Annotated in this window: 62 protein-coding genes (2 of these 62 cut by a window edge); 23 read left to right on the forward strand and 39 right to left on the reverse strand. The window is 48.8% G+C overall.

Annotated features, from left to right (window positions below; translation table 11 throughout):
• A protein-coding gene (gene rsmI, locus EGC76_RS06260; protein WP_128352149.1) for a 16S rRNA (cytidine(1402)-2'-O)-methyltransferase crosses the window boundary here: on the reverse strand, positions 1-489 show its 5' portion. Its footprint begins 363 nt before the window's first position; only the first 489 of its 852 coding nucleotides appear in the window; its start codon is at positions 487-489; the stop codon falls past the left edge of the window.
• 94 nt (positions 490-583) lie between these two features.
• Between rsmI and EGC76_RS06265 the strand changes: the two genes are divergently transcribed.
• The 4 genes from EGC76_RS06265 to dolP are packed head-to-tail and all read left to right on the forward strand — an operon-like array spanning position 584 to position 3974.
• Positions 584-2431 (forward strand): penicillin-binding protein activator, encoded by a 1848-nt coding sequence (locus EGC76_RS06265; protein WP_128352150.1) that lies wholly within the window; start codon positions 584-586, stop codon positions 2429-2431.
• Between the two features lie 38 nt (positions 2432-2469).
• On the forward strand, positions 2470-2820 hold the full coding sequence (locus tag EGC76_RS06270; RefSeq protein WP_128352151.1) for a YraN family protein: 351 nt from the start codon (positions 2470-2472) through the stop codon (positions 2818-2820).
• Between the two features lie 9 nt (positions 2821-2829).
• Positions 2830-3402: an SIS domain-containing protein gene (locus EGC76_RS06275; RefSeq protein WP_128352152.1), complete on the forward strand. Its 573-nt coding sequence runs from the start codon at positions 2830-2832 to the stop codon at positions 3400-3402.
• A complete protein-coding gene (dolP, locus tag EGC76_RS06280) occupies positions 3399-3974 on the forward strand; it encodes a division/outer membrane stress-associated lipid-binding lipoprotein (RefSeq protein ID WP_128352153.1) in 576 nt (191 codons plus the stop codon). Before EGC76_RS06275 ends, dolP begins: the two co-directional genes overlap by 4 nt.
• Positions 3975-3980: 6 nt before the next feature.
• Here dolP and EGC76_RS06285 read toward each other — a convergent pair whose 3' ends face one another.
• The 9 genes from EGC76_RS06285 to zapE form a co-directional block, all read right to left on the reverse strand.
• Positions 3981-4448, reverse strand: coding sequence for a ClpXP protease specificity-enhancing factor (locus EGC76_RS06285; RefSeq protein ID WP_164876813.1), 468 nt, complete (start codon positions 4446-4448; stop codon positions 3981-3983).
• Positions 4449-4459: 11 nt separating this feature from the next.
• Positions 4460-5089: a stringent starvation protein SspA gene (gene sspA, locus EGC76_RS06290; protein WP_128352155.1), complete on the reverse strand. Its 630-nt coding sequence runs from the start codon at positions 5087-5089 to the stop codon at positions 4460-4462.
• 17 nt (positions 5090-5106) lie between these two features.
• A complete protein-coding gene (locus tag EGC76_RS06295) occupies positions 5107-5853 on the reverse strand; it encodes a cytochrome c1 (protein ID WP_128352358.1) in 747 nt (248 codons plus the stop codon).
• Positions 5853-7115: a cytochrome b gene (locus tag EGC76_RS06300; protein ID WP_128352156.1), complete on the reverse strand. Its 1263-nt coding sequence runs from the start codon at positions 7113-7115 to the stop codon at positions 5853-5855. The genes EGC76_RS06295 and EGC76_RS06300 overlap by 1 nt, the downstream gene beginning before the upstream one ends.
• Positions 7115-7705 carry a ubiquinol-cytochrome c reductase iron-sulfur subunit gene (petA, locus tag EGC76_RS06305; protein ID WP_128352157.1) on the reverse strand — a complete coding sequence of 197 codons (591 nt, stop codon included), beginning with the start codon at positions 7703-7705 and terminating at the stop codon, positions 7115-7117. The genes EGC76_RS06300 and petA overlap by 1 nt, the downstream gene beginning before the upstream one ends.
• A 206-nt stretch (positions 7706-7911) precedes the next feature.
• On the reverse strand, positions 7912-8304 hold the full coding sequence (rpsI, locus tag EGC76_RS06310) for a 30S ribosomal protein S9 (RefSeq protein WP_128352158.1): 393 nt from the start codon (positions 8302-8304) through the stop codon (positions 7912-7914).
• A 17-nt stretch (positions 8305-8321) separates the two neighbouring features.
• Positions 8322-8750: a 50S ribosomal protein L13 gene (gene rplM / locus EGC76_RS06315; protein WP_128352159.1), complete on the reverse strand. Its 429-nt coding sequence runs from the start codon at positions 8748-8750 to the stop codon at positions 8322-8324.
• Positions 8751-9062: 312 nt separating this feature from the next.
• Complete coding sequence (locus EGC76_RS06320) at positions 9063-10616, reverse strand: Na/Pi cotransporter family protein (RefSeq protein WP_128352160.1); 1554 nt, start codon at positions 10614-10616, stop codon at positions 9063-9065.
• A complete protein-coding gene (gene zapE, locus EGC76_RS06325) occupies positions 10613-11734 on the reverse strand; it encodes a cell division protein ZapE (protein ID WP_128352161.1) in 1122 nt (373 codons plus the stop codon). The genes EGC76_RS06320 and zapE overlap by 4 nt, the downstream gene beginning before the upstream one ends.
• Before the next feature lie 76 nt (positions 11735-11810).
• Between zapE and EGC76_RS06330 the strand changes: the two genes are divergently transcribed.
• From EGC76_RS06330 to EGC76_RS06340, 3 genes are all read left to right on the forward strand, one after another.
• A complete protein-coding gene (locus EGC76_RS06330) occupies positions 11811-12227 on the forward strand; it encodes a Z-ring associated ZapG family protein (RefSeq protein ID WP_128352162.1) in 417 nt (138 codons plus the stop codon).
• 166 nt (positions 12228-12393) lie between these two features.
• Positions 12394-13740 (forward strand): DegQ family serine endoprotease, encoded by a 1347-nt coding sequence (locus EGC76_RS06335; protein WP_128352163.1) that lies wholly within the window; start codon positions 12394-12396, stop codon positions 13738-13740.
• A gap of 123 nt (positions 13741-13863) precedes the next feature.
• Positions 13864-14919: a trypsin-like peptidase domain-containing protein gene (locus tag EGC76_RS06340; RefSeq protein ID WP_128352164.1), complete on the forward strand. Its 1056-nt coding sequence runs from the start codon at positions 13864-13866 to the stop codon at positions 14917-14919.
• A 16-nt stretch (positions 14920-14935) separates the two neighbouring features.
• Here EGC76_RS06340 and murA read toward each other — a convergent pair whose 3' ends face one another.
• From murA to EGC76_RS06375, 7 genes are all read right to left on the reverse strand, one after another.
• Positions 14936-16192, reverse strand: a complete 1257-nt coding sequence (murA, locus tag EGC76_RS06345; protein WP_128352165.1) for a UDP-N-acetylglucosamine 1-carboxyvinyltransferase — start codon at positions 16190-16192, stop codon at positions 14936-14938.
• A gap of 12 nt (positions 16193-16204) precedes the next feature.
• On the reverse strand, positions 16205-16462 hold the full coding sequence (locus EGC76_RS06350; RefSeq protein ID WP_417658862.1) for a BolA family protein: 258 nt from the start codon (positions 16460-16462) through the stop codon (positions 16205-16207).
• A 62-nt stretch (positions 16463-16524) separates the two neighbouring features.
• Complete coding sequence (locus EGC76_RS06355; RefSeq protein ID WP_128352167.1) at positions 16525-16824, reverse strand: STAS domain-containing protein; 300 nt, start codon at positions 16822-16824, stop codon at positions 16525-16527.
• Complete coding sequence (locus EGC76_RS06360) at positions 16824-17489, reverse strand: MlaC/ttg2D family ABC transporter substrate-binding protein (RefSeq protein WP_128352168.1); 666 nt, start codon at positions 17487-17489, stop codon at positions 16824-16826. Before EGC76_RS06360 ends, EGC76_RS06355 begins: the two co-directional genes overlap by 1 nt.
• A 10-nt stretch (positions 17490-17499) precedes the next feature.
• A complete protein-coding gene (mlaD, locus tag EGC76_RS06365; protein WP_128352169.1) occupies positions 17500-17967 on the reverse strand; it encodes an outer membrane lipid asymmetry maintenance protein MlaD in 468 nt (155 codons plus the stop codon).
• A gap of 5 nt (positions 17968-17972) precedes the next feature.
• A complete protein-coding gene (mlaE, locus tag EGC76_RS06370) occupies positions 17973-18749 on the reverse strand; it encodes a lipid asymmetry maintenance ABC transporter permease subunit MlaE (protein WP_128352170.1) in 777 nt (258 codons plus the stop codon).
• Positions 18742-19602 carry an ATP-binding cassette domain-containing protein gene (locus EGC76_RS06375; RefSeq protein ID WP_128352171.1) on the reverse strand — a complete coding sequence of 287 codons (861 nt, stop codon included), beginning with the start codon at positions 19600-19602 and terminating at the stop codon, positions 18742-18744. The genes mlaE and EGC76_RS06375 overlap by 8 nt, the downstream gene beginning before the upstream one ends.
• A 177-nt stretch (positions 19603-19779) precedes the next feature.
• Between EGC76_RS06375 and EGC76_RS06380 the strand changes: the two genes are divergently transcribed.
• The 11 genes from EGC76_RS06380 to mgtE are packed head-to-tail and all read left to right on the forward strand — an operon-like array spanning position 19780 to position 27792.
• Complete coding sequence (locus EGC76_RS06380; protein WP_128352172.1) at positions 19780-20760, forward strand: KpsF/GutQ family sugar-phosphate isomerase; 981 nt, start codon at positions 19780-19782, stop codon at positions 20758-20760.
• The gene (gene kdsC, locus EGC76_RS06385) at positions 20760-21314 is read left to right on the forward strand and encodes a 3-deoxy-manno-octulosonate-8-phosphatase KdsC (protein WP_128352173.1); all 555 of its coding nucleotides are present in this window, start codon (positions 20760-20762) and stop codon (positions 21312-21314) included. Before EGC76_RS06380 ends, kdsC begins: the two co-directional genes overlap by 1 nt.
• Positions 21311-21886, forward strand: coding sequence for an LPS export ABC transporter periplasmic protein LptC (gene lptC / locus EGC76_RS06390; protein ID WP_164876807.1), 576 nt, complete (start codon positions 21311-21313; stop codon positions 21884-21886). Before kdsC ends, lptC begins: the two co-directional genes overlap by 4 nt.
• Positions 21843-22376 (forward strand): lipopolysaccharide transport periplasmic protein LptA, encoded by a 534-nt coding sequence (lptA, locus tag EGC76_RS06395; RefSeq protein ID WP_128352175.1) that lies wholly within the window; start codon positions 21843-21845, stop codon positions 22374-22376. Before lptC ends, lptA begins: the two co-directional genes overlap by 44 nt.
• Complete coding sequence (gene lptB / locus EGC76_RS06400; RefSeq protein ID WP_128352176.1) at positions 22357-23082, forward strand: LPS export ABC transporter ATP-binding protein; 726 nt, start codon at positions 22357-22359, stop codon at positions 23080-23082. Before lptA ends, lptB begins: the two co-directional genes overlap by 20 nt.
• Before the next feature lie 8 nt (positions 23083-23090).
• Positions 23091-24464: an RNA polymerase factor sigma-54 gene (locus EGC76_RS06405; RefSeq protein WP_128352177.1), complete on the forward strand. Its 1374-nt coding sequence runs from the start codon at positions 23091-23093 to the stop codon at positions 24462-24464.
• A gap of 27 nt (positions 24465-24491) precedes the next feature.
• Positions 24492-24779: a ribosome hibernation promoting factor gene (gene hpf, locus EGC76_RS06410; RefSeq protein WP_128352178.1), complete on the forward strand. Its 288-nt coding sequence runs from the start codon at positions 24492-24494 to the stop codon at positions 24777-24779.
• A gap of 3 nt (positions 24780-24782) precedes the next feature.
• A complete protein-coding gene (gene ptsN, locus EGC76_RS06415) occupies positions 24783-25229 on the forward strand; it encodes a PTS IIA-like nitrogen regulatory protein PtsN (protein WP_128352179.1) in 447 nt (148 codons plus the stop codon).
• 25 nt (positions 25230-25254) lie between these two features.
• On the forward strand, positions 25255-26106 hold the full coding sequence (gene rapZ / locus EGC76_RS06420; protein ID WP_128352180.1) for an RNase adapter RapZ: 852 nt from the start codon (positions 25255-25257) through the stop codon (positions 26104-26106).
• A gap of 9 nt (positions 26107-26115) precedes the next feature.
• The gene (locus EGC76_RS06425; protein ID WP_128352181.1) at positions 26116-26394 is read left to right on the forward strand and encodes an HPr family phosphocarrier protein; all 279 of its coding nucleotides are present in this window, start codon (positions 26116-26118) and stop codon (positions 26392-26394) included.
• 36 nt (positions 26395-26430) lie between these two features.
• Positions 26431-27792: a magnesium transporter gene (gene mgtE / locus EGC76_RS06430; RefSeq protein WP_128352182.1), complete on the forward strand. Its 1362-nt coding sequence runs from the start codon at positions 26431-26433 to the stop codon at positions 27790-27792.
• On the opposite strand, the gene pmbA is transcribed toward mgtE, so the two are convergent.
• Positions 27789-29135: a metalloprotease PmbA gene (gene pmbA / locus EGC76_RS06435; RefSeq protein ID WP_128352183.1), complete on the reverse strand. Its 1347-nt coding sequence runs from the start codon at positions 29133-29135 to the stop codon at positions 27789-27791. The two genes, mgtE and pmbA, sit on opposite strands and share 4 nt — an antisense overlap.
• 225 nt (positions 29136-29360) lie before the next feature.
• Here pmbA and yjgA point away from each other — a divergent pair, with 225 nt between their 5' ends.
• Positions 29361-29864, forward strand: a complete 504-nt coding sequence (yjgA, locus tag EGC76_RS06440) for a ribosome biogenesis factor YjgA (protein WP_128352184.1) — start codon at positions 29361-29363, stop codon at positions 29862-29864.
• Here yjgA and tldD read toward each other — a convergent pair.
• The 9 genes from tldD to EGC76_RS06485 form a co-directional block, all read right to left on the reverse strand.
• Entirely contained in the window at positions 29861-31306 is a 1446-nt protein-coding gene (gene tldD / locus EGC76_RS06445; RefSeq protein WP_128352185.1) for a metalloprotease TldD, read from the reverse strand. The two genes, yjgA and tldD, sit on opposite strands and share 4 nt — an antisense overlap.
• Positions 31281-32162, reverse strand: coding sequence for a carbon-nitrogen hydrolase family protein (locus EGC76_RS06450; RefSeq protein WP_246013919.1), 882 nt, complete (start codon positions 32160-32162; stop codon positions 31281-31283). The genes tldD and EGC76_RS06450 overlap by 26 nt, the downstream gene beginning before the upstream one ends.
• Positions 32056-36027 carry a YhdP family protein gene (locus EGC76_RS06455; protein WP_128352186.1) on the reverse strand — a complete coding sequence of 1324 codons (3972 nt, stop codon included), beginning with the start codon at positions 36025-36027 and terminating at the stop codon, positions 32056-32058. Before EGC76_RS06455 ends, EGC76_RS06450 begins: the two co-directional genes overlap by 107 nt.
• Positions 36028-36029: 2 nt before the next feature.
• Positions 36030-37499: a ribonuclease G gene (rng, locus tag EGC76_RS06460; protein WP_128352187.1), complete on the reverse strand. Its 1470-nt coding sequence runs from the start codon at positions 37497-37499 to the stop codon at positions 36030-36032.
• Positions 37496-38071 (reverse strand): Maf family protein, encoded by a 576-nt coding sequence (locus EGC76_RS06465; protein ID WP_128352188.1) that lies wholly within the window; start codon positions 38069-38071, stop codon positions 37496-37498. The genes rng and EGC76_RS06465 overlap by 4 nt, the downstream gene beginning before the upstream one ends.
• Positions 38061-38543 (reverse strand): rod shape-determining protein MreD, encoded by a 483-nt coding sequence (mreD, locus tag EGC76_RS06470; RefSeq protein ID WP_246013920.1) that lies wholly within the window; start codon positions 38541-38543, stop codon positions 38061-38063. The genes EGC76_RS06465 and mreD overlap by 11 nt, the downstream gene beginning before the upstream one ends.
• Positions 38533-39405 (reverse strand): rod shape-determining protein MreC, encoded by an 873-nt coding sequence (gene mreC, locus EGC76_RS06475; RefSeq protein WP_128352189.1) that lies wholly within the window; start codon positions 39403-39405, stop codon positions 38533-38535. The genes mreD and mreC overlap by 11 nt, the downstream gene beginning before the upstream one ends.
• An 8-nt stretch (positions 39406-39413) precedes the next feature.
• Positions 39414-40457: a rod shape-determining protein gene (locus tag EGC76_RS06480; protein ID WP_128352190.1), complete on the reverse strand. Its 1044-nt coding sequence runs from the start codon at positions 40455-40457 to the stop codon at positions 39414-39416.
• Positions 40458-40554: 97 nt separating this feature from the next.
• On the reverse strand, positions 40555-41067 hold the full coding sequence (locus EGC76_RS06485; RefSeq protein ID WP_128352191.1) for a type II secretion system protein: 513 nt from the start codon (positions 41065-41067) through the stop codon (positions 40555-40557).
• A 124-nt stretch (positions 41068-41191) separates the two neighbouring features.
• Here EGC76_RS06485 and EGC76_RS06490 point away from each other — a divergent pair, with 124 nt between their 5' ends.
• From EGC76_RS06490 to EGC76_RS06505, 4 genes are read left to right on the forward strand one after another with little or no spacing between them, the layout of a single operon-like run.
• Positions 41192-41755, forward strand: coding sequence for a type IV pilus modification PilV family protein (locus EGC76_RS06490; protein WP_128352192.1), 564 nt, complete (start codon positions 41192-41194; stop codon positions 41753-41755).
• The gene (locus EGC76_RS06495; RefSeq protein WP_128352193.1) at positions 41755-42591 is read left to right on the forward strand and encodes a type II secretion system protein; all 837 of its coding nucleotides are present in this window, start codon (positions 41755-41757) and stop codon (positions 42589-42591) included. The genes EGC76_RS06490 and EGC76_RS06495 overlap by 1 nt, the downstream gene beginning before the upstream one ends.
• On the forward strand, positions 42581-43048 hold the full coding sequence (locus EGC76_RS06500) for a pilus assembly PilX family protein (protein WP_128352194.1): 468 nt from the start codon (positions 42581-42583) through the stop codon (positions 43046-43048). The genes EGC76_RS06495 and EGC76_RS06500 overlap by 11 nt, the downstream gene beginning before the upstream one ends.
• A complete protein-coding gene (locus tag EGC76_RS06505; RefSeq protein WP_128352195.1) occupies positions 43035-46982 on the forward strand; it encodes a polymer-forming cytoskeletal protein in 3948 nt (1315 codons plus the stop codon). The genes EGC76_RS06500 and EGC76_RS06505 overlap by 14 nt, the downstream gene beginning before the upstream one ends.
• A gap of 68 nt (positions 46983-47050) precedes the next feature.
• On the opposite strand, the gene EGC76_RS12050 is transcribed toward EGC76_RS06505, so the two are convergent.
• From EGC76_RS12050 to pyrC, 12 genes are all read right to left on the reverse strand, one after another.
• Entirely contained in the window at positions 47051-47575 is a 525-nt protein-coding gene (locus EGC76_RS12050) for a type II secretion system protein (RefSeq protein ID WP_128352196.1), read from the reverse strand.
• 47 nt (positions 47576-47622) lie between these two features.
• Positions 47623-48228: a type II secretion system protein gene (locus EGC76_RS06515; protein ID WP_181950952.1), complete on the reverse strand. Its 606-nt coding sequence runs from the start codon at positions 48226-48228 to the stop codon at positions 47623-47625.
• 89 nt (positions 48229-48317) lie between these two features.
• Positions 48318-49538 (reverse strand): type II secretion system F family protein, encoded by a 1221-nt coding sequence (locus EGC76_RS06520; protein ID WP_128352197.1) that lies wholly within the window; start codon positions 49536-49538, stop codon positions 48318-48320.
• Complete coding sequence (locus tag EGC76_RS06525; protein WP_128352198.1) at positions 49531-51288, reverse strand: GspE/PulE family protein; 1758 nt, start codon at positions 51286-51288, stop codon at positions 49531-49533. Before EGC76_RS06525 ends, EGC76_RS06520 begins: the two co-directional genes overlap by 8 nt.
• 1 nt (position 51289) lies before the next feature.
• Complete coding sequence (locus tag EGC76_RS06530) at positions 51290-52357, reverse strand: tetratricopeptide repeat protein (RefSeq protein WP_164876808.1); 1068 nt, start codon at positions 52355-52357, stop codon at positions 51290-51292.
• Positions 52354-53268 (reverse strand): ExeA family protein, encoded by a 915-nt coding sequence (locus EGC76_RS06535; RefSeq protein WP_128352200.1) that lies wholly within the window; start codon positions 53266-53268, stop codon positions 52354-52356. The genes EGC76_RS06530 and EGC76_RS06535 overlap by 4 nt, the downstream gene beginning before the upstream one ends.
• Positions 53269-53275: 7 nt before the next feature.
• Positions 53276-54916 (reverse strand): pilus (MSHA type) biogenesis protein MshL, encoded by a 1641-nt coding sequence (gene mshL, locus EGC76_RS06540; RefSeq protein WP_128352201.1) that lies wholly within the window; start codon positions 54914-54916, stop codon positions 53276-53278.
• Positions 54913-55266, reverse strand: coding sequence for a hypothetical protein (locus EGC76_RS06545; protein WP_128352202.1), 354 nt, complete (start codon positions 55264-55266; stop codon positions 54913-54915). Before EGC76_RS06545 ends, mshL begins: the two co-directional genes overlap by 4 nt.
• Entirely contained in the window at positions 55253-55897 is a 645-nt protein-coding gene (locus EGC76_RS06550; protein WP_128352203.1) for a hypothetical protein, read from the reverse strand. The genes EGC76_RS06545 and EGC76_RS06550 overlap by 14 nt, the downstream gene beginning before the upstream one ends.
• A complete protein-coding gene (locus tag EGC76_RS06555) occupies positions 55894-56529 on the reverse strand; it encodes a PilN domain-containing protein (protein WP_128352204.1) in 636 nt (211 codons plus the stop codon). Before EGC76_RS06555 ends, EGC76_RS06550 begins: the two co-directional genes overlap by 4 nt.
• The gene (locus EGC76_RS06560; protein WP_128352205.1) at positions 56526-57485 is read right to left on the reverse strand and encodes a hypothetical protein; all 960 of its coding nucleotides are present in this window, start codon (positions 57483-57485) and stop codon (positions 56526-56528) included. Before EGC76_RS06560 ends, EGC76_RS06555 begins: the two co-directional genes overlap by 4 nt.
• Positions 57486-57611: 126 nt before the next feature.
• Positions 57612-57671, reverse strand: partial view of a dihydroorotase gene (gene pyrC / locus EGC76_RS06565; protein ID WP_128352206.1) — the 3' portion only. 978 nt of this gene lie beyond the right edge of the window; 60 of the gene's 1038 nt are visible here — the last part of the coding sequence; its start codon lies beyond the right edge, outside the window; its stop codon occupies positions 57612-57614.

Consider the following 57671-nt stretch of genomic DNA (forward strand, 5'->3'; position numbering starts at 1 on the left):
AAAAACTAAGGTGCGGGTTTCACTAACAAGTTCCTGCAGGCGCTTGCGACGCTGTTGTGGTTTGGCGGGAAGAAACCCCTCAAAGGTAAATCTGTCAGTGGGTAGTCCTGCTCCCGAGAGTGCAGTTACGAAGGCGCATGCCCCCGGTAACGCTGTTACGGTCACGCCTGCTGCGCGGCATTGCTGTACCAAAACGTAGCCAGGATCACTGATTAGCGGGGTTCCAGCATCACTTATCAAAGCAATATTATCGCCTTGTTGCAGGCGTTCAATTACCTGGCTGGCCCGTTGACGTTCATTGTGCTCGTGCAGCGCAAACATTTCTTTGCGAATGCCCAAATGCTGCAGCAGTTGTCCGCTATGGCGGGTATCTTCAGCGGCAATCGCATCACAATCGCGCAAGACATTTAACGCGCGTTCGGTGATATCGCCCAAATTACCAATGGGTGTCGGTACGATGAATAAGCTGCCCGCTTTCGTTGCGCTCATGTTAACCCCTTGTAAGAACCACACAGCTCCGTTGTTTAGGTGTGCCGTACGGTTTATAGTATGACCCATTGATGAAACTATTGGTGGATCAGAAATGACGGCTGCTATTGTGCCAAAGAAGTTGCTGCTGTGCATGGTTATTGTTGCACTAACAGCATGTTCTTCCGGCCCGCGTTCAGGGTCAGAACAACCGCAAACACGCGGTGACGATACCGATTTTATTGCGGTGCCATTAACTGAGCAAGATCGCTCTGCGTCTAGCTGGTTGGCTAATGCACGATTGCTAGAGGGTGCTGCGCAAGTGGATGCCTTATTGCAAGCAGCAGCAACCTTTCAACGTGACGAGCAGTGGCAACAAAGTGCAGTGGTTATTGCCCAAGTGCAACGCCACTTTGAGCCACAAGCCTTGAGTGCGGAGCAGCAGCAACTTGTAGCTTTACTGGAAGCCCGCTTCGCTGCATATGAAGGCCGTTGGACCTATGCCGAGCAATTATTGCAACCGTTGTTAACACCACGCTTATCGCAAGATTATCCGGAGCAAACACTTGAACTTGCCTTGCAAGCAGCGCGCGCACAGCGGCATTGGCAACAGGCTGCGCGGTATCAGTTACAGCTGGTTAATGTGGTACCGGAACATATTGAACCGACCGAAGTTTGGGCAGTATTGAAACAGGTTACCGACCCGAACGCGGTGGTTTTGCCACCAAGCTCTCAACGCAGCCGATTGGTGGCGGGATGGGTGCAACTAATGACAGCCTTGCATGAAATCAGCGCCACCCCGAATCAATTCGATGCCATTTTAAGTCAGTGGCAGCAGAACTTTGCTGATCATCCCGGTCAATTCGTGGTGGACAATCTAACTGCACTTACCGCTCAGCCCCGTAATCAGGTTTTAGTATTACTGCCGCTAACTGGCCAATACCAAGAACAAGGCAATGCGGTACGCGACGGTATCATCAAAGCATTAACGCGCCAGCCGCAGGTTAAGGCTGTGTTTATTGATACCAATCAGCTCGATTTCGCGGCCTTGCCTGAACTACTGCAGCAGCATCAAGCAAGCATGCTTTTAGGGCCATTATTGAAACCCAATGTTGCTGCCATTGATGTCAGTACGCTGCCAGAGGACTTACCGTGGCTAACGCTCAATGAGCCGGAAACCGGCTTTGTAGCAGTGCATGGCTTGCAACATTTCTTCGCATTGGATACCGAAACTGAAATTAAACAAGCCGCTGCATATATGGCACAGCGTGGGCATCGGCACCCGGTTGTATTAGCACCGGCTACTAATCGGGGCCAACAGCAAGCTGAGCTTTTCAAACAAGCATGGCAAGCGCAGTTTGCGGATGACACCAGTATTGCGTTGGGTAGCTATCGGAATACCGAAGAAATGAAATCAGCAGTGCAAGACCAGCTTGGTGTTACCACCAGTGAAGCACGTATCTACCAAGTGAAGATTGCGGCTGGCAAGATTATTGTTGAGTCACAAGCGCGCAGCCGAGCAGATATAGATTCAGTTTATTTGGTTGGTGGAATTGAACAAACGCGCCTGTTGAAACCATTTATTGACGTAAATATTTCGCCGTTTATGAAAGCGCTACCCGTGTATGCCAACTCCGGTAGCCACACCCTACGCAATGATCTTAGCGAAAACGACTTAGACAATGTGCGTTTTACTGAAGCTCCTTGGTTGCTGCCTGGTCATAGCGAAAGCGAGGTTCTGGAAGAGCTTTTAGCGATGCGCACTGGCTGGGGCTATAGCACTGCGCGGCTTGTAGCATTTGGTCACGATGCACTATTGTTAAGTCAGCGTTTACCGCTACTGCAAACAATGCCTGGCATATCCGCCAAAGGGTTAACTGGCGAATTACAGGTTACCGATGAGCAAGTAACGCGAAAACTTAATTGGGCACGCTTCAAAGGGCACGAAGTCGTAGCCGAGTAACTAAAAACTCAGTAACATCGACAGGTTAAGGACATGGAATGTCACGCAAGGATATGGGAAATCAGGGCGAAGAAATTGCCCGCGCGCTGCTTGAGCGGAATGGTTTAGATCATGTACAAAGCAATTTTCGCTGTGACATGGGCGAAATTGATTTAATTATGCGAGATGGCGACGCTTGGGTGTTTATTGAGGTAAAATCTCGAAGCAACGAAAGATTTGCGAGTGTGGTTGAACAGATTACCGCAGATCAATGTCAAAGAATTCGACGTTGCGCGCAACTCTTTTTAATTCAGCAAAACTTAAATGAGCATGTTACTTTCATGCGTTTTGACATCGTAGCCATTGTGATGGACTTTGAACAAGCCCAATGGTTGCAGGATGCATTTTGAAGAGGCTATATGCAAGACCCAATAAAAACCTTATTTACTGAGTGCATTCAAACCCAAATTGCGGCAGCAGATATGCTGCAAGAGCCGCTCGAAAGCGCTGCTAACTTATTGGTTGGGTCGTTACTGCAGGGTCGCAAGATCTATTGTTGTGGCGAAAGCCTGGCACACGCTACGTCACGCCATTTTGCCCACATCATGTTAACTGGCTTAAGTTTTGAGCGGCCGCCCTTTCCGGTTACCTCGTTACATGCCGATTATGGTGCTAAAGAACATACCCGTATGTTCGCCCAGCAAATTCAAGCAGTGGGGCAAGCAAATGATGTGTTAATGGTATTCAATGCCTGTGAACGCGCACCGCGTGTAAGCGCAGCCATGGAAGCCGCATTGAGTCGTGAGATGCTTATTATTGCAATAACGCACAATAGCGATACGGACATCGCTGGCCTACTTGGCCCTGAGGATGTCGAGATAAGGATACCGACCAGCAACAGCGCGCGAGCTAGTGAGCACTTACTACAGATTTCAAATATGCTGTGTACCATTATCGAACATCGTATTTTTCCACAGGAGACAGATTCATGAGCAACCGTCGGAAATTGATTCGTACCACGTTTCTTAGCGCCCTTCTTACGGTGACGTTAAGCGGTTGTGCGGCAGCCTTAGTGGGCGCCACAGCGGTGGGTATTTCTGCGGCGACGGATACCCGAAGTGTAGGCACGCAAATTGATGATCAAACCATTGAAGTACGCGTGATTACAGCGTTAAAAAATGACGATCGAATGGATGACTCACGCGTGCAAGTAGTTTCATTTAATCGTTCGGTATTGCTGCTGGGTCAGGTAACTAACAGCTCACTGCGCGAACTTGCCAGCCATATTGTTCGCAATACCAAGGGCGTCGACCGTGTGCACAACGAACTTCAGGTTGCACCAGTTATCTCATTTGGGCAGATCAGCAAAGACACGTACATTACGAGCAAAATAAAGGCTAAATTCGTTGCTAACGATAAGATTAAAGTAAGTGATATTAAGGTCGTTACAGAAAATGGTGAGGTTGCACTAATGGGCTTGGTAGACCGTGATATTGCGCAGCTCGCTATTGATATCGCGCGCAACATTAATGGGGTTACACGCGTTATCGACGCATTCGAATAACACGTTTTATTTTACAACGCGCAAATGCGAGCCTGACGACTTCTTCTTGGTTGCTTTAGATTTTGATTTGGGTTCGCTTTGCGCCGATTCCTTGTCTTCATCAATTTCTGAAGACAACTGCTCCGACGATTGCTCGAGCGTGGTTACACTTGGGGTGTCGTAATAAGGTTCTGGTTCAAATACTGACCCAGCACCGTTCTCACGAGCATACAGTGCTAATATTGCACCCATAGGTACAATCACCCGATGCGGGTTGCCAGAAAACCGGGCGTTAAATTGCACCGATTCGTTGTCGACAACAAAATTTGTAACCGCAGTTGGGGAAATATTAAGAATAATCTGACCGTCTTGCACAAACTGCCACGGCACCTGACAGCCAGGATAATCCGCATCAACCACTAGGTGTGGTGTTACTTGATTATCGATTATCCACTCATACACCGCCCGCACTAAGTACGGACGGCGTGGTGTCATCTCTTGGTCACTCACCGACCTAAGTCTCGCTCATTCTCGGTGAGGGATTCCTGGAATGATTCGCGCTCAAACACACGAACCATGTAGGCTTTTACTTCTTTCGCGCCGGCACCTTCTAACTCGATACCATACAATGGCAAACGCCATAACAATGGAGCGAGATAGCAATCAACCAAGCTAAACTCTTCACTCATGAAGAAAGGTGAGTCTGCAAACAATGGTGCCAGCGATAAAATACCTTCGCGTAGCTCCTGACGTGCTGCTTCAGCACCTTTACCACCAGCTCTAATTTTTTCCGCAAGCGCATACCAATCACGATCAATACGGTACATCATTAAGCGGCTGGTACCCCGTGCAACAGGGTACACCGGCATTAATGGCGGGTGCGGGAAACGTTCATCAAGGTACTCCATGATGATATGAGCGTTATAAAGCACTAACTCGCGATCAACCAGTGTCGGCAATGAGTCCGCATATGGGTTAAGTTGCATTAAGTCTTCCGGACGGTTATCCGGGTCAACAAATGTTATCTCAACACCAACGCCTTTCTCTGCAAGCACGATACGCGTTTGATGGCTGCGTAAGTCATTTACGCCCGAATATAAGGTCATTACTGACCGTTTGTTTGCCGCAACCGACATGTTGTTCTCCATAAAGCTTATTTCACGTCCTTAAAGAATTCACGTTTCAGCAGTATCGCGAAAATCAAAAAGACTAATAGGAAACCGAACACGTACCAGCCAATGCGCTTCTGTTGCAACATCATTGGTTCACCTGTGTAAACCAAGAAATTGGTCAAATCAAGCGCAGCTTGGTCGTATTCAGCTTCAGTCAACATACCGCTGCCATCGGCTTTGATACCTACATAAACGTCCTGCATTTCGCCGTCGATCATACGCTGTTCAGTTGTTTTACGCGGCACACCTTGCAGTTCCTGCAATGCATGCGGCATACCAACCGCTGGAAATACTGCATTGTTCACGCCAAATGGACGGCTTTCGTCTACATAAAATGAACGCAAGTAGGTGTAAATCCAGTCAGCACCACGAACGCGTGAAACCAGCGTTAAGTCTGGAGCTGTTGTACCAAACCAATTACCTGCATCTTCGGCAGTCATGGCGTTGGTTACTAAGTCACCGACTTTTTCGCCTGTAAATTGTAAGTTCTCGACCCCTAATTCTTCAGGAATCTCTAGGTCTTTGAACGTGCGGTTGTAGCGTTGATACTGCATTGAGTGACAACCCAAGCAGTAGTTCATGAACAACTGTGCACCACGTTGCAATGACGCTTTGTCATGCAAGTCAACGTTCGCTTTATCCAGTGGAACCGTCGGGTCAGCTGCTAATGTTGCAACTGACCACAGTGATGCTGCTACCAGCAGAGTATTTTTAATAAACTGTTTCATCACTTAGTAATCCTCTCTGGAACTGGCTTCGTATTCTCGTTCTTACTGTAGAAGAACAAGACAACAAAGAACGCAAAGTACAAGAAGGTGAAGATACGCGCGAACATAGTGTAAACCTCAGTCGCTGGCTTCAGACCTAAGTAGCCAAGCGCGATGAAGCTGATCGCAAATACCGTCAGGTTCACTTTGTGAATGGTGCTACGGTAGCGAATTGAGCGTACTTTGCCGCGGTCAAGCCATGGCAATACGAACAAGGCGACGATAGCGCCAAACATCAAGATAACACCGAACAACTTATCTGGAACTGCACGCAAAATTGCATAGAACGGCGTGAAGTACCAAACAGGTGCTATATGCGCTGGCGTTTTCAGCGGGTTAGCCGCTTCAAAGTTTGGTGGCTCTAAGAACAGACCACCCATTGCCGGAGCAAAGAAGATGACGTAACAGAAGAAGAACAAGAAGATAGCAACGCCCACTAAGTCTTTCACGATGTAATACGGGAAGAATGGGAATGCATCAACAATGTCGTACTTCTTCGTGAAGCGCTCGTGGAACGTGAACTTCGGCTTCTCAGACTCTGGTACCGAGCCCTTAGGTTTCTTAATTGAAACACCTTCAGGGTTGTTCGAGCCAACTTCGTGCAATGCGATAATGTGCAAGAACACTAAGATAACCAAAACCAATGGCAAGGCAATAACATGCAATGCGAAGAAGCGGTTCAAGGTAGCGCCGGAAATGACATAGTCACCACGAATCCACAGCGTTAAGTCATCACCGATGATTGGAATTGCACCAAACAATGAAATGATTACCTGTGCACCCCAGTATGACATTTGGCCCCATGGCAACAAGTAGCCCATAAAGGCTTCAGCCATTAGCACCAAGAAGATCAGCATACCGAATACCCACAGCAATTCGCGTGGCTTCTGGTAGGAGCCGTACATCATGCCGCGGAACATGTGGAGGTACACCACCACAAAGAACGCTGACGCGCCGGTGGAGTGCATGTAGCGCAACAACCAGCCGTATTCAATGTCTCGCATGATGAATTCAACCGAGGCAAAGGCGCCTTCAGCTGATGGGACATAGTTCATCGTTAACCAGATACCAGTAAGAATCTGGTTCACTAAAACCAAAGTAGCCAGCACACCAAAGATGTACCAGAAGTTAAAGTTTTTCGGAGCAGGATACTGCGCTAAGTGGATATTCCACGTTTTGGTCATCGGAATACGTTCGTCAAACCATGCAATGAGCTTTTTCATTAGGCTTGTCCCCCGTCTTCACCGATTAAAATGGTTGTATCGCTGATGTAGTAATGCGGTGGAACAACCAAGTTATATGGCGCTGGAACACCTTGGAATACGCGACCGGCGATATCAAATACTGAACCATGACATGGACAGAAGAAGCCAGTCTCTGCACCTTCAACATATTCACCCATACCTTGGTCTAAAAACTGTGGTGAACAGCCTAGGTGGGTACAGATACCAACCGCCACAAAGAATTCTTCTTTGCGCGAGCGATGCAAGTTCTTTGCATACTCTGGTTGCTGTGGCTCGTCAGAATTCGGGTCACGAAGCTGATCGTTGACGGCTTCGAGCGACGCCAACATTTCTGGTGTACGACGCACAACCCAAACAGGTTGGCCACGCCATTCAACCCGAACCAATTGGCCCGGCTCAGCTTTTCCAATGTTCACTTCCACTGGGGCACCCGCGTTTTTTGCTTTTTCACTCGGGTTCCACGATGCAATGAAAGGAACGGCAACACCAACCGCGCCCGCTGCTCCAACGACAGATGTCGCGACAGTCAGAAAACGACGGCGGCCTTTATCTACAGGCGCATTGCTCATCCACTTACTCTCCAGTTTGGACGCTTCACGGGACTTTGCCGCGAAGTCAGTAATTAGCTGCTGCGTTAGGCCCACCCAAACAACTTGCGGGTGAGCGACAATAAAAAAATGCTCTCAGATGATAAAGAAATGCCCTGATTTTTACAAGGATAAAGACAAAAAACCCGGCACAAAGGCCGGGTTTTTGACGTACTCGAGCTTTCGAATTAACGCTTCGAGAACTGTGGACGCTTACGCGCTTTATGCAAGCCGACTTTCTTACGTTCAACTTGACGTGCGTCACGCGTTACATAACCCGCGCTACGCAAGTTGCTACGTAGAGTTTCGTCGTACTGCATCAGTGCACGGGTAATCCCGTGACGCACTGCGCCAGCTTGACCACTCGTACCACCACCTTTAACGGTGATGTACAAATCGAATTTTTCAACCATTTCTACCAACTCAAGCGGTTGACGAACAACCATACGAGCGGTATCACGGCTAAAGTATTCTTCTAAAGTGCGGTTATTGATGCTGATGTTGCCGCTGCCTGGACGCAAGAAAACGCGTGCAGTCGAGCTTTTGCGACGACCAGTACCGTAGTATTGATTCTGTGCCATAGTCTTCATGCTCCGTCTTAAATTTCAAGTTGTTTTGGTTGCTGAGCTACATGGTTGTGCTCTGCACCAGCGTACACTTTCAGTTTACGGAACATGGCACGACCTAGTGGACCACGAGGTAACATACCTTTCACCGCTTTCTGAATTACCATTTCTGGTTTCTTAGCAATCAACTTCTCGAAGCTGATTTCTTTGATACCGCCTGGGTAACCAGTGTGTGAATAGTAGATCTTGCCCTGTGCCTTACGGCCAGTAACAGTCACTTTCTCAGCGTTAACGATGATGATGTAATCACCAGTGTCTACGTGAGGAGTGTATTCAGGCTTATGCTTACCGCGCAAGCGTGTAGCAACTTCAGTCGCTAAACGACCTAAGGTTTTGCCTTCAGCGTCAATAACATACCAGTCACGTTGTACAGTTTCTGGTTTTGCAACAAATGTACTCATTGAAATTACTCTTTTCTTTAAGGTTCACGACAGTAGTTCCGGGCTTCCCCGCGAACCACAACAACCGCTGTGGTTGAGCCACTTAACGGTTAGTTGTACCTGTAACGTGGGCTGCGCGGATTATAGGGAAAAGTGATCGAAAGATCAACGGTGATGTTCGTTAATCGTTATTCGTTATTCGTTATTCGTTAATCGTTATTCGATCGCTGCGCTTGTCGTGCGCTGCGCTGCTCGTCCGTGCTGCGCACTATTCGAAGAGCGAAGCGTACGAACAGTGAGCAACGCGAACGGACGAATAACGAATAACGCTTTTCAGGCTTTCAGTGCTGCGATGATTTCGGCACTGCGTTCCCACAAGCTTGCAAGCTGGAACAACGCGGCGCCCTCAGTTGGCGACAACTCGTTCGCGGCGATATTCGTCAACCAGGTATGCCGCAGTAGGTTGCGCGTTGCGCGTATTGAACTTAATAGTGCCGACCAACTCGCTTCCGAACGGTCTTTCATGTCTGCGCCACTCAATAATTCAAGCAGTTGATTGCGCATATCATGATTGAGGCTAGCGTCGATATACTCCGGCTTAGCAGCGCGAAGTTTTTCGACGATATCGCGTAAATCAATTAAACGTGCATAGCTATTATGAAGCTCCGCCAGCTTTAGTGCTTCGTCACCATGCAATTGCTTTTCGCTGAGCAAATTAAGGTAAACCTTTATATGTCCAAGTAGCTCGCCCGTCGCGATGTCTTCTTCGGTATCAGTGTTTACTGCGTCATCACGTAGTAACGCTCTTAGGCGCATAATATATTGGCGCAAAACCCGGTTGAGTTCTTGCTGCGCGGCACCCAAACCCATGGCGGGAATTTGAAGTACAGTTTTATCCAGAAAGCGCGGCTCACCCGAGCGCAAAGGCGGTAGCCGATACCAACGCTCAACTTGGCGGAAAATTCGGTTATCCAGCAACCACATTAGCGCCAAGCCTAACACGTTGAACAATGTATGAAATACTGCAAGCCCTGAACTGATATTGGTGACTTGCTCACCACCAGAAAGCAATTCTGCGACCCACCATAAAGGGACCAATAACACCAGTGCAACTGCGCCAGTCACGCTGTTCATGAGAACATGTACCGCCGCCAAGCGTTTCGCGTGTGCGGTTGCGCCCACACTGGCCAGCAACGCCGTGATGGTGGTGCCAATATTGGCGCCAATCACCACAGCAGCACCGGCAAGTGGGCTAAAAACGCCACTGACTGAAGCCGTTAAAACAATTGCGAGTGCTGCTGAGGACGATTGCACCAGCGCGGTAAGCAACGCCCCTGCCGCTACGGCCACTAGCACACCTGCCACCCCGGTAACTTGCAATTGCTCGACCGGTAACACCGTTACCACTTGTTCAAATGCATCGCGCAGTGTATCTAGCCCGACAAACAATACACCGAACCCAGCAATCGCCGTGCCTACGTTGCCAGCAACTGAGTTTTTACGAACCAGCTGAATGAGCATGCCAAAACCAATAAGCGGCCAGGCAAAAACGCCAATATTGAGCTTAAGACCAATCAACGCGACTATCCACGCGGTCATGGTGGTACCTACGTTGCTGCCAAAAACCACCCACGCAGCTTCGCGCAACTTAAGCATGCCGGCGTTAGTAAAGCCGAGTAAAGCAACAACAACTGCACTGGATGATTGCACCAGGGCAGTCACGGTAAAACCTGACAAAGCGGCACGCATACGAGTTTGAGTGGAGCGTTCGAGGAAAGTTTGTAAATGGCTGCCAGCGGCAGCTTTCAAACCATCAGTGAGCAACTGCATACCGAGTAACAGTAGGCCTAGACCGCCAATTGCTAACGTCAGGTCAGTTAAAGTCATGGTTTGTGTGCGAGTCCTAAATATTCGTGACTTTGCATTTCAAGTAAGCGGCTGATGCAGCGCTTGAACTCAAAGTTAAGTCTGCCGTCGGTGTAAAGTGCATCAAGTTTCGTGGCCGCTGACATGATCAGTTTAACGCGTCGCTCATAAAACTCATCAACCAAGGCGATGAAACGACGCGCTGCGTCATCATTATGCGAACCCATTTGCGGTACATCACTAATCAGCACCGCGTGATAGCACTGTGCTAATTCAATATAGTCGTTCTGTGAGCGAGGGCCACCGCAGATTGCCTCAAATGAAAACAACACCACGTCATCACACTCCATCCGCACCGGAATCTTACGATTATTCACCGTAATGTAACCGTGCTCATCACGGTTGCAGTGGTCCGGCGCTAATTCGGTGAAGTATCGCTCAATATTGGCATCGGCTGCCGCGTCCGCTGGGGAGTGATAAATTTCAGCCTGCGTCAATGTGCGCAAGCGGTAGTCAATACCACTATCAACATTGATGATTTCACAATGTTGCTTAATCAGTTCAATCGCTGGCAAGAAACGCTGACGTTGTAAGCCGTTACGATATAACTCGTCCGGCACAATATTTGAGGTAGCTACAAGCACCACATTGCGTTTAAACAATTCCTGCATGAGTGTGCCCAAGATCATTGCGTCGGTAATGTCTTGTACGAAAAATTCATCAAAACATACCACCCGCGCCTCGGCCGCAAGCTTGTCAGCAATCAATGGCAACGGATCGCTACGCCCTTTGAGTTCTTTAAGCTCAGCATGCACGCGGTGCATAAAGCGATGAAAGTGGACACGTAGCTTCTGCTCAAATGGTAACGTTTCGTAAAAAGTATCGACTAAGTAGGTTTTACCGCGGCCAACACCGCCCCAGAAATAAATGCCCTTGGGTACCTTGGCGGTAGCACCAAACAGGCTTTTAATGGATTTTAAGAGACTGGGTTGCGTCGCTTGGTTATGAAATAAGACCAGTTCGTCGTAAAGGCGCTGCAAGGCTTCAACAGCGCGGCGTTGCGCCTCGTCTGGCGTGAAATTACCACTGTTAAGGTCCTGCTCATATTTTGAGATTGGCGTAAGCTTGTTCGTTGTCACTACCACTTCGACCCTTTTCTAGATTATGCTAGTAGGTGTTAGTTTATCATGCGAATTGCATTTTTAAGGAGTAATTATGAGCTGGATTATTGGAATTTTATTAGTCGTTGCCGGAGCAATTGTTGGTTTTTTTGCGGCGCGCTACTGGCTCGCGGAGCATTCGGATGAAGCAGAACTGAACGACCAAGTGACGCAAACCAAGCAACAGCTGGCTGATTACCGCCAAGAAGTCGCTGAACACCTTGCCACAGCGCAAGCGCTTGTCGGTCAGTTGGAAGAAACACAAGATAAGCTAAAAGCGTATCTACATCACAGCGCAGACTTATTGCAGCGCGAGCAAGAACAGCCAAGTCTGCCGTTTTTCGCTGAAGACACCATGCGCGAACTACGTATGGCCAATAAAATAAATAGCGAAAAGCGCAAGTCGGACGATAAAGCCGCAAGTGATATGCCGCGCGATTACAGCGATAAAAAATCAGGACTATTTAAGTAATTCAAAAGCGTTGTTCGTTGTTCGTGCGCTGCGCACGAATAACGAATTTACATCTTGAAACACATCCCACCTGAACTTATTTATAAGTCGTCAGTCTTTAACTGCATCTATTCATATCTTTTCCAATCACAGTTTGCACACAGTGCATGTATAGGAGTTAACTCTGATGAAAGTGAAGTTTATAGCTGTATTGGCCATTGCGAGTGCACTCATTATTGCGCCTGTTTCGGCCGGCATTCCTTTCTTTGGTGATAAAGATGAAACCCCGACTTTGGCGCCGATGCTGGAAGAAGTCACGCCTGCGGTTGTGAATATCTCAGTGAAGGGAAAACGCGAAGTTCGCCAACGTATTCCGGATATTTTCCAATACTTTTTTGGCCCAGGCGGCCCACGTGAACAGGTACAGGAACGCCCGTTTCAAGGTTTGGGCTCAGGCGTCATCATAAACGCGGATGAAGGCTACGTTGTAACCAACAACCACGTAATTGATGGCGCGTCTGAAATTCTGGTGACGTTAAAAGACGGTCGTCAGTTTGACGCCGAAGTGATTGGCACCGATGACCGTTCAGATATCGCTCTGTTAAAAATTGAAGACGGCGAAAATCTCACCGAACTAAAAATAGGTGATTCGACCAAGCTTCGCGTTGGCGACTTTGTGGTAGCTATAGGCAACCCCTTCGGACTCGGGCAAACGGTTACCTCGGGTATTGTGAGCGCGTTAGGCCGCAGCGGATTGGGAATTGAAGAAATCGAAAACTTCATTCAAACCGATGCCGCGATAAACAGCGGAAACTCAGGTGGCGCATTGGTTACGCTTGATGGTCAGCTAATCGGTATCAATACGGCTATTTTAGGCCCCAATGGTGGCAACATAGGTATCGGCTTTGCAATTCCTGCTGACATGATGCAGAACCTTGTGCAACAGTTGATTGAGTTCGGCGAAGTACGTCGTGGCGTTTTGGGCGTTCGTGGTAATGATTTGACACATGAAATCGCAAAAGCCTTAGACTTAAAAGCAAATCAAGGTGCGTTTATTGCGGAAGTTATTCCGGAGGGCGCTGCCGACAAAGCTGGCCTGAAATCGGGCGACGTTATTGTTGCCGTGAACGGTGAAAAGATTCGAACCTTTGCTGACTTAGGTGCGCGTGTAAGCACCTTAGGCGCGGGTAAAGAACTGAAACTCACCGTACTGCGTGACGGTGAAGAACAGAAATTTGAAGTGGTTCTCAGCGCCGACGACCAAGCAGTTACAGCCGCTGCGCTTCACCCTGCGCTTGACGGCCTAACTCTCGCGCCGAGCGAGCAAGGTGGCCTGCAAGTAACCGCGATTGAAGAAGGCTCAATGGCTGAACGCTACGGTATCCGCAAAGATGACGTGATTATTGGCGTTAACCGCAGCCCTGTAAATACCATGTCGGCCTTGCGTGAAGCGCTAAGCAGCGCAGGTAATGTAGTGGCATTAAATATTCGTCGCGGTAACTCGCAATTGTATCTGGTATTGCGCGGCGGTTAATGCAGCATAAAAACATAACCGCTGCTACTAAGGCGGATATGAAAGAAGGCAGCAGTTGCTGCCTTCTTTTTTAAACAGTGTTATGCTTTTGCATATTCTTAAATCAATAGGTTACAACTCGCTATGCAGCTACGCCCAATCGCTTGGTACATCGTTCGTTCTGTTGTTCTCGGCCTAGCTGTCGCTGCAATTGTAATTTACCTATTGCCCCACCTAAATAATAACAGTGGTAATAACTCGCAACGCGCAGAAATGCCTTTGAGCTTCTCAACGGCAGTGCAACGCGCGGCGCCCGCTGTCGTTAATATCTACAGTATTGGGTCTACCCGCGAGTCTTATTATTCACGGCGACCAAGTACGCTGGTGCGTTTGGGTTCTGGTGTGATCATGGACAATCGTGGTCATATTTTAACTGCGCACCATGTGGTTGCTGATGTCAACGAGATTCAAGTTGCTTTGCAAGACGGCCGCAATTACAGCGGTCAAGTGATTGGTTCTGATCGCATTACCGATTTAGCGGTTGTTCGCATTGAAGCCGACAACCTTCCAACGATTCCACAGAATGAATCACTCACGACCCAAGTGGGTGACGTAGTGCTGGCTATCGGGAACCCGCACAACCTTGGTCAAACCATTACCCAAGGCATTATCAGCGCAACGGGCGGACGCATGGGTGTCATTCATTCCCATGCTGATTTGATCCAAATGGACGCTGTTATTAACGAGGGCGCATCAGGCGGTGCTTTGATCAATAGCCAAGGCTACTTGGTTGGTATTAACAACGCGCAGTTCCGCGACGCGCGCGGCCAAGGGATTGATGGCATCTACTTTGCAGTGCCCTACCCATTAGCTCGCTCAGTGATGGATACGTTAATTCGTGAGGGTGAGGTTGTCCGTGGTTATTTAGGTGTGCAGGTTGGCGAAACGCCACCATCAAATCCTTACACGCAACCGGGTATCTATGTGACTGGCGTTGACCCCAATAGCCCAGCTGAAAAAGCTGGTTTACGGGCCGATGATTACATTACAGAGATTAATGATAAGCCAATGTCTTCCGCTACAGAAGGTTTAGCCGTAGTGGCACAGACCAAACCCGGCACGACAATTCAAGTGCATTACTTACGAGATAACCAGGAACGAATTGCCGAAGTGACGATTACCAAACTCGGTTCCATGTAGGGTGTTGCGTGAGTTATTAGCTCACGCGTTTAATATTGGCACCTAATGCAGAAAGCTTCTTCTCAATCGCTTCATAACCACGATCGATGTGGTAAATACGTTCAACCACAGTTTCACCTTGCGCAACCAAACCAGCGATAACTAATGAGGCCGAGGCCCGTAAGTCAGTGCACATAACCTGTGCGCCGGTTAAACGGGGCACACCTTTTGAAATTGCAGTGTTGCCTTCAAGTTCGATATTTGCGCCCATGCGACGTAACTCAGGCACATGCATAAAACGATTTTCAAAAATAGTTTCACGCACCCAACCTGCACCATCTGCAATTGCATTCAATGCACAAAACTGCGCCTGCATGTCCGTTGGGAAAGCTGGGTGTGGTGCGGTAATGATATTCACCGGGCGCGGTCGTTGTGTCGCCTGAAGGCGAATCCAGTCGTCACCTTTGGTTATCACAGCGCCAGCCTCAGTTAGCTTTTTCAAAACAGCATCCAGCATGGTCGGGTCGGTATTGCGGCAGGTAACATCGCCTCCGGTTGCCAAGGCTGCGACTAAGAAGGTACCAGTTTCGATACGGTCGGGTTGAACGCGATACGCGCCACCGTGCAGCTCTTCTTTACCATGAATAGTAATGGTATCGGTGCCGGCGTCACGGATGTCCGCGCCCATACTGTTCAAAAAGTTAGCTAAATCTTCAATTTCTGGTTCACGTGCAGCGTTCTCAATGGTGGTGACCCCTTCTGCCAAGGTCGCCGCCGCCATCAGGTTTTCCGTGCCGGTTACGCTGACCATATCCATGAGGATATTGGCACCCTTTAGGCGCCCATTAACCTTGGCATTGATGTAACCATTTTCGACAGTAATTTCTGCGCCCATCTGGCGTAGCCCTTCAATGTGAAGGTTGACAGGTCGTGCGCCAATAGCGCACCCACCAGGAAGAGATACTTGCGCTTCACCATATTTAGCGAGCAACGGCCCCAAAATCAAAATTGAGGCGCGCATTGTTTTCACTAAGTCGTAACTCGCAATATGATTGTTTATACCTTGCGGCTTAATCAAAAAACTGTTCGGCCCGAGCTTTTCACTGCTGACACCGAGTTCACCCAGTAATTTTAAACTGGTGCTTACGTCTTGTAGCGCAGGCACGTTGTCCAGTTGCACATCCGCTGAAGGCAGTATTGCTGCCATTAGAATTGGCAGCGCGGCATTTTTCGCACCCGATATTGTCACATCGCCGTGCAATGCCTGACCGCCTTGGATTACTAATTTTTGCATGTGCAGTTCCTGTTAGCTCAACATTGCGAGCTTTTTCTCGCGTTGCCATTCTGTTGGCGTGTAGGTTCGAATAGAAACTGCATGGAGTTCACCACTAGCAATCCATTCTTTCAGGGGGGCATAGACAACCTGTTGCTTTTTGACGCGGGAGAGTTCACTAAAAAGCTCACCGACCACGGTTATATTGGCATGACCGCCATCAAGCTTAACTAAAACTTCGCTGACATCGATGCTGTCGAGTAGATGTTGCTGAATAGATTCTGCAGTTATCATAAATAAATTGGTTCTTTGTTTGTGTTCATTGCATGAATTGTATGAGATTTGTTCGTAAGTTATGCCAGCTCTAAGAGCGTATCCACACCACTTACTCGGATCATCGCAGTTAACTGCTGATTTGCGTTTTTAATCACCAAGTCACGTTGCTGCGCACGTAGCTCACGTTTGACTTCAAGTAGCATTGCGACCCCAGCTGAATCAATCTTTTCGAGCTGTTGCAAATCAAAAGTTAACGCTTGCTCACCTTGCAGCCACTGCTTTCTCTGCTTCCAGATATCAGGGACACTGGCGCGCGTTAGCACACCATTAAATGCCACGTGGCCACTCTCATTCAGCTGCCATGCGCAATCGCTCATTACTCTGCCCCTTCCGGAAGATCACGTGTTTGCACTGTTTCTTGTGCTTTTTCGCGCAGCAATGCAATGGTTCCGTCAATACCGCTTGAGCGGATAACCGAGCTAATCTCTGCTTGTTTGCTGTTTAAAAGGCTAACACCTTCAACCACCAAATCATAAGCTTTCCATACGTTATCGTTAGTATCGAAACGCATTTTAAAGTCCAAACGAATTGGCGGCCGCCCCTGTTCAACCAGACGTGTGTTGACCACAACCATGCGACTGCCTTTTTCAAAACGTTCAGCGTTACCGAATTCGATAATATGTTTTTCTTCGTCATACTGCGTAAACGCACCGGCATACGTCGTGATCAAATAGTCACGAAATACGGTGTAGAATTCTTGCCGCTGTTCTTCGGTGGTTTCAGATAAGTTGCGCCCGAGTACGCGTTTTGCTGCATACACGTAATCAACGTACGGCATCATTTCTTCGCGAATAACCAAGCGAATGTGGTTGATGTCTTGATCAATAAGCTCGCGGTCTTGTTCAATGCGCTCAAGCGTTTCGTTTGCTAATTTTTCTAGCAAAATATAAGGATTTTCATCACGAATCAATTCAGCTTGAGCCGGCACTATACCGCCAAACCCTACAACAGCTGCGAATGCAGCAACTAACCACATTTTCATGCTTTTCTCCTTAATCGTTACCCTGACTAAATAGGAACTGCCCAATTAAGTCTTCTAGAACCAATGCTGACTTGGTGTCATAAATTTGATCACCGTCTTTCAACATCTCTACGGTATCGTCGATAAAGCCTGGGTTTAAGCCGATATATTGCTCACCCAGCAATCCGGAAGTCAGTATTGAGACCGACGTGGTATCAGAAAATTCATTGTATTCAGCGCTAATTGTCATTTCGACCAACGGCTCGTAGTAATCACCACTTAACGAAATGTTGCTCACACGACCAACAACCACGCCACCAACTTTCACTGGCGAACGGGCTTTTAAGCCACCGATATTGTCAAATTTGGCATACAGCTTATAGGTATCCCCGTTCGTTACAACACTGGTATTGGCTGCCTGTAAACCCAAAAACAACAACGCTAAAACGCCGATAATGACAAATAAACCAACTGCTAATTGTGTATTTCTTGATTCCATAGCTTTTATCCAAACATCAATGCTGTTAAAACGAAATCGAGCCCGAGTACTGCGAGTGATGCAGTTACGACGGTCGACGTGGTTGCACGACTAATACCTACCGAAGTTGGCGTGCAACTGTACCCTTTGTGTAAAGCAATCCATGTCACCACAAAAGCGAACACTAAACTTTTAATGATGCCGTTCAGAATGTCTTGTCCCCACTCAACGTTGGACTGCATGACTGACCAGAACGCGCCATCATCAACACCCAGCCAACGCACGCCGACCAAGTAACCGCCGTAGATACCTACAGCTGAGAACACAATGGCAAGTATTGGCATGCTGTAAAAACCTGCCCAAAAACGTGGCGAAATAACTCGGCGTAACGGGTCAACGCCCATCATTTCAAGGCTTGAAAGCTGTTCAGTTGCTTTCATTAACCCTATTTCGGCCGTTAGGGATGAACCGGCGCGGCCTGCAAATAACAGCGCGGTAACCACCGGCCCAAGTTCGCGTAATAATGACAACGCCACCATTGGTCCAAGCGACTGCTCGGCACCAAAGTCAACCAGAATGGTATAGCCCTGCAAGCCAAGTACCATTCCTATAAACAAACCGCTGACCACAATAATAACTAGCGACAACACGCCCACTGAATACATTTGCTGCATCAATAAAGGCCATGACTTACGTAATTGCGGCTTGCCCAGCAACGCACGCATTAACATAAAAAAGGCTGCACCCGCGCCCGCAATTGAGTCCAAAACTGAGCGGCCAAGTGCGGCTATCCGATCAAGCATCTTTGGCCCCCAATAAATCCTCTGCAAGTGACGGTGCGGCGTAATGAAACGGCACTGGGCCATCAGCTTCGCCATGTAAAAACTGATGCACTAATGCATTATCTGATTCCTGCAACTCAGTTGGCGTACCATGCCCGATCACTTTTTTGTCGGCAATAATGTAAACGTAGTCGGCAATGGTCAGCACTTCAGCGACATCATGGGTAACTACGATACTGGTAAGCCCGAGCGATTCGTTCAACTCTTTGATTAGCTTGACGATAACGCCCATTGAAATTGGGTCTTGGCCGGCGAATGGCTCGTCATACATAATGAGTTCCGGGTCTAAAGCCATCGCCCGTGCAAGCGCCGCGCGACGTGCCATACCGCCCGATAACTCAGCCGGCATTAAATGTCTGGCGCCGCGCAAACCCACAGCTTCAAGCTTCATCTTTACGATGGTTTTGATAATTTCTTCTGGGAGCTGGCTGTGTTCGCGAATTGGAAATGCGATATTGTCGTACACCGTCATATCGGTGAACAACGCGCCACTTTGAAACAGCATGCTCATGCGTTTACGCAATTCGTAAAGGTCTGAGCGCCCTAAAGCGTGCACGTTTTCACCTGCAAAGGTGATGCTACCCCGCTGCGGTCGCAACTGTGCACCAATCAATCGTAATAGTGTCGTTTTACCGATACCACTCGGGCCCATCACTGCAGTGATTTTCCCTTTTGGAATACGCATCGATAATCCACGATAAACCTGATGAGCGCCGAACCCATGAGCAAAGTCAATGTCATCAATAACGACTAAAGCGTCGTCATCAGCATGGGTTTCTGGCTTTACGCTCGCAGAACTATGAGCCGTATGCATCGCCTTGTTATCTCCCTTTTCAAGCCCGCTAGTGTACCAGATTTAGGCTTTTTTCTATAGGTAAAGGCGGTAAAATTTGTGACAAAACGTGAGATTCTGTGCTTTTTACGTCTGCATTTCGGATTTCGATCGGGTATTATTGCAATTAACGCACTTTAGCTGGGGTAATTCATCGCTATGACAGATTCAAGCAAGCAGTCTTTTAGGGCGCTCGGTGAGCGCGTCGTGGATATTGAAGCCGCTGCTATTACTGGCCTAAAGCGGTTTCTTGATAGTAGCTTTGAGCAGGCGTGCGACATCCTATTAAACTGTGCCGGTCGTGTCATTGTCATTGGCATGGGCAAATCAGGTCATATTGGTGGCAAGATTGCGGCCACGTTCGCCTCCACGGGTACCCCCGCATTCTTCGTACACCCTGGCGAAGCAAGCCATGGCGACCTTGGAATGATTACCAGTCAAGACGTAGTACTCGCTATATCGAACTCTGGTGAAACCGGAGAGTTGCTGGCCATTGCGCCACTTATCAAGCGCCGGGGCGTTAAGCTGATTAGTATGACGGGCAACCCAAATTCAACCTTAGCTGACATTGCCGATGTGCACGTGTGTATTGCGGTTGAACAAGAAGCCTGCCCCCTGGGGTTGGCACCAACATCATCGACCACAGCAACATTGGTTATGGGCGACGCATTAGCTGTTGCCTTGCTCAATGCACGGGGGTTCACTGCCGATGACTTCGCCATGTCGCACCCTGGTGGCAGCTTAGGTCGCCGACTATTACTTCACATTCACGATATTATGCATAGCGGTGATCGCATGCCCATGGTGACTGAATCAGCTACTATTTCTGAAGCGCTGTTGGAAATGTCACGCAAAGGATTGGGCATGACCGGGGTTGGTGATAGCTCAGGGAAGTTAGCAGGAATATTTACCGACGGTGACTTGCGGCGCATTTTGGACCAACGCGTCGACTTACACACAACCCCTATCGCGCAAGTTATGACACGCGGCCCAGTAACCATTAAACCAGACGTTTTAGCCGCACAAGGTTTAAAACTTATGGAAGACCGCAAAATTAATGGGCTCTTTGTGGTCGATGACCAAGGCATCGCTCAGGGTGCACTGAATATGCACGACTTATTGAAGGCGGGAGTGATGTAATGGAAACAATAAGCACTTGGTACGGTGACATCTCGCACACATTGCTAGAACGTTTTAAGCAAATTAAACTGGTTGTGTGCGACGTTGACGGCGTATTTTCTGACGGCTGCATCTACTTGGGTAACCACGGCGAAGAGCTCAAAGCATTTAATACCCGCGACGGCTTCGGAGTTAAAGCGCTGCTCAACGCCGGCGTTCAAGTTGCTGTGATTACTGGGCGACAATCAGCCATTGTAGAAAACCGAATGAAAGCACTCGGGGTCACCCATGTTTACCAAGGGCAAGAACAAAAACTCTCTTGTTATGATGAGTTGCTTAAAGCGCTTAACTTGCAGGACCACGAGGTTGCTGCAATTGGCGATGACGTACCGGATGTTGACATGATTAAACGCAGCGGCATTGGTGTTGCGGTGCAAGACGCACACCCGTTTGTGCAACAAATCGCTGACTATGTGACCGCACAACGCGGAGGTTATGGTGCAGTGCGCGAGTTGAGTGACTTGATACTCCTTGCACAAGGGCAATTACAGCTGCATGGCGGAGTCAGCCTGTGAATCGCAATTTAGCTTGGGTCATCACCATAATTTTTGTCACGGCAGCACTGCTTTTCTGGCGGCCGTTTGGTACCGATGACAATGACGAAGAACAGCAAGGCTATAGTGAAATTAAACCCGACTTTACGGCACAGGGCCTTATTGTGCGGGTGTACGGTGTCAATGGCGAGCTAGCACACCGCATTGCCGCCGAAAAAATGACCCACTACAGTCCAATCGGGCTGACTGAATTGACCGCGCCGACTTATATCGTACAACTCGACAATAATGGCCCTATTTGGCAAGTTCAGGCGGAACAAGGTTCGTTTTACGCTGACAAGAGTTTGGTGTTGGAACGGAACATTGAAATGATCAGTCTCTCTGAATCAGAATTTATCGACCGCATAGAAACAAGTTATTTAACCATTGATACACTGGACGAATCCGTTCAAACTGACCAGCCAGTGCTGATTGTAGGCCGTGACTTTACGGCGAAAGGCGAAGGTCTGCGCGCAGATATGCGCGCTCAAACATTGGAACTTACACGACATGTTGAAACAATATATACCGGCGGTAGCACTACTGATAATTAGTCTGTTTTCCGTTGGTGAGGCGAATGCCCAAGGTCGCTTGGATTTTGAGCAACCCATTAAAATTAATGCCGAACGCGACTGGTTTGACGTGGCAAACAAAATTGCTGTGTTTGAAGATAATGTGGTGATTAGTCAAGGCAGCTTAAGCATTCGTGCTGACCATTTGGAAGTTACACGACGTGACGACCAATCTGATGTGTTTACTGCAAGCGGTAGCCCCGCGGTGTACGAGCAACAACTGGATGATGGTTCACCAATTTCTGCCGAAGCCGAAATAATTAGTTACGATCAAACCAAGCAATTATTGACGTTATCAGGCAATGTCAAAGTTTCACAGAGCAATAGCGTGATTCAAGGCAGTGAAATTGTATATAACTTCGCAACGCAGCAAATGACAGCGAACCGCGGTGACGATGAAAGCGATCGTGTCACCACTATATTTATGCCGAAGAAAAAGAGCGACACGAACAATGAGCCGACTAATCGCTGAGCATTTAGCTAAATCATATAAAAAACGCCAGGTAGTCAAAGACGTCAGCTTAACGGTTGAGTCTGGCCAGATTATTGGCTTGCTCGGCCCCAATGGCGCAGGTAAAACCACCACGTTTTATATGATTGTTGGGCTGGTGAACAACGATAAAGGTCGTATCATGATTGATGACGACGATATCTCACTGTTACCCATGCATGAACGCGCGCGTCGAGGCATCGGCTATTTACCGCAAGAATCCTCTATTTTTCGCAAGCTCACCGTGCGTGACAATATTATGGCAATATTGGAAACCCGCAGTGACCTTGACGCCAATGGCCGCGAAGAGCGTCTTGACGGGTTATTGGAAGAATTTCATATTGGTCACATTGCGCACAGCCTTGGTATGAGTCTATCTGGCGGTGAACGGCGGCGGGTAGAAATCGCGCGCGCACTCGCGGCAGACCCTGCATTTATTTTGCTGGACGAACCATTTGCCGGGGTTGATCCAATATCTGTTCTAGATATTAAAAAGATTATTGAACACCTGCGCAACCGCGGTATTGGCGTGTTAATCACCGACCATAATGTGCGTGAAACCCTGTCGGTATGTGAACATGCCTACATAGTAAGTCACGGCGAATTGATTGCCAGTGGCGACGCCCAGACCATCTTAAATAACCAACAGGTGAAAGACGTTTACCTGGGTGAACAGTTCACCTTGTAGGTGGTGCAATGAAACAAAGCCTGCAGTTTAAATTCTCGCAGCAACTGTCGATGACACCGCAGTTGCAACAGGCTATTAAACTATTGCAGTTATCAACGCTTGAATTGCAACAAGAAGTGCAGCAAGCGTTAGAAGAAAATCCTCTGCTTGAGCTTGAGCACGCTGATGCTGAAGGCGAGACCGACATCGGCGACTACGAGTCGCCGTGGGACAGCCCATGCTCGGCTGCTTTAGGCCAGTCTTCTGCTGGTTATGATGGCGAAGATGCGATTTACCAAGGCGAAACTCACCAATCTCTTCAAGACCATTTGATCTGGCAAATGCAGCTTTCGCATTTTTCCCCTACCGATGAATTCATTGCCCTTGCGATTATCGATTCGATTGATGACAGCGGCTACTTAACCGTTTCACTGGACGAAATTTTGGCTGCTGCCGAAAACCAAACTGGTGAACAGATTGAGCCCGATGAAGTCGCCGTGGTATTGAAGCGCATTCAGCATTTTGACCCTATCGGCGTCGGCGCGCGCGACGTTCGCGAATGTTTAGAGCTACAGCTGCTGCATTTACCTGAACAAACACCCTGGCGAGCCCCGGCACTGGTAGCGGTACGTGAGCACTTAGCGTTATTGGGAAGTCGCGATTACCGCACTTTAGCGCGGCGATTACGGCTGTCGGAGTCGGACCTTGCCGAAGTTCTGGAGTTGATTCAACACCTCCAGCCAAGACCCGGCGAAGGCTTTGGCAATGCGAGTGACGATTACGTAATTCCAGATGTGTTAGTGCGCAAAAAAAATAACCGCTGGATGGTTGAGCTAAATCCTGAAAGTGTGCCTAAACTTAAAGTGAATGAAAGTTATTTGAACTTATGCCAAGGCGCGCGACAAAAAGACGACATGCAATACATTCGCCAACAAACTCAAGAAGCCAAATGGTTTATCCGTAGCCTCGAAAGCCGCAACGAAACCTTATTAAAGGTTGCCAGCGCTATTGTTGCGCGCCAACAAGGCTTCTTCGAACACGGCGCTGAAGCGATGAAACCTATGGTACTTGCAGACATCGCCAGCACAATAGATATGCATGAATCAACAATTTCACGGGTAACCACGCAAAAGTATATGCATTCACCGCGTGGTGTGTTTGAATTGAAGTACTTCTTCTCAAGTCAATTGAACACTGACAATGGCGGGGAAGCTTCATCAACAGCTATCAGAGCTCTGTTGAAAAAACTAGTTGCTGCGGAGAACCCTAAAAAGCCGTTGAGTGACAGTAAACTTACTGAACTCCTTGCCGAACAGGGTATCCAAGTAGCTAGACGGACCATTGCGAAGTATCGAGAAGCGCTGAACATTCCGCCCTCGAGTCAACGCAAACGTCTTATCTGAATCTTGGACAAACAGAAGGAAGATGTTATGCAAATTAATCTGACTGGTCATCACGTAGAAATCACTGACGCATTGCGCGAGTATGTCGATAGTAAATTTAGTAAGCTTCAGCGTCACTTTGACCACATAAATAACGTCCATGTCATTTTAAATGTTGAAAAGTTAACGCAAAAAGCGGAAGCTACGCTGCACTTAAATGGCGGTGAAATTTTCGCAGATTCACAACACGAAGATATGTATGCCGCCATTGACGGGCTGATTGATAAACTCGATCGGCAGGTAATTAAACATAAAGAAAAGATAAAACGCCACTAAATCATGGATTTATCCACCTTATTAAGCCCCGACTGCACACGTTGTGCAGTCGATGGCTCAAGCAAAAAGAAAGTACTTGAGCTCATTGGTCAATTGGCCTCGCCTCGCCTCTCCGGCACCACTAGCTTTGATGTATTTGAAAGCCTGCTCAACCGTGAACGGTTAGGCAGCACTGGCATAGGGCTGGGTGTCGCCATTCCGCATGGGCGTTTGGCTAGTGCCAATAAACCTGTTGCGATTTTGATGACGTTATCTGATCCCATTGATTTCGATGCTATAGATAACCAACCGGTGGATATTATTTTTGCTCTGCTTGTGCCAGAAGATGAGCATGAGCAACATCTGCAAACGTTAGCTTCCGTAGCGCAGCGTTTGAATGATAAAAATTGTACGCGCGCATTGCGCGACGCGCAGAGCGACCAAGATCTCTACGAAATTTTTATCAAATAACCCAAGGGTAGAGTAACCTAATTCGATGCAGCTTATTATTGTCACAGGCCGGTCTGGCTCGGGGAAAACCATTGCACTGAGGGTGCTTGAAGATCTCGGCTACTATTGCGTGGACAACATTCCCATAACGCTATTACCAACTCTGGTTCATGCGGTTATTGAACAATACGATAAAGTTGCCGTTAGCGTTGACGTGCGCAATTTACCCGCAGATCAAAATGAGCTAACCGAAGCACTCGACTTTCTACCCAGTAAAGTAAAACCAGAAATTCTCTATATTGATTCTTCCGACTCAATTTTATTGCGCCGCTTTGGCGAAACGCGCAGATTGCATCCGCTGTCACAGAAAGAACTGCCGCTAGCAGACGCTCTTGCTGCTGAAGCGGCTATGCTGGAGCCACTGGCGGAGCGCGCAACGTGGCGAATCGACAGTAGTGATTTGAGTGTGCACCAGCTGAGTGAGCAAGTCGCCGAACGTGTACTTGGAAAAGCAGCGTCACGGTTGATTGTGGTGTTTCAGTCGTTTGGTTACAAATATGGTTTACCACCTGACCTCGACTACGCCTTCGATGCCCGAATTCTGCCTAACCCGCACTGGGAACCTGAGTTAAAACCCTTGACGGGACGCGACCCAGCGGTGCAACATTTTTTCGCTCAGCAGCCACTTGTGACCAAGTTTATCCATCAGCTCGAAGTATTTTTAGAAACCTGGTTACCGCACTTCCAGCGCAGCAATCGTAGTTATTTGACCATTGGTATTGGCTGTACCGGTGGCCAACATCGTTCAGTTTATATCGCAGAGCAACTTGCGAAGCGCTTTAGTGATCAACCCTTCAAAGTACAGGTTCGCCATCGCGAGGCGAGCCGACATAAGTGAGGTGTTATTGTGAGTGAGGTAATCCGCCGCACAGTGACCATCCGAAATAAATTGGGTTTACACGCTCGTGCAGCTACCAAATTAGCCAAGCTTTCGCATCAATTCGATGCCAAAGTGACCATTGTACAAGGTGATCAACGCGTTGATGCCTCCAGTGTGATGTGTTTGCTGCTGCTTGCCAGTGGACAAGGGCGCGAAATTGATGTGGTTGCTGAAGGTAAAGATGCGCTGGTTGCAGTGGATGCCATTGCAAACTTAATTGAATCACGCTTTGATGAAGCGCAATGATGCGGTAAACTTCTCATATTACTGGGAGTTTATCGTATGCTAGCCGAAGTTGCCGACAAAGAATTTGCCGAACAACGCATTCAGGAAGTTTCTGAATCGTTAGCCCGTGGCATGTATGTGCAGGCACGGCGACAACTGCATAACCTTCCAGCATGGGATGTTGCACTCCTACTCGAATCTTCACCACCTAAAGCACGTGCCATTATTTGGCAGTTGGTCGATGCCGAAGAGCACGGTGATATTCTTGAAGAACTCTCCGAAGAAGTTCAAAAATCTGTTATCCGTCAAATGGCGCCAGAAAAGCTCGCGGCTGCTACCGAGGGCATGGATACCGATGACCTTGCTTACGTTCTTCGTGGCCTTCCTGAGCAGGTCTATCAAGAAGTTCTGAAGTCGATGGATGAGCAAGATCGGCACCGTGCCGAGCAAGCGCTCTCCTACGCCGAAGAAACTGCTGGCGGTATGATGAATACCGATACCATCACCTTGCGCCCTGACGTAAGCATCGACGTGGTATTGCGTTATTTGCGCCTCAAAGGCGAACTACCTGAAGCAACCGATAAATTGTATGTGGTGGATCGTGATGACAAGTTCATTGGCGAAATTGGGATTACACGGCTACTAACCGTTGACCCAGCTAAATATGTCAATGAAGTCATGGATCAAGACATTCAGGGAATTCCCGTTGAAATGGATGAAACTGAAGTCGCAAAACTGTTTGAACGGCAAGATTGGATATCAGCACCAGTTATTGATGCTGAAAACCGCCTTCTCGGGCGTATCACCATTGATGACGTGGTAGATATTATCCGTGAGGACGCACAGCATTCCATGTTGAGCATGGCCGGTTTAGACGACGATGAGGATACCTTCGCACCGGTATTAAAAAGTACTCGCCGCCGCAGTATTTGGTTAGGTGTGAATTTGCTAACCGCACTGCTCGCCGCCGCCGTTAGCTCCATGTTTGAAGATATTTTGGCACAGATGGCGATTCTCGCCATCCTCAACACCATCGTGCCAAGCATGGGCGGTATCGCTGGCTCACAGACTCTCACGTTGGTCATACGTGGTATGGCACTTGGGCATATTGGCGCCAGCAACCAACGCTGGTTGATTGGCAAGGAATTAGCGATTGGTGCACTCAATGGTGTGATTTGGGCTGTGCTAATTGCAGGTGTGATTGCGATTTGGAAACAAGATTTAGTTATTGGCGGTATTATTGCCTTTGCGATGATGGCGAACTTGCTCGCTGCTGGCCTAGCAGGCGTTACAGTGCCGCTGATATTGAAGAAGTTCAATATTGACCCAGCCCTTGCGGGCGGGGTCATTCTAACTACTGTGACCGACGTGGTCGGTATCTTTGCATTCTTAGGTACGGCAACCCTACTGCTCGGTTAAACACCTGCGATACGCATTTCCTCTAACAATACCGAGCCGGTGCGCACGCCATGACGCATGTCCACATCACCGGCAATTGCCACAATATTCTGCAACATATCTTTTAAGTTACCCGCTATTGTAATTTCTTCGACTGGATACTGTATTTCGCCGTTTTCAATCCAGAATCCGGCAGCGCCACGCGAATAATCACCGTTGACGATGTTTACGCCTTGCCCCATCAGTTCTGTAACCAATAATCCCGTACCCATCTGCTTGCACAGCGCGGCGAGGTCGTCCACTTGGGTGTTTACTTCCCAAGTGTGAATGCCGCCGGCATGGCCGGTTGGCTGCATATTTAATTTGCGTGCTGAATAACTAGTTAACAGATACGTTTGCAAAATACCGTCGGCAACGATTTCGCGGTCACGGGTGGCAAGGCCCTCATGATCAAACGGGCTGCTAGCCAAGGCACCAGCTAAGTGCGGGCGCTCGGTAATGGTTAGCCACTCAGGAAGTACTTGCTTGCCTAGATGGTCCACTAAGAAACTCGATTTACGGTAAAGGCTGCCACCACTAATACCCGCGACTAAATGGCCGAACAAGCTATTCGCCACATCAGCACGAAAAATTATAGGAACTTTGGCCGTCGCTATCTTTTTAGAATCTAAACGTGAAATTGTCGCATCTACGGCGTCCTTGGCAACGTATTCAGGCGACCACAAGTCGTCCCGATTGCGTGCAACGGTGTAGCTATAGTCACGCTGCATGGCATCGCCACTTTTTGCAATCAGCGCACAGCTTAAGCTATGGCGCGACTGTAAATACCCGGCAACAAACCCATGACTATTGCCATACACCCGATAGCCAACATGGCTGCTGTAACCTGCTCCGTCGGAGTTTACGATGCGTGGATCAAGCTGCAAGGCATGTTGTTCACAAGCAAGCGCTTGTTCCAGAGCAAATTCCGCACTCTGGTCGGCTGGGTGACACAAGTCCAAATCAGGAATTTCGGTGGCCATTAGCTCGGCTGGGGCAAGGCCAGCATATGGATCAGGAGAGGTGAATCGCGCAATGTCATTTGCTTTTTCAACAGCCGCACGAATCGCCTTAGCGGTTAAATCGGTGGTTGATGCTGAGCCTTTTTGCTGACCACGAAACACTGTGATTCCAAGTGCGCCATCTTGATTGAACTCAACAGTCTCAACTTCTCCCAGACGCGTGCCAACGTTGATTCCACTGCTGCGGCTAATTGCGCATTCAGAAGCACTCACACCAAGTTTATTTGCATACTTGATGGCATCCGCTACGGCTTCTTCAACGTCGTGAAGTTCGATGCTTAATTCTTTGATATCCGGAATCATTACTTCTCCTGTCAAACCTTAAGGCGTTATTCGTTGCTCGTTATTCGTTATTCGTTATTCGTGCGCTGCGCTGTTCGTCCGTGCTGCGCACTATTCGAATAGCGCAGCGTACCAACAGTGAGCAACGCGAATGGACGAATAACGAATAACGAATAACCAATATCGTTTTTGTATTTATAACTCGTGTTCAGGTACAATTCGCTCGGAAACACAGAGGCGACCCCCATGACCGAATTTGAGCACGACGACGATCTTGTCAGTAAATCAGAACTAAAACGCGTAGCCGAAGCTCAACAGCGACTCGGTGAGCAACTTGTTGCCTTGTCAGAAGGCAAACTTGCCAAAATCCCACTCGACGAAGAGTTACTCGACGCGATTCATCTGGCTCAGCGCATTCGCAACACGCGTGAAGGTTACCGCCGTCAATTGCAGCTTATCGGTAAAATGATGCGCCATCGCGACACCGCACCGATAGAGCAAGCACTAGCTGAACTGGAAGATGCCCACAACGAACAAAGCGCGCTATTCCACCAGCTTGAAAAATATCGCGACAGTATTTTAGCCCGCGGCGACGAAGCAATTCAGCAGTTTATAGATAGCTACCCGAATGCTGATCGCCAAAAGTTACGTCAGTTTTATCGCCAAGCGAATAAGCAAGCCCAGCAAGGTAAATCACCAGCTGCTGCGCGCGAATTATTCAAATATTTACGTGAGGTGGTCACCCTTTAATCGGTGCCACCCACGGTTAATGCATCTAATTTGAGCGTCGGTTGGCCAACACCAACCGGCACACTCTGCCCATCTTTACCACACACACCCACACCTTGGTCGAGTTCTAGATCATGGCCAACCATAGAAACTTGACGCATCGCGTCTGGCCCATTACCGATGAGCGTGGCTCCTTTAATTGGTGCGGTAATTTTACCGTCTTCAATTAAGTAAGCCTCTGATGCAGAGAACACAAATTTCCCCGATGTGATATCCACTTGGCCGCCTGCAAAGTGCGGTGCGTAAATACCACGTTTTACACTACCAATAATGTCTTGCGGGTCATGTTCACCGGCTAGCATGTAGGTATTCGTCATGCGTGGCATTGGCAGGTGCGCGTAACTCTCGCGACGTCCGTTACCGGTCGGGCTAACACCCATTAATCGCGCATTCATTTTATCTTGCATGTAGCCAACTAAACGGCCTTTTTCAATCAACACGTTGTAACCAGCTTCGGTACCTTCATCGTCAATAGCTAGTGAGCCACGACGGTCATTGATGGTGCCATCATCAACAATGGTACACAGCTCAGAGGCAACCATTTCGCCAATTTTACCGGCATAGGCTGATGCCCCCTTGCGGTTGAAGTCACCTTCTAAGCCGTGGCCAACCGCTTCATGCAGCAGAACTCCCGGCCAACCTGCGCCAAGCACTACCGGCATTGTTCCCGCTGGTGCAGGCCGAGCCTCAAGATTTACCAAAGCTTGTCGAACTGCTTCGTCAGCAAATGTCTTCCAGCGCGGTTTTTCACCGATGGTTTGCGCGAAATAATGATAGTCAACACGAGCACCTCCGCCCGCGCTGCCGCGCTCACGACGACCATCGTGCTCGACTAATACGGTACAATTCACCCGGACTAATGGGCGGATGTCGGTCGCAAAGGTGCCGTCAGTTGCGGCAATCAGTACTTCGTCATAGCTACCGCTAATACTCGCAATAACTTCGACCACGCGAGAGTCCAAACTACGTGCATAGGCGTCAATTTCACGCAACAGATCAATCTTTGCTTGTTCATTTAAGCTTGCCAACGGATTCACCGCTGCGTAGCGCTTAATATGTGGCGCCTGAGTAAACGCACAGACCTGCTTATTTGCGCCAGCCAAACTGATACCGCGAGCAGCAGCAGCCGCTTTCTGAAGCGCGTGCGGCGAAATGTCGTCCGCATAAGCAAACCCGGTTTTCTCACCATGTATGGCGCGCACGCCGAGACCAGCTTCGATATGGAAACTGCCTTCTTTGACGATGCCATCTTCGAGCACCCAGGATTCATTAATACTGCTTTGCAGATAGATATCCGCAAAGTCGATATCACCTGTATATAAGGTTGCCAATGATGTATGCAGAGCATCACGGTCAAGACCATGATGCTTGAGGAGATTATCTTGTACGCTCTGTGCTTGCATGAAGAACCTTATTACTGCGTTTAAAGTGGTCCGCTACCGGAATGTCTTGTCGAATTTTATGAATGTCGCTGACCGACACCAGTGCCGTTGCTAAACTTGGTTTTGTTTGGTCTGTTTCAGCTAATATGCGGCCCCACGCGTCAATTACAAGCGCGTGGCCGAACGTTTGGCGGCCATTTTCATGTTCGCCTGCTTGTGCGGCGGCAACCATAAAACATTGCTGCTCAATGGCACGCGCGCGGGTCAACACATGCCAATGGGCAGCGCCAGTCACTTGCGTAAATGCTGAAGGCAACAGAAGAATGTCCGCGCCAGCGCTTCGCAATGCCCGAAACAGTTCTGGAAAGCGCACATCATAACATACCGCTAACCCCAATGTGCCAAACTCAGTGGCCACAGTGACCACCTCAGTACCAGCTTCGGTCCAACTGGATTCTCGGTAGCTGCGCGTATTATCGGCAACGTCGACGTCGAACAGATGTATTTTATTATACCGAGCGACGCACTCGCCTTGCGGGTTATAGACGAGGCTTGCCGCGTAGAACTTATTGTCGTCGGTATGATTAATTAACGGAATGGTGCCACCGACCAACCACACGTTGTAACGACGTGCAAGTTCAGCCAGGCCCGCTTGCATCGGCCCCTCATTTGGTAACTCTGCCAACTCGCGCTGACGTTGGTCGCCCGCCCCGAAACATAGGCAAGCCTCAGGCAAGACGACCAATTGTGGTCGGTGTTCGGGGAGCTGCTTAAGTAGCGTCTCGATTGTTTGAAGATTCTGACTCGGTTGTGGGCTGCTGGTCATTTGCAGCGCCGTCATTTGTACCTGCTTCAGGTTCTGCTGATTCTGTATCATTGCGCACCTCCGGTGGAATTGGCGCGTCGCGACTGTCGCGCGCAACTTCTTCAATGGTCGGCTCGTCCATAGTGCCAGATATTTTATACTCGAGCCGGCTGATTACTTTAGCATCGTGCAACATACGATCAATGACCAGGGCTGCAAGACCAGAAGGCGGATTAATCATCCATGCCAAAATTACCGGCAGACTGGAAGTAACTTTCGGCACAAACTGAAGATCATAGTTAAGCGTACGCGTCATCAAGTTGGTTTGTCCTTTAACTTCCATGTCACCCGCAGCACCATTAAGTTCGGTATTATTGGTGTTTACGATGCCATTTACGATGTTAAAGTCGCCGCTAAAATTGGTATAAAACAGTCCGTTTGCAAACACATCACGAAAATCAAAGCGCAACTTCCGCAGAATACTATCGAGACTCAGCAATGAAAATAGTCGTGCGCCGCGGTCACTCACTTCGTTGAGATACCCCTGCCCTAGTCGCCAACCAATGTTGCCATTGAGTGATGCTGCGTCAAAATTCTGCGGCGCCCCCAAATAGCTTAGATCAAATGTGATTCTGGCTTCGCTGTCACGCACCATTGAAGTGAATTCATAGTTCTCAAGAAACTCACCAAAGTCGGGCGAGGTAAACTCACCGAAAATTCGTGTTTGTGGGTGTTGCGTGCTCGTTTCGAGTGCCCAACTGCCTTCTGCGGTAATGGTGTGATTTCTATGTTGCGCCTTAAAGTTAACCAGTTTTAACAGGTTGCTTTCGCCACTTAAATGTAAATCCACTTCACCCAATTCATAAGGCCCATAGCGGCAACGTTTACATTGCAGATATATGTCCGGCAAATGGTTAAAGTCTTTGGGAGATTTTGCAATTTTCTCTGCCACCGTACTTGCGTCATCAAGAACCTTTGCAGCTGAATTGCTGGTGCCCAATTCTATGAACTCTGCATTCAATCGCAGTTCAGGTTTACTCGCCTCAACCTCTGCGGTTGCGCGCGTCGCCGGCACAAGTAAGGCATCGCTGAGCATTTGCGCCGACTCAATCCGCGCATTCCAACCACGTTCGGCAGGCCAGGCGACCATAACGACATCCGTCAACTGATTGTCCTTAAAATAGACCCGTGGACTAATTAGCTGAATATAATCTGGCTGCAATAAACTGGCCAGCTGTGTTTCACCGGCACCTTCTGGAATGAGTTGCTGAAGCTGTTCATAAGTGGCCGACCAACGCTCCACATCAGCGTCTGGCAGATTCACGTCGACGGTGAAAACTGGGTTCAGCCGAACCACATTCGGGTTAGGTGACTGACTGAACGATGGCCCAACGCGCGCGTAGCCGGTTTGGAGTTGCTCACCCTTGCCGTCAAATTGGAGTTCGACCAGCACGTGCTCACCCACCTCGGCATTTACCAAAATGCTGTCTTGGCTGCCGGAAACCAATAATTCGAGTTCTTGCGCCTGCCCGGTGTCTTTATTTAAGGGCGCAGGAGCATTGACTGTAACACCATCAAGATTTGCGGTTTGCTGCCAACGAAACGAATAACCACCTTGTTTGGGTAGACTTAGATTAAACGCTGCATTCCATGGCATCTCTCCTGCAACCAGTGGTTCGAATTTCTGCAACGCCCAGTTGCCGGCAGCTGTGACATCAACAAAATAGTCGTTCTCACGCTGGCTACTATTTAGCGTTATCGCTACAGGGAAGTCGCGCCACTGCATTGAGAGTTGTTCTGCTGTTATTACATCATTGCGAAAATCAACGCGACCGCTAACGTCAGTAAACGTCTCTTTAAGGCTGCGCACCGTAAGTTCGTTGCCTTCCAGCTCGGCAAAGCCTTCAGCAATGACTTGAGCGTCTTTTTTAAGTGGTATCGTCAGTTGCAGTTGACTGGTTAACGGCCCACGCAGCTGCAGTTCAGCAAAGGTAGCGCCTAAACTGTTTGCTAACGGGCTATCGTCAAATACTGGCTTAAGTTCTTTCGCGTCTCCGGCAATATCAGCCTGAATATCTAAATACGCATTTTGCCCGGCCAAGATATCCGGCAATACCACATCAGCACGGTTTATTTGTACATTACCGAGTTGACCGTTTTCAGCGACAATATGCATGCGCTCATTACGGAAATTAATAACTGCATTTGCGTCATAAACGGGACGCCAATTCGGTTGAAACTTATAGTTCAGCTCACTTAAACGCGCCCGAGCTTCGAACGCACCCTGCTTGTCGTGATACGGGAAGCGCTTCAAATCACCGCGCCACACCATGGCGATTTCTTGCGCTTGCCCGCCTTGAATTGCAACAGACAAATAGTCATGCAATCTATCGCCCATGACAACGGGTAAGCTATTACGCAGGGTTTCGGCCGAAATCGGTTGTTCGTTTAAGCTGCGCGCTAAGGCATTTACATAGATTGAATCTTCTGTAGGCTTAAGCGTTGCAGCCAGTCCAATCGGGAACCCTTCCAAATGCAACTCGCTGGTCGGGTCCACGCGTAACTGCCAATCGCCATCGCCGTACCAAGAGAAATCACCAGACATTGCCAATTTTGGCAACGCCCACGGGTCATCATAGTCTAATGCTACGCTATTAAACGCCGCGTTAACGCCATCAAGCCGCCAGGCGACGCGCTCACCAGCACCATACAGTCGAAGGTTGACGTTCGAAAGCCCTGGTACGCCACCAAATTGGCCCCAACTCAGCGCTTCACCACTGGCTGACCAACGCATAGGCCCTTTTAATTGGTTCTCGAACACCACATCAATCACCCCCTGAGCGTCGCGGTCAGCAAGCTGATTGCTCACCGCGGCACCTTGGCTACCAAGCAAGTTGAGTAACTCCAACATCGGTGGCAATGGAATATCATTCGCACTAATTGCCGTGCTTGTGGGGGTTTGCTCCCAGCTAAATGTGGGGAGTATCCAGCTACGCTGGTTGTGCTCAATAGTTATCGGGTTTGAATTTACGCGCCAGCCGTTTTGGTAAGGGCGTAATTTAAGCTCACCGCCAGGCACGCGCAGCTGATGGGTTTGCTCGCCGACTTGCCACACCAAAGCTTGCTCACCGAGCTGTAACAGGCCGTCGGTGAATTGATTTTGCTGAAAGTTCAACCAAAGCTTATAGTTAAACTCTGCATTTTTGATTTGTGTATCAATAACTTGCTGCTGAACCCAAGGTGTAATATTTAACTTATGAGCAGCAACATAAACTTGCCCATCCAACGCGCGGGCATCACTACCTTGCACATCAATGATGACATCGAGGGTATTATCGGACACATCTGAAAATACGAGCTTTCCTACACCTTGGTGGCGTTTGTTCTGGTTGTTCCAACGCAGCTCCTGAATATCAATGGCGCGAGTCACCCCAATTAAATTAACCAGTTCCAGCGTACTTTCGGTTACCTGAATATAATCGAGCTGATTCAACAACAATGAAGTTAGTTTATCCGACAAGGTCAAGTCGGTTGCATCATCACTGCCGTAGCTGTCACGCAGGTCGTAATGGAGTCGCATGGCGTCCAATTGCACCCGTTCAAACTGAAGGCTAACTGTGCTGGCACTGCTCCAAAAGTTGATATGTACTCTGGCTTCGCCAATTTCAACACGGGTGGCTTTGGTTGCATCAGGGCGCACTACAAGCTCGTGCAATATCAGTTCGGGGCCTGTACGGCTCCAATCCGCGCTTATTTGCGCAAGGCTTACTTCAATGGCATAGCGATTACTTAGAAAGGTTTCTACCTGTTGGGTTACGTCTGGCAACTGCGGCAATAGATACCGTAAGCCACTAATGAATAGCGCAAACAGCACCAGCACTACTGCAATGCTATACAGTAGGGTTCTATAGATAAACCCGAATGCCTGACGCGCCATAGTTACATCATTACCACATCAAACTGCTCTTGATTGTACAAAGGCTCAACCAGTACTTTGACTTGTTTGCCTATGAACACTTCAAGTTCAGCCAGAGCATGTGATTCCTCGTTAAGCAGCATTTCAGTGACCGCTGCCGATGCATAGACCACAAAATGATCCGCAGCATAAGCACGGTTAACCCGCACAATTTCACGCATTACCTCATAACACACGGTTTCAATGGTCTTCATAGACCCGCGCCCGCCACATACGGGGCACTCTGAGCACAGCACATGCTCTAGGCTCTCCCGGGTGCGTTTTCGCGTCATCTCAACCAAACCCAATGAAGTGAAACCGTTGATTGAGGTCTTTGCGCGGTCTTTGCCCAGCGCCTGCTCAAGACTGTGGAGCACACGCCGGCGATGATCCGCGTTTTGCATATCTATAAAATCGATAATAATAATGCCGCCGAGGTTGCGCAGCCGAAGTTGTCGCGCAATGGCTTGTGTCGCCTCGGTGTTGGTATTAAAAATGGTTTCTTCCAGATTGCGGTGCCCAACAAAACCACCGGTGTTGATATCAATGGTGGTCATTGCCTCGGTTTGGTCGATTATGATAGAACCACCGGACTTTAGTTCAACCTTGCGGTCAAGCGCGCGTTGAACTTCATTTTCGACGTCAAATAAATCGAATATCGGCCGTTCGCCACTGTAATATTCCAATGCATCACTAAGCTCTGGAATAAATTCTTTCACAAACTCGTTAAGCAAGTCATAAGTAACCCGCGAATCAACACGAATGCGTTCAATTTGTTCACCGACAAAGTCGCGTAGTATGCGACATGACAGATTTAAGTCTTCGTAAACCAAGCCGATTTTGCGCATGCCTTTACGGCGCGCTTGAATGGTGTCCCATAAGCGCCGCAAAAATTTAGCATCACGTTGTAACTCGTCATCCGCAGCACCTTCTGCAGCTGTACGAACAATAAAACCGCTGTCGCCGTCACAATAAGGCATCGCGGCTTTTTTTAGGCGCTCGCGCTCTTGCTCGTCTTCAATGCGCTGCGAAATGCCCACATGGGGAGATTGCGGCATTAAAACCATGTAGCGTGATGGAATGGTGATATCGGTGGTTAGGCGTGCGCCTTTAGTGCCCAGAGGATCTTTCACCACTTGCACCAGAATTTGTTGCCCTGGGCGCACGAGCTGTGCAATATCTGCCGTCGGTAATGTACCGCGCGCGATGTCTTCGGCTTGCTCCAACTGCGTGACGATATCCGATGCATGCAAAAAAGCTGCTTTGTCTAAGCCGATATCAATAAAGGCTGCCTGCATACCAGGCAACACGCGTGACACCTTGCCAACATAGATATTTCCAACAAGCCCGCGTTTGGCTTGCCGCTCAATATGTATCTCTTGCAAAATTCCGTTTTCAATTAAAGCAACCCGAGTTTCTGTGGGCGTGACGTTCATCAATATTTCTGCACTCATGCGCGCCCCTCAATGGTTTGTATTAACTGTTCGGTTTCGTACATGGGTAATCCCACCACGGCGAAATAGCTGCCTTCTAGGTGCGTCACAAACTTCGACGCTCGACCTTGAATACCGTACCCGCCAGCTTTATCCTGCGGTTCTCCACTGTGCCAGTAAGCCTCAATTTCAGCTTCCGACAAGGCTTTGAAGGTAACGTTTGCGCTACTCACTACAACGTCTTCAATGGAATTTAGCACCCCAGCAACCGCGGTCACTGCCTGATGTGTGTTACCTGAAAGCATAGTCATCATGCTCACAAAGTGTTGATAGTTTTGTGGCTTCTCGAGCACTTCATTGCCACATACCACAATCGTGTCGGCGCCGAGCACTAACGTGCCTGCATCACAAAGTTTGGCACCTGCCTGTGCTTTGCTAAGCGCCAAGCGCTGAACATACGCTAACGGCGTTTCATGCGGTTGAATCTGTTCAGGAACCTGCGGCCGCACCACAGAAAAGGGCCGGTCTAATAGCTGCAACAACTCAAAACGGCGTGGTGAGCCCGATGCCAGTGCTAATGCCTTAGCGGACAAGGTAATGCCTCCGGTACTTACGTAAAATCAAATACACCCAGGGCCAAGCTATGGCTGACGAAATAACTGGATATAAGTAAGAGCCATGAAACATTGCATCGTTCAATACATGTTCAAGTTCATACACCAACACCCGCTTTACCAATACCAACACTGCCACGATTAAAGCTTGTTGGGTAAAGGAGTAATTACGAATACGTTGAAAGTGTCGAATGGCAGGATACGCCATAATTAATAATGCTGTGGCATAAATACCAAACACTGAGCCCATCAGAATGTCAGCAACCAGACCGAGAATAAGTACGGTACCCATACCAACGCGATGCGGTAATGCCATGACCCAATAAATAATCACCAAGCTTAACCAATCTGGCCGCCAAGCTTCTAAAAACGCAGGCATTGGCATAACCATGAGCACTAAAGCCACGAGGTAACTCACTAAGAGCGGCAGCAGTCCAGATTTAATCCACATTATCTGCACCCTCTTTATCATCATAAACTGGTTGTTCTGTTGCGCTGCTTGGCCATAACAACAACACCGTTCGAATGCGATCTAATTGCGCAAATGGCTGTGCCACCACGCGTGCATATTGCAAGCGTTCGTCACGATCAAATTCGATGATTTCTGCGACCGGATATCCCTCAGGAAAAACCCCGCCCAAGCCGGACGACATCAGCTTATCGCCAACTTCAAGTTCACTCGAGTGCGGTATAAATAGAAGTTCAAGTCGCTGCAAGTCGCCGGTACCACGCGCTAGCACACGAATGTCGTTACGTTCTGCGCGTAGAGAAATAGCATGACTTTGATCTGAAATGAGTAATACGCGCGCAGTGCCGCGACCAACACTTAGGATTTGCCCCACAATGCCACGGTTATCGAGCACCGGCTGGCCTTCGTAAACACCGTTGGCACTGCCCTTGTTGATAACCACTTGATGGGAAAACGGGTCGGTTGCCACTGCCACCACTTCGGCTGCCATGCGACGACTTGTCTCTCGCACTTCCGAGTCCAGCAGCTGCCGCAATCGATCGTTCTCGTTTTCTAAAAAGTTTAAACGTTGAACAGCCATTTGCAGCTCTTGCAGCTCTTGTTTTAGAGCCTTGTTCTCTTCGCGTAACGTGGTTCGCGTTGTGGACAAATAAACTAAACGGTCAAGCACTTCTTCAGGCAACACAGCGAGGTATTGAACGGGAGCAACAAGGGTAGATAAAAACGAACGCACCGGCTGCATGGTATTCAGCCGGTGGTCTAAGAACATCACTGTAGCAGCGCAAGTAAGCGCCAGCACCAGTCTTGTAAGAAGGCTGGGCCCTCGATCAAATAGCGACTTCATGGTGTCGCTTACTCATAACTGAACAGGTCACCGCCGTGCATGTCGATCATTTCGAGTGCTTTACCACCGCCACGAGCAACACAAGTCAGCGGGTCATCAGCAACAATTACTGGTATTCCAGTTTCTTCCATCAATAAGCGATCAAGGTCACGCAACAATGCGCCACCACCGGTAAGAACCATACCGCGTTCAGAAATGTCAGACGCAAGTTCTGGTGGTGATTGCTCTAAGGCAACCATTACGGCACTCACAATACCCATTAACGGCTCTTGTAATGCTTCTAAAATTTCGTTGCTGTTCAAGGTGAATGAACGCGGCACACCTTCAGCAAGGTTGCGACCACGCACTTCAATTTCGCGAACTTCCTCACCTGGGAAGGCCGAGCCAATTTCGTGCTTAATTCGTTCAGCTGTGGCTTCACCGATTAATGAACCAAAGTTACGGCGTATATAATTAACAATGGCTTCATCAAATTTGTCGCCACCAATACGAACCGACGAAGAATAAACCACACCATTTAACGAGATAATCGCAACTTCAGTGGTACCACCACCGATGTCCACCACCATAGAACCGGTTGGCTCAGATACAGGTAACCCTGCACCAATTGCGGCAGCCATTGGTTCGTCAATTAAATAGACTTCGCGAGCACCAGCACCAAGGGCTGATTCACGAATGGCACGGCGCTCAACTTGCGTTGAACCACATGGCACACAAACTAAAACACGCGGACTTGGACGAAAGTAATGACTATCGTGCACTTTCTTAATAAAGTGCTGCAGCATTTTTTCAGTCACATAAAAGTCAGCAATCACGCCGTCTTTCATCGGCCGGATTGCTTTAATGTTACCCGGCGTACGACCCAACATTTGCTTCGCCGCGTGACCGACTGCCGCCACACTTTTGGGGCCGCCTGAGCGTTCTTGTCGAATCGCCACAACTGAAGGTTCGTTCAGCACGATGCCTTCGTCTTTAACGTAAATAAGTGTGTTTGCTGTACCCAAGTCGATCGATAGATCGTTTGAGAAGATGCCGCGTAACTTCTTAAACATGAGGGGATGTTCCCTTACTCGTAATTTGGTGGACTGAATAACCGTGTAACTTTACCAAGCTGACACCGCGCGGGCAAGCGCGTTCTATCGGTTGTTTCTAGCTGCAACTGCCTACCCGAATATAACCTTGGCTTTGAATGCAAAGGTTACGGGCGTTGGGCCCTGCTATTTGTATTTCGACACTGCTTTGACCACAGTTTTCGGCGGCGGTTGCATGGTTCACCGATACTGGGCATCCAAGCGCATTAAATCGCAGTTCAGACGTAGCACCTAGTATACTCGAAACAACTGTCAACGTGTTGTCATTGGGCACATTGATTAAGCGTTGTGCGCTCACGGCCTGGCCACAATCATAGGGCGCGACCTGCGTGCTAGTAAAAGAAACCCCATAACAGCGGTTTACAACGTCCTGCATAGCCTGCTGCTGCTGTAACCGCAACAAGCTCATCAATTGCCTTTCTGTCACCACTTGATCAACGCCGCCTGAACCAAAAATACGCGGCCCTGCCGTAACGGCCAAAATACCAACCAATACAATAACAATAATCAGCTCTACAAGCGTGAAGCCTTGCTGATTATTTACATTTTTACTGGCGATAATGTTCCGCATATTGATCCAATTATGCTCACTTGCTATGACTCACTATATATATGCAGTGTAAACGAAAAAAGTGTAGTATACAGAACAATATATCAACAAATTATAAGAAAAGTAGAAGCCTCGGAGTTTGTCCATGCTGCGCGATTCGCCCACATACTATCGCGGTACCAAAAGTCAGCGCGGTTTTACGCTGATTGAAATAATTATCGGTATCGTCGTGCTTAGTATTTCTATTGTGCTACTGACGGTATTGGTGTTCCCACAAGCGCAGCGCAGTGCTGAGCCACTTTTGCAAGTGCGCGCAGCGGCACTTGGCCAGGCTCTTATTGATGAAGTAAGTGGTAAGTCATTCGATGAAAATAGTGATCGGCAAGGTGGGTTAGAACGCTGCGGTGAGGTCGGTGCGCCGCCTTGCACCGCACCTGCCAACCTAGGCCCTGACGGGGAATCCCGCGAAGATTTTGATGACGTAGATGACTACCATCAATTAGAGATAACCTACCCAGCTTTAGAGGATGCCTTGGGAGACGACATTGCTGCGCGCTATGTCGGCTTTAGCTTCGCCATCGACATTTGCTACAGCGATGACGGCGGCCTGTGCCAAGGCGCGGTAACTTTATATAAGCGCATAGAGGTATCGGTAACCACGTCGTTCGGCCAAACCTTCACGTTTACTTCGATACGAGGGAACTATTGATGGGGCGCAATCGCGGTTTCACACTGGTCGAACTCATTATTGTTATTGTACTTTTAGCAATAACCGGGCTGTTCGTATTTAACTATTTAGGCTTTGGCGCCCAGATATTTCGCGATACCGCGGAACGCGATCAATTAGTTTCGCAGTCACGCTTCGCCGTCAACCGATTGGTTGCCGAGCTGCGAAACTCAATACCGCGTAGCGTTCGTGTTAGCCTAACCGACAACCAACGGTGTGTGGAATTTATGCCCATACTTGCTAGTAGCCAGTACTTGGATATTCCGCGCCCGGGCCCAACGGGAAATGACCCTTTTGTTGCAATCGCCCCGGCCACCAACCAATCGCTTGTCGGCGGTTATTTATTCGTTTACGCCACCAACAGCAGCTATATTTATGGGGGCTCAAACCAGCGCAGAAAGGTGGTCACCAATGTTAGCCCTGCCACGCCCCCGCAAGACAATGTGGTTGAAATTGAATACAGCACCAACCCATCATTCTTTGGTGCTGAGAGTCCGGCTCGCCGTTACTACATCGGCGGTGACCCGATAAGTTGGTGCTATGATGACGTGCGCAATGCGTTGGTTCGCTATGCCGGCTATGGCCGCACTATTAACCAGCCCTCACTTAGTACGCTGCAGGGAAGTACAGCAACCAGTGCCGAGCTGATGGCTGAGAACTTATTCAATAATTTGGGTGCTAACGAATTTCCGTTTTATCAATTCGAGGCAACCTTGCAGCGCAATAATTTAGTACAAATTGACTGGCGTTTTAGCCGAACAGCTGACCAGGAACCGCTGCAGCTATTACACGAGGTGCATATACCGAATGTTCCGTAAACCAAGTGTCCCAAACTTACGGCAACAGCGCGGCGCGGCTTTGGCCGTCGCGGTGTTCATTATCGTCGTCATGAGTTTAATCGGTACAGCCATGGTACGTATTTTGGGTGACTCCAGTAGCGCTACCGTCAGTGAAGTTTATGGTGCTCGCGCTCAAACAGCAGCACGTACTGGGGCAGAATTATTTTTAATGGATCTGTTTCCACATGATGCACCCGTTAACAGCAGTTTATGTACTGACCGAACCTCCGCTCCACCCGCTTTGGCGCGGGCAGAGCAAGTGTTTTCCATTAATGGACTAACAAATTGCTCCACAACGGTTTATTGCGATAAAGCGGTGTTAAGTAACCCTTATTCTGGGGTGCATTTTCGTATCGTTGCTGAAGGAAATTGCGAGGTTGGCGATATGACCTATTCAAAAGAAATAATGCTGGAGGCAAGTGATGGGGTTTATTAAAACAACGCTAAGCTTGCTTCTTTTTTTAGTGACCGGCGCGGCGGTAGCGCAAACTTATACCCTTTCCGGTAACGGTAATAACTGGGATGTACCGCCCGGATGTACCGCTAAAAATAATACCAATGTGACCTGTAATAGCTTAGTGCTGCAAGCTGGTGATACCATCATCACGGATGGTAAAACCATCATTGAGGTCACGGGTGATGTAAACCTAAACGGTGCGTCTATTTTGGTGGGCTCAAGCAGCGTTCCGCTAACCATTATTGCAAGTGGCAACATCACCACAGGGTTCCAATTCTCGGGAACCGTTAATTTTTCCGCGACGGGCAATATTTCTCTTGGCTATCAAAATACCATTACTGGGAATTTGGATGCCGCACAGATTACCACCGGTGGGTTAAGCCAAATTACTGGTAACTTAACCGGCAGCCAAATCACCACAAGCTATCAAGATACAATTGACGGTTCACTGAATGCGTCCGATAGCATTGATATAAATGGTCAAAATAATATAACGGGTGCAATTACCGGCACCAATTCCATTGTATTGCGCGCCGATAATTCAACTTTTGGTGGACCAATTACAAGTTCTGGCGCTATTTCTATTGGTAGCGGCCATGTTATAGATGGCAACATTTCCGGTACGGACGTAACCACAGATTCACCGGTAACCATTACCGGTAATGTCACTGCAACAGGAACCTTCACGTTAGCCAGTGGCAGTTCAATGGACGGTAACGTAAGCGCCGAAAATGTGCTCATCTTGGCTTCCAACAGCAACATTCAAGGCACAGTTAACGCCACGCAAAACATCATCATTGGCAACGGTTCAGGGATAACCGGTAACGCTAGCGCGGACTTCATCCAATTAGAAGCCAGCAATGCATATATTACCGGTAATGCAACCGCCACAACGGAAATTCAAATCGATTGGCAGGGCACTATTAGTGGCGACGTTTCGGCCCCGACAGTTGAAAACAACGGTGGTACCGTAGGCGGAACAACATACTGCGACGCAGGTGCCGGCTCAACACCACCCGAGTGCGACCCAAGCACCCCACCACCACCAGACAGCTGCTCATTGTTTAATGACCTTGCTGATTTTGGCATTGTTGGTTCAAACGGCTTTAATGCAGGTGGTGGCTCGCAAATTAACGATAACGACATCATTGATGAGACCGGTACTGGCGGCAATACCCCTACTCCGGAGGGAACCATCGATACCGTAGATCTTGAATTTCCACCATTAGAGCCCGCAACCTTTCCGGTATTTACCGGTTCAGGAACTGAGCAGAACGCAACCAACCTCGCGCCTGGAACCTACGGCACGATTCGCACCCAAGGAAACAACGCGGTTTCGTCAACGGCGGGCGGCGGCAACTATTATATTGAAGAAATAACCTTTTCGACCAATTCAAATACGCTCAACTTGGCGCCTGGCGATTACTTTATTAAAAGTATGGATTTGGGTAATAACTCGTCAATAAATATCGTTCCAGATGGCCCGGTTCGTTTATTTATCCGTGATGGCGTATTTGGTGGCAATGATATCTCCTTCAACAGCACCGGAAATGTTGGGAATTTAGTGGTCTACCTGTATGAAGGCGCTGACTTCGTTATCGGTAACTACTGCAATAGCGGCAATAATTGTCCAGAATTCACGTTTAATGGTCTTATCTATAGCCCATATGAAACCACCGACATTAATTTTGGTAACAATACCAACTTTCAAGGCGGGGCCTTAACCGCTGGCACTGTGACCTTAGGTAGTAACGCGAATATCTCTTACACCCCAGCAGTGCAAAATGAAGTAAACCAAGCTGCTGGGTGTACCCCTGAGCCTGCTGCTGTTGATCATTTCCGTATTCTTCACCCACAGCGGCAGGTTAGCTGTTTAGCTGCTGCAGTGGATATTATTGCCTGTGCCAATAGTGATTGTACGGAAACATACGATGACACCGTAACCTTTACGGCAACAGCGAGTGTTAGCGGAAGCACATGGCAAGGTAGCTCTGTAGTTAGTGCCACGGCCGAAAGTTCAAACTGGGAGTTTTTGAACGGCACGGGTAACGCTAGCCTACGTAATGTCAGTGGTGGTGTTACCGCCATTAGCCTAGCTAGTGCTGTCCCCACCGCGACTGAGCCGGTGCAATGTTATGACCCGTCAGGGGTCACGCCAACATCATGTGCGATTGACTTTGTCGCTGCAGGTTTGGCTATCACAGCGGCTGATGGCGTCAGTAATGTACCGAGCGACTTTGCGGGTAATGATTTCACGCTGGCCTTACGAGCCGTGGAAACAAATACTACCACCGGTGCCTGTATGGCCCGAGTTGAAGGTGCTCAGTCTGTCGATTTTGGCTTGGAGTGTACCAACCCACTGACGTGTCAGGCCGGCCAGAATTTTTCGCTCAATAACGCGTCAATTCCATTAAATAATAACGGCACAGCTATAACGACAAGCCCAATTTCCGTAAGCTTCGACAATACCGGTACAGCGCTGTTGACAGCGAATTATACGGATGTTGGGCAACTGCGCTTACACGCAGAGCTCGATTTAGCCGAAGACGTCGGTAACGGCGATCCTGACGTTACATTGACCGGAACCAGTATTAATGATTTTGTGGTGCGCCCGCATACGTTAGTCACGGCCGCACTTGATGATTTAGAAAATATTTGGGTAGCAACGACCGATACGGGAGCGGGTTTCACGGCAGCTGGTGAGCCGTTTACACTCATCGTTCAGTCGCTCAATGCCAATGGCAACCCCACCCCGAATTTCGGCCAGGAAGTTATAACGGCAGATGTACTCGCAGAATTTGATTCGATGGCCTATCCAATTCCGGCCGACCCGTCGAGCAATGCAAGTAAACTCACAATAACCAATCCGTTTACTGTCGATCCAACCTACAGCGGCGCTAAACGAACGACAGGTGCCGTTTGGCGCGAAGCAGGCACGGTTAATTTACGTGCGCGGCTAGGTGGCGATAGTTATTTAGGCGCCGGTGATGCATTCAGCCGACTGGTTAGCCCTATCGGCCGATTTTATCCTGACCGCTTTGTATTGAGCTCGTCGAGTGTTAGCGATAGTTGTTCTACCGGCAACTTTAGTTACATGGGGCAGCCGACCATTGGTGTTGCCTACACCATTGATGCGGTAAATACTGCCGGCGTATTAACACGTAATTATAATAGCGCCAGTTACTTAGGCACTGCAGAGTTTGAACTTGTTGCCGCGCATACCATGCCGCAAGACACTGTGGGCGATGAGTTTTCGACGCGCTTAGTCGCGCCAATAACGAGCACCTGGGTGGCCGGACAATATACGGTTCCCACCACGCCATCAGTGCAATTCAACCGCCGTCTTGATGAGGCCGCTGATGGTCCTTATCCGAACTTGCGCCTTGGCTTACGCGTGCTTACTGAACAAGATGCCCGAGCCTTTGCGAGTGCTTCTTTGATCACTCAGTCCGGCAACGCCACCGCGCTTAACGGCACGTTAGATTTACGCTACGGTAGAATGGTGCTTGAAAATACTTTTGGCCCTGAAGACGAACCGTTGCCAGTTGTCATGCGCAGTGAGTATTTTGACGGTCAACGGTTCATTCTTCATGGCGACGATTCGTGCACCGCAACCACACCGACAGCTCTTAATATTATTGATAACCCAAATGCCTTAGCAACAAGTGGCGAAGGTATCGACAGCGATTTGTTGCAGGGCGAATTGCAACTCGGGAATCTGCTATGGTCTGCGCCAACACCGCCCAATAACACGGGCGAGTTTCTATTCGAATACCAGACGGACAGTTGGTTGGAGTACCCTTGGTTGGACGAAGATGGCGACGGGCATCGGTTTCCACAAGCGACAGCAGGCTTTGGCCAATATCGCGGCAATGATCGAGTGATTTTTTGGATGGAACGGGTTGGGAATTGATTGGGGTTCGTTGTTAACGACAGGCAATAAAAAAGCGCCCAAAGGCGCTTTTTGTATCAATAAGTGAATTAACAACCCGTTGTCGTAACGGTGATTGTTGGGCGTGCGCCATCGGTAGTCACATCAGTGTACTCAACATAACACTCAGTAATTGTAGTGTGATCTGCCGCATCGAAGGTAGCTGTTGGTGTGGTACCTGCTGGAGCGAAACGAACTACGTTTGCAGTTACACCAATGTCGGCGTTATCTGTGTACGCAATATCCCAATCAGCAGCAGTAATATTCAACGCAGCAGTAATGCCTGCCGCAGTTGCTGCCGGATACCCGTAAACCACTTCAATACTATCCACCAAAACGTATCCAGCTGTTGGCGTAGCGCCGTCATCTGCGTCGCCTTCAACACCGGCGATAGCAGCTTTGCCATATACCAAGTCAGCAGCGCCGTTCATTGAGCCTTTCAAACCGCTTAGCGTTGACTCGCGGGCGTCAGTTGAGAAGTTGAAGAATTGTGGCGCGGCAGTAACGGCTAAAATGCCGAGTACCACGATAACGATGATCAGTTCGATCAGTGTGAAACCTTTTTGTGTTTTCATAACGCATTCCCTTTTAAAAAAAGTAGGAGTATTCCCCGAAGTATAAACTAATTATTGCTAAAAATACTTACCCCACCGGTACGTGGGTTGTAAACAAACACGTTACCGACGGATAGATAGTCGGTGCCACTTGGCGCGGCGGCCAAGTTTTTAATGGTATTTGCTAAATAGTACACACAAATATCATTGGTTCCGTTACTCTCGCGGGTCACGTAGTAACGGTTTTCACCCAACAGGGTAAAACTGGTGGTGGCGGTTGGAGCACCTTGCAAAATGGCTTGCATCATAGTGCGGCAATCTTCGCCGGTAATATTTAAATCGTGGGCATTGAGGTTGTCGTCACCGCTTACTGGGTAGCCGGTGCTGCCATCAACATTCACGGTAATGCCGTCCATAATAACAACAGCGCCAGCGCCATCAACGTTACCTTGTGGTCGCCCTCGCAGTTCCCATTCGGCACGCACAAGGCCCACCGCACTGGCAAAGCCACCGGCAACACCTTCTAGGGCTGCGTCTTCTGCGTCAGCTGTCACGCTGGTAAAGCGCGGTAAAGCTGAGGCTGCTAACAGACCAAGAATGACAACCACAATAATCAGTTCAATCAGGGTAAAGCCTGATTGGTTCGTTGTTGTTTTAGTTTGCACTGCTTGCATCCCTTATTCCCCGTGTGTTTATTATCATTTTTATCGAGAAACCACGCAAATATTAATGGTTATTCAATATTGTAAAATATTTGTTTTTTTTAACGACCGCGATAGGCATCCATCATCTCCCACATCGGTAAAAACACACCGAGTGCCATAACAGTTATTATAATCGCAACAAATACTAACATGATCGGTTCTATTCGCGCGGTCAAGCTCTTCAGATCATAGTCCACTTCGCGCTCATAGTAGCCCGCAACTTCAAACAGCATTTCATCAACTCGGCCCGTTTCTTCGCCAACAGCTATCATTTGCAATACCAATGGCGTAAATAGCTCACTGCTTCGGGCTGTACGCGTTAAACTTTCGCCACGCTCAATATTCCGTCGCATGTCATTAATGCGTCTGCTCATCCACGAATTATCAACTGCTTCCGCAACCAAGCCTAAGCCTTGAGTTAGCGGTACACCTGACTGCAGCATAACCGCAAAAGTTCGAGCAAAACGTGCCAGCAATGAGCGCATGATAATGTCACCGACCACCGGCATGTGGGTTTTCCACTGGTCCCACTTCAATTTTCCTGCTGCGGTTTTTACATAATTTATGGCGGCACCAATAGCAACCACAGTAACCACTAACATAGCTGGCCACCAATTCACAAAGAAGTTCGATGTGGCCAGGATAATTCGGGTTGGTAACGGCAGATCCACATTAAAATTAGCGAACATTTGTGCAAACGGCGGAATCACCCAAATATTAATGATCACGACAGCAGCAACCAGAGCCATCAAGATAAATGTTGGATAGCGCATGGCGGCTTTGATTGCTTTGCGGGTTTCTTGTTCTTTTTCTAAATATTCAGAAAGCTGCAAAAAAGCGCCTTCCAGCTCGCCAGTGTTTTCACCCACATGAACTATCGCCACTAACAGCCGCGGAAAAACGCGTTGGTGCGATGCCATAGCGCTAGAAAGCGGACGCCCCCGTTCTAACTGCTCAACGATGTCTTTTAGTATTTTGCCAAACCGGCGGTTACTGGTATTTTCAGCCAGGCCGTCGATAGCTCGCAGCAGCGGGATACCCGCTTTTGTTAATGCGTACATTTGGCGCGTAAACACAATCAAATCCGAACTGGTGATACGCGGCTCAAATAATTTTCGTTTTGGCGGTTCGTTCACGCCAATGCTATCGGGCTGTATCGCAAGAGGCGTGACGCCACGGCGCAACAACGTTTCTGCGGCAGAGCCTTCATTGGCTGCTTCAACGGTTCCCTGAACAATAGCGCCACCATGGTCACGACCGCGATACTTGAAGTTAGCCATCGAGCCCCTCCACTGTCGGCGGTGTTATCCGTAATTCTTTCTCTTCGACAGTTTCAGCCAGGAATAACACTTCATCAAGTGACGTGACACCCTGACGCGCATATTCGAGTGCAACACTTGCGAGCGGTTTGAAGCCCTCAGACTGGCGGGCGGCTTGTGCAAATTCACGCATATTGCTGTCACGTAACGCGTCAATCATGGCTTCGTTCATTTCTAATAATTCAAACACACCAATTCGGCCCTTGTAGCCGGTGTGATTGCAACTGCGACAACCCTTGCCACGCACAAAACCAGAACCGTCAACTGGAATACTCGAATCCATGCGCCGCAACAAAGTTAACTCCGCAGGCTCAGGGCTGTCCGCCACTTTACAGTTTTCACAAACGCGGCGAATCAAACGCTGCGCTAACACGCCGCGTAATGCAGCACCAACCAAGTAAGGCGCTGCGCCCATGTCGATAAGTCGCAGGGCACTGGTAATGGAGTCGTTGGTGTGCAATGTGGTTAACACTAAGTGACCGGTAATTGCACCACGCAAACCTATTTCTACGGTTTCATGATCACGCATCTCACCCACCATGATCACATCAGGATCTTGGCGCAAAGCCGTACGCAGCACGTTGGAAAAACTTAAGCCGATTTTACTGTTTACTTGCACCTGAGAAATTCGCGGCAACCGATATTCAACCGGATCTTCAACGGTAATTATCTTTTTCTCAGCTTGGTTAAGCTCACTAAGTGCGCCGTACAAGGTGGTGGTTTTACCCGAGCCGGTTGGTCCAGTTACAATCAACATACCATAGGGGCGATGAATCAAACGCCGCACACGCTCTAATATGTGGTCGGGCATACCCGTTTGCTCAAGATGCAACAACCCAGCGGACTGGTCGAGTAAACGCATTACACAGGATTCGCCGAACTGAACCGGCATGGTCGACACCCGCACATCAATGCTGTGATCGCGCACCTTAATATTGAATCGACCGTCTTGTGGCATACGTTTTTCTGAAATATCGAGCCCGGCCATTAGCTTCAAGCGTAATAACAAGGCATTCGCAATATTTGTCTCGGTCAATACGTTTTCTTGTAATACCCCGTCAACGCGCATGCGAATCCGCAAGGCGCGATCATCGGGCTCAATGTGAATATCTGATGCACGCACTTGGACCGCGTCGGCAAATATCGATTGCAATAACTTCGCAACCGTTGCCTCGTCATCGTCGTCATCTAACGACAATGCGCCGAGATCAAATTCGGCGCCGTCTTGGGTTTCCGTTTGTAGTTCTTTCGCAAACTGGGCGATGTCTTTGGTACGGCGATATAAATTATCAAATGCCTCGAGCAGGTCAGCGTCTGGAACAACCGCAAGCTTTAAATCACGAGGCTGAATATACTGAGATATTGCATCAACAGCAGCCAGGTCTGCAGGGTCACTCATACCCACCAACGCAGTTTTTTCATCGGCTTCAATCACTAACGCTCGATGCCGACGCGCCTGCACTTCTGGAATTAGATTGACGACCTGCTCGGATATTTTGCGGTCGCCAAGTTCAATTAACGGAATGTTGAGCTGACGCGCTAAAAACTCGAGCAGGTCGTGTTCCGCAATAAACCCTAAATCAATGAGGGTGACACCCAACTTACGGCCATTTTGCTTTTGGTCAGCCAATGCTTGCTGCAATTGGTTTTCACTGATCATGCCGTCTTGAACGAGTAAGTCACCAAGACGCATTTTTAAGCGTGGACGCATGTTAATAGCCCTCCAACACAGCTAAGCGCTGATCGATATAGGCGCGAGCATCATTGCCGAGTTCAGGGTATTGCAAGGCTTGTCGATAACACCGTACTGCAGCGTCAATGTTGTCGCCGTCTTCATAAGCAACTGCGGCTGCCAGCCACCAACGCTGCTCGCCATACTCAGCTGCGAGCGCCGTATAGTCTGCAGCGGCTTCATTGAAGTAACCCAACTGGGTGGCAGCAGCGGCACGTAGTTTTAATAATTCCTGTACTTCGGTGGCGTTCAAATCAATCGTGATTAATGCTGTATAGGCTTGTTCAACACGCCCAATACGCTCCAACATGCGCGCGTACAGCAATTGCCATTCACTTTGCTGGGGCTTCATATCCAGCCCCTGCTGCAATAATGTCAGCGCTCGTGTTGTCATGCCGCGGCCGTACCAATAGGCGGCTAGCTCCGACCGGACAATGACGTGATCGGGTTTTACCATCAGCGCTTTTTCAAGCAATTCCTGGCCACGTGCTTGTTCGCCTTTTTCCAAGGCTTCACGCGCTTTCGCTAGGTTCACTTCAGCAAGCTCAGTCGGTGACAGTTGAACCCGCGTCACTGCAAATGAGCTCTCTTTTTCTGCAGGTTCAGGCTTGGGTTTGGGTTGCGCAATCGCTACCGGCTCTTGCTTTGCGGGCTCTTGTTTTACGGGCTCGGCCTCAGCGGATTGCTCTTGAATTTGCTCAAGCGCGCGAACATCCACAATCGTTTGGGCTTGCTTCGGTTTTTCGGCTGCCGGCTTTGACTCAGGTTTTGGCTCAGACTTCGGTAACGTTGCGATTGAAGTTTGCTGGTTTGGCACCGGCTGCACGCCAACAATTTGCTCGCCCTCATTTGGCGTTGCTTTGTCGGCGGAGTACATCCACCATAAATTTAATGCGCCAACAATCACCGCCGCACTGATAACCACAATCGCGACTATCCACAGCCAATGAATGGGTTGAGGTGCAACTGCTGCAGGTGTGTAGGTTTGGTTCTTGGTCTGTTGCTGCCGCTGGTCAAGGTCGCGCAACATGCGATTAATCACGCTCATGACCATGCCTCCACAAACCAGTTTTGGCTATAACCATAAGCCGCAAGGCCAGCGAACAAAATTCCAGCCGCAAGCCACCAAGGCCACGTTGGCTTAGGTAATGTCGCATCTTCGGTGTCATCAACGGCCATGCGAACATGCTTCGCAGTCACTGGGTGAACCCCTTCGCCGTAGCAAAGCAGTAACGTTTTGTGGCACAACACATTTGCCAATCGCGGAATACCCCGACTTGCTTGGTGCAGCATGGTTACAACCTTACCATTAAAAATTGGCGCACCTTTGTAACCGGCGATATGTAGCCGATGCGAAATATACCGAGCCAGTTCATGAACGGTCATGGCCTGCAAGTAATAGCTAAATGAAATACGCTGGCGCAATTGCCGGTGCTCCCGGGCAGCTAAACGTTCATTCAGTTCAGGTTGTCCAAACAAAACAATATGCAGCAGCTTTCGACTTTCTGTCTCTAGGTTAGAAATCAGTCGTAAAGCTTCAAGAGAGTCACTCGGTAGCGCTTGTGCCTCATCGAGCACAATAACCACTGTGCGTTTTTCACCGTTAATTTCCAGCAACCGTTGTTGTATCGCTTGCGTGACTAATTGCTGGCTGCTGGCATCACTGATGTCCACTTGTAACTCACGCGCAATTTGCGCACGAAGTTCTTCGGGCGTTAAAAACGGATTGGGTATGTAAGCGGTCACATACTCGTCAGGCAGCTCATTTAAAAGCTTTCGGCATAACAGCGTTTTACCAGTGCCCACTTCACCAACAACTTTGATGAAGCCTTCACCCGTTTCAAGCGCTGTTAACAGAACTTCTAATGCCGCACGGTGGCCCTCTAAATCACAATAAAAGCTTGTATTTGGGGTTAGCGTAAATGGCAGTTCTGTTAAGCCGTAATGCTTTTGATACATAGCGGCCTCAGTTCCCGTACCATTGCTTCAAGATCTCACTTGAACGGTCGAGTTCGTCTTGCCACGTTTCAGCGCCAATTACAGTTGGACGAATTAATATAATCAGCTCTTTTTTCTGTTCTGTACGGCGCTTGCTTTTAAACAGGTTGCCAAGTACCGGAATATCACCAAGCAGTGGTGCCTTTGATTCATTATCGCTGTAGGACGTTTGCATCAGACCACCGAGCACCACAATTTCGCCGTTACGCGCTTTAACAATGGTGTCGCTTTCACGGATATTACTTTGCGCCAGCGGCAGCACGAAGGTGTCATTATTCAGCTTCACCACTTTTTCTTGTTCGGTGGTTTCAACTACTGACGGGTGGACATGCAAAATCACGTCGCCGTTTTCACTAATCTGCGGGGTAATATCTAATGAAATACCTGAGAAAAATGGTGTCAGTTCAATATTCGGTGTTGACGTTGTTGCGGTACCTGTAACCGTGGTAGTTGATACATTGGTGACAAAATACTCGTCTTCACCAATTTTAATCACGGCTTTTTGGTTATTCGCTGCGCTGACACGTGGGTTCGATAGCACCTGCACGTTACCTTGGCTTTGCAGCAAGCTCAGTGCCCCAGTAAAGTCGCCCACGTTAAGGGTCATACCAAACACACCACCAACGCTACCTGCAGATACACCTGAACCGCTCATGCTGATCGAGCCTACCGAATTACCGGCTTTGAACAAGTCGTTCCAATTGATACCTTGTTGATAGTCATCATTAAGCGCAACTTCAACAATGCGTGCCTCTAAAATAACCTGACGTTGCAACCGGCGTTGGGCTGATGCCATAAACTCGCGCGCGGCGCGTAGTTCAGAGGGTAACGCGGTAACAGTTACCAACCCGGCTTGCGGTGCTACCACAACGCGGCGGCCTTCACCGGTACCTACAATTCCTTCTAGAATAGCTTTTAGGTCACTCCATAAATCAGTTTCAGACGAACTGCTAATGGATGAACCATTCGTTTGCATGCCATTCATGTTTTGCGAAGCTTGGTTATTATTTGCGCCACCCTGATTGCCGAGTAAATTGTTATTGTTATTGCCGCCATATTGATTATTGTTATTGCGGTCACTGTCCTTAACGCCACCTGAACTAACACTCGTTTGCGACAGCCCCATGCGACGTAACGCTAAGTAATCCAGGGCAATTGTTTCACTACGCAGGCCTGCTGGAAATACCCGAACCATGTTGCGTTCTTTGCGCACGTCATAACCGTAAATGTCGCCGATAACGTCGAGTGTTTCAGTCAGGGTGACGTCTTTCAGGTTCACGGTAATCGTGCCTGTAACGTCTGGATGCACCACGATGTTATAGGGCGAGTCTGTGGTTAAGCCGGCAAAAAAGTCTGCTGCGGGAACATCGTTAGCGGCAATTGAAAAGCGTGGTTCGGCAAGCAATTGAGCGCTCGCGTTGCGTAGTTGCGCGCTGTCATTCGCCAAGCTCTCGCGCACCGAGTCGGGCAGCGGTGGTCGTTCCGAGTTAGCGCGCACATTGCCACGCTCTTGCAGCGCTTGCTGCGCCTCAACCGGCTTGCGCTCTGGATTGTGTGCGCAAGCGGTGAGCACAACCAGTGCCACTACGATGATGCCCGCTCTTATCATAAACCGCTCCTAGCTGCCTGACTGCCGCGCTTTTTTGTGAATCCAAAAAGGCGCAACGTTAGTAACTTATTGGTTCGTTGGTCGCGCAAGGTAACCTGACTCATTTCGATTGTTTCAACCGTATAGCTATTCAATTTATCACCTGGGTAAAGCCGTTCACCATTAATCAAAGCTGAACGTTCTGTACCTATCCATTGTATTGATTGTAAATTTAAACGTTCCGTCGAACTTTCCCCTGCTTCACTGCGTTCAATCACGCGTGGCGGAGCCGTAGGGTCGCTCAATGCCTGAGCATACGACGACGCAGGCACCATCAGAATCAACAATGTTGCGAAACTAACTCGCCACATAATCACGCTCCAAGCTGATGGTATAAATTTCTATTGTTGCCTCGGCCTCTGGCGCCTGAAGAACCTTATAATCCAAACGCTGCCAATAAAAAGACCAATCTAATTGTTCCAGTTGCTGTAAATAATTTGCGAGTGCGAAATAATTGCCTTTAACAACCAGTTGCAACCGATGACGATAAATTGCTGCTTCCGCTGTTTCTGTGTCTTGATAAACTTGCTCAGCAGGCAACGCCTGCGCTGACACAACTTTCACACCGCGCGCTTGATTCAGCAACGCTTTTAGCAAGGCTCGGTTATCCGCCGCACTCACATAATTCGCTTCTTGATTCAGTTGCTGGTTCACTTGAACCAAACGTTGTTGCAACTGTTCCAGCCGGCTTCGCTGCGCCGCTTGCGGGTCACCCGCCAAGCGCGTTTCAACGGACGCCACTTCCCGCTCGATTTGTTCAATCAATACTTGTTGACGTTGCTGTTGCGTCCGCTCAGTTTGAATCACTTCAAGTGCTGGACGCACGCCAAACCAAAAACCTAAATACACGATGAGAAATAACGCAACCACAAACCAAATGCGGCGTCGTTTCACGTCAACCTGCTCAAATTTATTTTTCCACAGCAGCCATTGTTCTTTCATTGCGCTGCTCCTGCGCTACGGCTTGGCTGACTGCTTAATAAACTGCTGTGCTGCAAACTGCCCACGGTGAAATCTAATACACCTGATGAAGCATTATCGCGCAGTTCAAACACACCAAATTGGCGACCGCTTAATGATGGATAGTTCGAAAAGCTCGCAAGCCAAACCGGCAGTGCACTTGCATTGGCGGTTTTACCCTGCAACGTAAGTTCACTATTTGTCACCAGAATACGCTGCAGCCAAATTGCTTCAACGTCGGCTTGAGCAAGTTCATTGAGTAAAGTTGCAAAACTAACCTGGCTACTTTCAGTAATCTGCTGCATTTGCTGCAGCAAACGTTGGCGTTGCCCCAGCTGTAACTCGGTTTGCTCAATGCGTTGTTCAACATCTGGATTATTCATTGCCGCGCGCAACTGCTGCTGTTTCGCTGCGAGTTGCTGCTGGGCTTGGCTCAGTGCATGAGCCGCCCGCTGCGTGTTAATCTGCTGCTGACTCGCCCAAAAGTGGATACCGATGCCCAGTACCACCGCAACCACCAACAGTGACGCGGTCGCACCCACAACACGATTAAATGTGAGTTTTTCTCGGCTAGGTTGAAGCTCGCTTAAATACAGGTCCGCTAAATGCTTCATGCGGCTACCTGCTTTGCATTTCGCAATTGCTGCGCCAGCATCACACCGCCAAGCACTGGAAAGTCAGAAAAATCGCCCACCGCGAGTTCTTGCGCCCACGCAGGGTATTCCGCCCAGCGTGATTCGAGCCCAAGATCTTGATTCAGTTGTTTGGCGATGCTTTGGCGATGCTTTGACCCCACAGCGATAATAAGCTCGCGAATCGGGCGTTGTCGTAACTGGCGTTCAAAGTAATCTGCTGAGCGCTGCACTTCGACACTTAACGGCGATGCACCGCCAAGGTCAATTTCATCGGCGCCTAACTGCGAGAGTTGCTCAAGACTCCGAACCACCCGGTTCACCTGCAGCTTGCCTTGCGCGTACACCTGCAATAATGCTGGCTCTAGATCATGTTGGTAAGCAACTACCGCTGGCTCATTTTGGTCAGTGAACAACTGTGCGATAGCTTGTTCTTCAGAGAAAATGCCAAGAATATTTTCGGTAACCTGATGTATCTCGTTTAATACCGGCTGCAACACCTTGCGGTCAGCCACAATGGCATTAATCTTGTCTTGTCCTGCCAATTGCACGGGCGCATCATAATAGTCCGCCACAATATCAGTTGGCGGCAACGACACTAAATCGCGCAGGTTGTAGCGCAATGCTTGAGTAATTTCTTCGGCTGGAAGATTCGGTCGTTCTAACTGCACGCTTTGATATACCGACGGGCCCAAAATCACCACTGCCATCGGGCTACCCTTGGTATAACGCGAATACCTATTGGACAACTCCCGAATTGCGGCGGCAGAGTCGCCATTCGTAACTTCAATATGATCAGACACAATCAAGGCAGGAGCGTGCTCAGGGTCATTATCGCCAAATTCAGCGATTGCAAGCGACACGTATCCCGATGCCAACGCGTACGTAAGCACTAGGCGATTGTTGTGTTTAGCGCGCCACAAACGAATCAATGTCATTTCCCTTTTTAAATTATACTTTTATTATAGTTATTATTTTATCCCTCAAGCCGTTATAAGACCACGACTTGAGGGGAATTTCTAGCTTGTTAAATTATTCAGCCACTTGTTGTTTTTACGTTAACTTTATTCTAGCTGCCAATTTAATGTTTCGCCAGCCCAATACGGTACCATGGGTCCCACCGC

This window comes from Pseudidiomarina gelatinasegens, assembly GCF_004025325.1.
GTDB lineage: Bacteria > Pseudomonadota > Gammaproteobacteria > Enterobacterales > Alteromonadaceae > Pseudidiomarina > Pseudidiomarina gelatinasegens.

Coding starts and splice junctions, on each gene's coding strand:
- rplM (WP_128352159.1), bottom strand. CDS start 8,750: ATGAGTACATTTGTTGCAAAACCAGAAACTGTACAACGTGACTGGTAT.
- EGC76_RS12050 (WP_128352196.1), bottom strand. CDS start 47,575: ATGAAAACACAAAAAGGTTTCACACTGATCGAACTGATCATCGTTATC.
- ptsN (WP_128352179.1), top strand. CDS start 24,783: ATGGATTTATCCACCTTATTAAGCCCCGACTGCACACGTTGTGCAGTC.
- mreC (WP_128352189.1), bottom strand. CDS start 39,405: ATGAAGTCGCTATTTGATCGAGGGCCCAGCCTTCTTACAAGACTGGTG.
- EGC76_RS06505 (WP_128352195.1), top strand. CDS start 43,035: ATGGGGTTTATTAAAACAACGCTAAGCTTGCTTCTTTTTTTAGTGACC.
- kdsC (WP_128352173.1), top strand. CDS start 20,760: ATGGAAACAATAAGCACTTGGTACGGTGACATCTCGCACACATTGCTA.
- yjgA (WP_128352184.1), top strand. CDS start 29,361: ATGACCGAATTTGAGCACGACGACGATCTTGTCAGTAAATCAGAACTA.
- EGC76_RS06300 (WP_128352156.1), bottom strand. CDS start 7,115: ATGAAAAAGCTCATTGCATGGTTTGACGAACGTATTCCGATGACCAAA.
- rng (WP_128352187.1), bottom strand. CDS start 37,499: ATGAGTGCAGAAATATTGATGAACGTCACGCCCACAGAAACTCGGGTT.
- pmbA (WP_128352183.1), bottom strand. CDS start 29,135: ATGATTCCGGATATCAAAGAATTAAGCATCGAACTTCACGACGTTGAA.
- lptB (WP_128352176.1), top strand. CDS start 22,357: ATGAGCCGACTAATCGCTGAGCATTTAGCTAAATCATATAAAAAACGC.
- rapZ (WP_128352180.1), top strand. CDS start 25,255: ATGCAGCTTATTATTGTCACAGGCCGGTCTGGCTCGGGGAAAACCATT.
- EGC76_RS06270 (WP_128352151.1), top strand. CDS start 2,470: ATGTCACGCAAGGATATGGGAAATCAGGGCGAAGAAATTGCCCGCGCG.
- EGC76_RS06295 (WP_128352358.1), bottom strand. CDS start 5,853: ATGAAACAGTTTATTAAAAATACTCTGCTGGTAGCAGCATCACTGTGG.
- EGC76_RS06480 (WP_128352190.1), bottom strand. CDS start 40,457: ATGTTTAAGAAGTTACGCGGCATCTTCTCAAACGATCTATCGATCGAC.
- mgtE (WP_128352182.1), top strand. CDS start 26,431: ATGCTAGCCGAAGTTGCCGACAAAGAATTTGCCGAACAACGCATTCAG.
- murA (WP_128352165.1), bottom strand. CDS start 16,192: ATGCAAAAATTAGTAATCCAAGGCGGTCAGGCATTGCACGGCGATGTG.
- EGC76_RS06360 (WP_128352168.1), bottom strand. CDS start 17,489: ATGAAAATGTGGTTAGTTGCTGCATTCGCAGCTGTTGTAGGGTTTGGC.
- mlaD (WP_128352169.1), bottom strand. CDS start 17,967: ATGGAATCAAGAAATACACAATTAGCAGTTGGTTTATTTGTCATTATC.
- EGC76_RS06285 (WP_164876813.1), bottom strand. CDS start 4,448: ATGACACCACGCCGTCCGTACTTAGTGCGGGCGGTGTATGAGTGGATA.
- EGC76_RS06520 (WP_128352197.1), bottom strand. CDS start 49,538: ATGGCTAACTTCAAGTATCGCGGTCGTGACCATGGTGGCGCTATTGTT.
- EGC76_RS06560 (WP_128352205.1), bottom strand. CDS start 57,485: ATGACATTGATTCGTTTGTGGCGCGCTAAACACAACAATCGCCTAGTG.
- mlaE (WP_128352170.1), bottom strand. CDS start 18,749: ATGCTTGATCGGATAGCCGCACTTGGCCGCTCAGTTTTGGACTCAATT.
- petA (WP_128352157.1), bottom strand. CDS start 7,705: ATGAGCAATGCGCCTGTAGATAAAGGCCGCCGTCGTTTTCTGACTGTC.
- EGC76_RS06490 (WP_128352192.1), top strand. CDS start 41,192: ATGCTGCGCGATTCGCCCACATACTATCGCGGTACCAAAAGTCAGCGC.
- EGC76_RS06530 (WP_164876808.1), bottom strand. CDS start 52,357: ATGAGCGTGATTAATCGCATGTTGCGCGACCTTGACCAGCGGCAGCAA.
- EGC76_RS06330 (WP_128352162.1), top strand. CDS start 11,811: ATGAGCTGGATTATTGGAATTTTATTAGTCGTTGCCGGAGCAATTGTT.
- EGC76_RS06320 (WP_128352160.1), bottom strand. CDS start 10,616: ATGACTTTAACTGACCTGACGTTAGCAATTGGCGGTCTAGGCCTACTG.
- EGC76_RS06355 (WP_128352167.1), bottom strand. CDS start 16,824: ATGAGCGATTGCGCATGGCAGCTGAATGAGAGTGGCCACGTGGCATTT.
- tldD (WP_128352185.1), bottom strand. CDS start 31,306: ATGCAAGCACAGAGCGTACAAGATAATCTCCTCAAGCATCATGGTCTT.
- rpsI (WP_128352158.1), bottom strand. CDS start 8,304: ATGGCACAGAATCAATACTACGGTACTGGTCGTCGCAAAAGCTCGACT.
- EGC76_RS06375 (WP_128352171.1), bottom strand. CDS start 19,602: ATGCATACGGCTCATAGTTCTGCGAGCGTAAAGCCAGAAACCCATGCT.
- dolP (WP_128352153.1), top strand. CDS start 3,399: ATGAGCAACCGTCGGAAATTGATTCGTACCACGTTTCTTAGCGCCCTT.
- EGC76_RS06485 (WP_128352191.1), bottom strand. CDS start 41,067: ATGCGGAACATTATCGCCAGTAAAAATGTAAATAATCAGCAAGGCTTC.
- EGC76_RS06500 (WP_128352194.1), top strand. CDS start 42,581: ATGTTCCGTAAACCAAGTGTCCCAAACTTACGGCAACAGCGCGGCGCG.
- hpf (WP_128352178.1), top strand. CDS start 24,492: ATGCAAATTAATCTGACTGGTCATCACGTAGAAATCACTGACGCATTG.
- EGC76_RS06495 (WP_128352193.1), top strand. CDS start 41,755: ATGGGGCGCAATCGCGGTTTCACACTGGTCGAACTCATTATTGTTATT.
- mshL (WP_128352201.1), bottom strand. CDS start 54,916: ATGATAAGAGCGGGCATCATCGTAGTGGCACTGGTTGTGCTCACCGCT.
- EGC76_RS06265 (WP_128352150.1), top strand. CDS start 584: ATGACGGCTGCTATTGTGCCAAAGAAGTTGCTGCTGTGCATGGTTATT.
- EGC76_RS06515 (WP_181950952.1), bottom strand. CDS start 48,228: ATGCAAGCAGTGCAAACTAAAACAACAACGAACCAATCAGGCTTTACC.
- EGC76_RS06550 (WP_128352203.1), bottom strand. CDS start 55,897: ATGAAAGAACAATGGCTGCTGTGGAAAAATAAATTTGAGCAGGTTGAC.
- sspA (WP_128352155.1), bottom strand. CDS start 5,089: ATGTCGGTTGCGGCAAACAAACGGTCAGTAATGACCTTATATTCGGGC.
- EGC76_RS06545 (WP_128352202.1), bottom strand. CDS start 55,266: ATGTGGCGAGTTAGTTTCGCAACATTGTTGATTCTGATGGTGCCTGCG.
- EGC76_RS06335 (WP_128352163.1), top strand. CDS start 12,394: ATGAAAGTGAAGTTTATAGCTGTATTGGCCATTGCGAGTGCACTCATT.
- EGC76_RS06405 (WP_128352177.1), top strand. CDS start 23,091: ATGAAACAAAGCCTGCAGTTTAAATTCTCGCAGCAACTGTCGATGACA.
- EGC76_RS06275 (WP_128352152.1), top strand. CDS start 2,830: ATGCAAGACCCAATAAAAACCTTATTTACTGAGTGCATTCAAACCCAA.
- EGC76_RS06455 (WP_128352186.1), bottom strand. CDS start 36,027: ATGGCGCGTCAGGCATTCGGGTTTATCTATAGAACCCTACTGTATAGC.
- EGC76_RS06450 (WP_246013919.1), bottom strand. CDS start 32,162: ATGATACAGAATCAGCAGAACCTGAAGCAGGTACAAATGACGGCGCTG.
- EGC76_RS06380 (WP_128352172.1), top strand. CDS start 19,780: ATGACAGATTCAAGCAAGCAGTCTTTTAGGGCGCTCGGTGAGCGCGTC.
- EGC76_RS06535 (WP_128352200.1), bottom strand. CDS start 53,268: ATGTATCAAAAGCATTACGGCTTAACAGAACTGCCATTTACGCTAACC.
- EGC76_RS06555 (WP_128352204.1), bottom strand. CDS start 56,529: ATGAAGCATTTAGCGGACCTGTATTTAAGCGAGCTTCAACCTAGCCGA.
- mreD (WP_246013920.1), bottom strand. CDS start 38,543: ATGTGGATTAAATCTGGACTGCTGCCGCTCTTAGTGAGTTACCTCGTG.
- EGC76_RS06525 (WP_128352198.1), bottom strand. CDS start 51,288: ATGCGTCCACGCTTAAAAATGCGTCTTGGTGACTTACTCGTTCAAGAC.
- EGC76_RS06340 (WP_128352164.1), top strand. CDS start 13,864: ATGCAGCTACGCCCAATCGCTTGGTACATCGTTCGTTCTGTTGTTCTC.
- lptA (WP_128352175.1), top strand. CDS start 21,843: ATGTTGAAACAATATATACCGGCGGTAGCACTACTGATAATTAGTCTG.